The sequence below is a fragment of the Vibrio rumoiensis genome (assembly GCF_002218045.2).
Taxonomy (GTDB): Bacteria; Pseudomonadota; Gammaproteobacteria; order Enterobacterales; family Vibrionaceae; genus Vibrio; species Vibrio rumoiensis.
Window position 1 is genome coordinate 803,138 of the sequence record NZ_AP018685.1, and the last position, 57,671, is coordinate 860,808.

Annotated in this window: 47 protein-coding genes (2 of these 47 running past the window's edge); 29 read left to right on the plus strand and 18 right to left on the minus strand. The window is 43.0% G+C overall.

What is annotated here, in order from left to right:
• From prfC to deoD, 8 genes are all read left to right on the plus strand, one after another.
• Positions 1-1,173, plus strand: the 3' portion of a protein-coding gene (gene prfC, locus VRUMOI_RS03695) for a peptide chain release factor 3 (RefSeq protein WP_089137559.1). 408 nt of this gene lie to the left of the window's left edge; the window shows 1,173 of its 1,581 coding nt (coding positions 409-1,581); its start codon lies off the left edge, out of view; its stop codon occupies positions 1,171-1,173.
• Positions 1,174-1,315: 142 nt separating this feature from the next.
• The gene (locus VRUMOI_RS19200; RefSeq protein ID WP_162598320.1) at positions 1,316-1,471 is read left to right on the plus strand and encodes a hypothetical protein; all 156 of its coding nucleotides are present in this window, start codon (positions 1,316-1,318) and stop codon (positions 1,469-1,471) included.
• Positions 1,464-2,261, plus strand: a complete 798-nt coding sequence (locus VRUMOI_RS03700; RefSeq protein ID WP_089137558.1) for a TatD family hydrolase — start codon at positions 1,464-1,466, stop codon at positions 2,259-2,261. The genes VRUMOI_RS19200 and VRUMOI_RS03700 overlap by 8 nt, the downstream gene beginning before the upstream one ends.
• Before the next feature lie 221 nt (positions 2,262-2,482).
• Positions 2,483-3,736: a NupC/NupG family nucleoside CNT transporter gene (locus VRUMOI_RS03705; protein WP_089137557.1), complete on the plus strand. Its 1,254-nt coding sequence runs from the start codon at positions 2,483-2,485 to the stop codon at positions 3,734-3,736.
• Positions 3,737-4,406: 670 nt separating this feature from the next.
• Positions 4,407-5,180: a deoxyribose-phosphate aldolase gene (gene deoC, locus VRUMOI_RS03710; protein WP_089137556.1), complete on the plus strand. Its 774-nt coding sequence runs from the start codon at positions 4,407-4,409 to the stop codon at positions 5,178-5,180.
• Between the two features lie 101 nt (positions 5,181-5,281).
• On the plus strand, positions 5,282-6,631 hold the full coding sequence (gene deoA / locus VRUMOI_RS03715) for a thymidine phosphorylase (protein ID WP_089137555.1): 1,350 nt from the start codon (positions 5,282-5,284) through the stop codon (positions 6,629-6,631).
• Between the two features lie 30 nt (positions 6,632-6,661).
• Positions 6,662-7,882 (plus strand): phosphopentomutase, encoded by a 1,221-nt coding sequence (locus tag VRUMOI_RS03720; protein ID WP_089137554.1) that lies wholly within the window; start codon positions 6,662-6,664, stop codon positions 7,880-7,882.
• Positions 7,883-8,067: 185 nt separating this feature from the next.
• Entirely contained in the window at positions 8,068-8,784 is a 717-nt protein-coding gene (gene deoD / locus VRUMOI_RS03725; protein ID WP_089137553.1) for a purine-nucleoside phosphorylase, read from the plus strand.
• Between the two features lie 92 nt (positions 8,785-8,876).
• Here the strand turns inward: deoD and VRUMOI_RS03730 are convergent, their stop codons facing one another.
• Positions 8,877-9,479 (minus strand): YtjB family periplasmic protein, encoded by a 603-nt coding sequence (locus VRUMOI_RS03730; protein WP_110410646.1) that lies wholly within the window; start codon positions 9,477-9,479, stop codon positions 8,877-8,879.
• A gap of 197 nt (positions 9,480-9,676) precedes the next feature.
• On the opposite strand from VRUMOI_RS03730, the gene serB reads away from it, so the two are divergent.
• Both serB and radA read left to right on the plus strand, forming a co-directional pair.
• Positions 9,677-10,657 carry a phosphoserine phosphatase gene (serB, locus tag VRUMOI_RS03735; RefSeq protein ID WP_089137552.1) on the plus strand — a complete coding sequence of 327 codons (981 nt, stop codon included), beginning with the start codon at positions 9,677-9,679 and terminating at the stop codon, positions 10,655-10,657.
• Between the two features lie 104 nt (positions 10,658-10,761).
• Complete coding sequence (radA, locus tag VRUMOI_RS03740; RefSeq protein ID WP_089137551.1) at positions 10,762-12,144, plus strand: DNA repair protein RadA; 1,383 nt, start codon at positions 10,762-10,764, stop codon at positions 12,142-12,144.
• A gap of 99 nt (positions 12,145-12,243) precedes the next feature.
• Here the strand turns inward: radA and mtgA are convergent, their stop codons facing one another.
• Positions 12,244-12,933: a monofunctional biosynthetic peptidoglycan transglycosylase gene (gene mtgA, locus VRUMOI_RS03745; RefSeq protein WP_089137550.1), complete on the minus strand. Its 690-nt coding sequence runs from the start codon at positions 12,931-12,933 to the stop codon at positions 12,244-12,246.
• A 221-nt stretch (positions 12,934-13,154) separates the two neighbouring features.
• Here mtgA and fusA point away from each other — a divergent pair, with 221 nt between their 5' ends.
• Positions 13,155-15,245, plus strand: a complete 2,091-nt coding sequence (gene fusA / locus VRUMOI_RS03750) for an elongation factor G (RefSeq protein WP_089137549.1) — start codon at positions 13,155-13,157, stop codon at positions 15,243-15,245.
• A 391-nt stretch (positions 15,246-15,636) separates the two neighbouring features.
• Here fusA and VRUMOI_RS03755 read toward each other — a convergent pair whose 3' ends face one another.
• The 5 genes from VRUMOI_RS03755 to VRUMOI_RS03775 form a co-directional block, all read right to left on the minus strand.
• On the minus strand, positions 15,637-15,849 hold the full coding sequence (locus VRUMOI_RS03755; RefSeq protein WP_089137548.1) for a VF530 family protein: 213 nt from the start codon (positions 15,847-15,849) through the stop codon (positions 15,637-15,639).
• Positions 15,850-15,990: 141 nt separating this feature from the next.
• Positions 15,991-17,268, minus strand: coding sequence for a cytosine deaminase (locus tag VRUMOI_RS03760; RefSeq protein ID WP_089137547.1), 1,278 nt, complete (start codon positions 17,266-17,268; stop codon positions 15,991-15,993).
• 9 nt (positions 17,269-17,277) lie between these two features.
• Complete coding sequence (codB, locus tag VRUMOI_RS03765; RefSeq protein WP_089137546.1) at positions 17,278-18,537, minus strand: cytosine permease; 1,260 nt, start codon at positions 18,535-18,537, stop codon at positions 17,278-17,280.
• A gap of 99 nt (positions 18,538-18,636) precedes the next feature.
• On the minus strand, positions 18,637-20,316 hold the full coding sequence (locus VRUMOI_RS03770; RefSeq protein ID WP_089137545.1) for an AMP-binding protein: 1,680 nt from the start codon (positions 20,314-20,316) through the stop codon (positions 18,637-18,639).
• Between the two features lie 102 nt (positions 20,317-20,418).
• The gene (locus VRUMOI_RS03775; protein WP_089137544.1) at positions 20,419-21,198 is read right to left on the minus strand and encodes a helix-turn-helix domain-containing protein; all 780 of its coding nucleotides are present in this window, start codon (positions 21,196-21,198) and stop codon (positions 20,419-20,421) included.
• 246 nt (positions 21,199-21,444) lie between these two features.
• On the opposite strand from VRUMOI_RS03775, the gene VRUMOI_RS03780 reads away from it, so the two are divergent.
• From VRUMOI_RS03780 to VRUMOI_RS03845, 14 genes are all read left to right on the plus strand, one after another.
• Entirely contained in the window at positions 21,445-21,627 is a 183-nt protein-coding gene (locus VRUMOI_RS03780; protein ID WP_089137543.1) for a Flp family type IVb pilin, read from the plus strand.
• Positions 21,628-21,636: 9 nt separating this feature from the next.
• Positions 21,637-22,143, plus strand: a complete 507-nt coding sequence (locus VRUMOI_RS03785; protein WP_089137542.1) for an A24 family peptidase — start codon at positions 21,637-21,639, stop codon at positions 22,141-22,143.
• Between the two features lie 140 nt (positions 22,144-22,283).
• Positions 22,284-23,639, plus strand: coding sequence for an ATP-binding protein (locus VRUMOI_RS03790; protein ID WP_089137541.1), 1,356 nt, complete (start codon positions 22,284-22,286; stop codon positions 23,637-23,639).
• A complete protein-coding gene (cpaB, locus tag VRUMOI_RS03795; protein WP_089137540.1) occupies positions 23,636-24,388 on the plus strand; it encodes a Flp pilus assembly protein CpaB in 753 nt (250 codons plus the stop codon). Before VRUMOI_RS03790 ends, cpaB begins: the two co-directional genes overlap by 4 nt.
• 129 nt (positions 24,389-24,517) lie before the next feature.
• Positions 24,518-25,849 carry a type II and III secretion system protein family protein gene (locus VRUMOI_RS03800; RefSeq protein ID WP_231897504.1) on the plus strand — a complete coding sequence of 444 codons (1,332 nt, stop codon included), beginning with the start codon at positions 24,518-24,520 and terminating at the stop codon, positions 25,847-25,849.
• A gap of 10 nt (positions 25,850-25,859) precedes the next feature.
• Positions 25,860-26,126: a hypothetical protein gene (locus VRUMOI_RS03805; RefSeq protein ID WP_394607819.1), complete on the plus strand. Its 267-nt coding sequence runs from the start codon at positions 25,860-25,862 to the stop codon at positions 26,124-26,126.
• Positions 26,127-26,202: 76 nt separating this feature from the next.
• A complete protein-coding gene (locus VRUMOI_RS03810; protein WP_089137537.1) occupies positions 26,203-27,405 on the plus strand; it encodes a Tad domain-containing protein in 1,203 nt (400 codons plus the stop codon).
• A complete protein-coding gene (locus tag VRUMOI_RS03815) occupies positions 27,405-27,851 on the plus strand; it encodes a TadE/TadG family type IV pilus assembly protein (RefSeq protein ID WP_089137536.1) in 447 nt (148 codons plus the stop codon). The genes VRUMOI_RS03810 and VRUMOI_RS03815 overlap by 1 nt, the downstream gene beginning before the upstream one ends.
• 10 nt (positions 27,852-27,861) lie before the next feature.
• Positions 27,862-28,347 carry a TadE/TadG family type IV pilus assembly protein gene (locus VRUMOI_RS03820; RefSeq protein WP_231897484.1) on the plus strand — a complete coding sequence of 162 codons (486 nt, stop codon included), beginning with the start codon at positions 27,862-27,864 and terminating at the stop codon, positions 28,345-28,347.
• A gap of 7 nt (positions 28,348-28,354) precedes the next feature.
• Positions 28,355-29,566 (plus strand): AAA family ATPase, encoded by a 1,212-nt coding sequence (locus VRUMOI_RS03825; RefSeq protein WP_089137534.1) that lies wholly within the window; start codon positions 28,355-28,357, stop codon positions 29,564-29,566.
• 9 nt (positions 29,567-29,575) lie between these two features.
• The gene (locus VRUMOI_RS03830) at positions 29,576-31,012 is read left to right on the plus strand and encodes a CpaF family protein (protein ID WP_089137533.1); all 1,437 of its coding nucleotides are present in this window, start codon (positions 29,576-29,578) and stop codon (positions 31,010-31,012) included.
• 13 nt (positions 31,013-31,025) lie between these two features.
• Complete coding sequence (locus tag VRUMOI_RS03835; RefSeq protein WP_089137532.1) at positions 31,026-31,991, plus strand: type II secretion system F family protein; 966 nt, start codon at positions 31,026-31,028, stop codon at positions 31,989-31,991.
• A 2-nt stretch (positions 31,992-31,993) separates the two neighbouring features.
• Positions 31,994-32,947 (plus strand): type II secretion system F family protein, encoded by a 954-nt coding sequence (locus VRUMOI_RS03840; RefSeq protein ID WP_089137531.1) that lies wholly within the window; start codon positions 31,994-31,996, stop codon positions 32,945-32,947.
• Between the two features lie 35 nt (positions 32,948-32,982).
• Positions 32,983-33,981, plus strand: coding sequence for a tetratricopeptide repeat protein (locus VRUMOI_RS03845; protein WP_089137530.1), 999 nt, complete (start codon positions 32,983-32,985; stop codon positions 33,979-33,981).
• 137 nt (positions 33,982-34,118) lie between these two features.
• On the opposite strand, the gene VRUMOI_RS03850 is transcribed toward VRUMOI_RS03845, so the two are convergent.
• The 11 genes from VRUMOI_RS03850 to VRUMOI_RS03900 form a co-directional block, all read right to left on the minus strand.
• Positions 34,119-35,567, minus strand: coding sequence for an O-antigen ligase family protein (locus VRUMOI_RS03850; RefSeq protein ID WP_089137529.1), 1,449 nt, complete (start codon positions 35,565-35,567; stop codon positions 34,119-34,121).
• An 82-nt stretch (positions 35,568-35,649) separates the two neighbouring features.
• Complete coding sequence (chrA, locus tag VRUMOI_RS03855; RefSeq protein ID WP_089137528.1) at positions 35,650-36,816, minus strand: chromate efflux transporter; 1,167 nt, start codon at positions 36,814-36,816, stop codon at positions 35,650-35,652.
• Between the two features lie 149 nt (positions 36,817-36,965).
• Positions 36,966-38,120 carry a glycerate kinase family protein gene (locus VRUMOI_RS03860; RefSeq protein ID WP_089137527.1) on the minus strand — a complete coding sequence of 385 codons (1,155 nt, stop codon included), beginning with the start codon at positions 38,118-38,120 and terminating at the stop codon, positions 36,966-36,968.
• A gap of 19 nt (positions 38,121-38,139) precedes the next feature.
• On the minus strand, positions 38,140-39,501 hold the full coding sequence (locus VRUMOI_RS03865) for a GntP family permease (RefSeq protein ID WP_089137526.1): 1,362 nt from the start codon (positions 39,499-39,501) through the stop codon (positions 38,140-38,142).
• 178 nt (positions 39,502-39,679) lie between these two features.
• Positions 39,680-40,816, minus strand: coding sequence for a sugar diacid recognition domain-containing protein (locus tag VRUMOI_RS03870; RefSeq protein WP_089137525.1), 1,137 nt, complete (start codon positions 40,814-40,816; stop codon positions 39,680-39,682).
• Between the two features lie 99 nt (positions 40,817-40,915).
• Positions 40,916-42,124, minus strand: coding sequence for a nicotinate phosphoribosyltransferase (gene pncB / locus VRUMOI_RS03875; protein WP_089137524.1), 1,209 nt, complete (start codon positions 42,122-42,124; stop codon positions 40,916-40,918).
• Positions 42,125-42,429: 305 nt separating this feature from the next.
• Positions 42,430-43,461, minus strand: a complete 1,032-nt coding sequence (gene dapD / locus VRUMOI_RS03880) for a 2,3,4,5-tetrahydropyridine-2,6-dicarboxylate N-succinyltransferase (protein ID WP_089137523.1) — start codon at positions 43,459-43,461, stop codon at positions 42,430-42,432.
• Between the two features lie 152 nt (positions 43,462-43,613).
• Positions 43,614-44,195, minus strand: a complete 582-nt coding sequence (locus VRUMOI_RS03885) for an acetate uptake transporter (protein ID WP_089137522.1) — start codon at positions 44,193-44,195, stop codon at positions 43,614-43,616.
• Positions 44,196-44,351: 156 nt separating this feature from the next.
• The gene (locus VRUMOI_RS03890) at positions 44,352-45,131 is read right to left on the minus strand and encodes a RelA/SpoT domain-containing protein (RefSeq protein WP_089137521.1); all 780 of its coding nucleotides are present in this window, start codon (positions 45,129-45,131) and stop codon (positions 44,352-44,354) included.
• A 291-nt stretch (positions 45,132-45,422) separates the two neighbouring features.
• Positions 45,423-45,713: a YebG family protein gene (locus VRUMOI_RS03895; RefSeq protein ID WP_089137520.1), complete on the minus strand. Its 291-nt coding sequence runs from the start codon at positions 45,711-45,713 to the stop codon at positions 45,423-45,425.
• 122 nt (positions 45,714-45,835) lie between these two features.
• Positions 45,836-46,738: a LysR family transcriptional regulator gene (locus VRUMOI_RS03900; RefSeq protein ID WP_089137519.1), complete on the minus strand. Its 903-nt coding sequence runs from the start codon at positions 46,736-46,738 to the stop codon at positions 45,836-45,838.
• Positions 46,739-46,856: 118 nt separating this feature from the next.
• Between VRUMOI_RS03900 and VRUMOI_RS03905 the strand changes: the two genes are divergently transcribed.
• From VRUMOI_RS03905 to recD, 4 genes are all read left to right on the plus strand, one after another.
• A complete protein-coding gene (locus VRUMOI_RS03905) occupies positions 46,857-47,861 on the plus strand; it encodes a TDT family transporter (protein ID WP_089137518.1) in 1,005 nt (334 codons plus the stop codon).
• An 81-nt stretch (positions 47,862-47,942) separates the two neighbouring features.
• Positions 47,943-51,470, plus strand: coding sequence for an exodeoxyribonuclease V subunit gamma (gene recC, locus VRUMOI_RS03910; protein ID WP_089137517.1), 3,528 nt, complete (start codon positions 47,943-47,945; stop codon positions 51,468-51,470).
• A 402-nt stretch (positions 51,471-51,872) separates the two neighbouring features.
• Complete coding sequence (gene recB / locus VRUMOI_RS03915) at positions 51,873-55,538, plus strand: exodeoxyribonuclease V subunit beta (RefSeq protein ID WP_089137516.1); 3,666 nt, start codon at positions 51,873-51,875, stop codon at positions 55,536-55,538.
• Positions 55,538-57,671, plus strand: the 5' portion of a protein-coding gene (gene recD, locus VRUMOI_RS03920) for an exodeoxyribonuclease V subunit alpha (RefSeq protein ID WP_089137515.1). 188 nt of this gene lie beyond the right edge of the window; the window shows 2,134 of its 2,322 coding nt (coding positions 1-2,134); the start codon lies at positions 55,538-55,540; its stop codon lies beyond the right edge, outside the window. The genes recB and recD overlap by 1 nt, the downstream gene beginning before the upstream one ends.

Consider the following 57,671-nt stretch of genomic DNA (forward strand, 5'->3'; position numbering starts at 1 on the left):
TTCATGAACAAATGTGACCGTGATACACGCGATCCAATGGATTTGCTTGATGAAGTAGAAAGCGAGTTGAAAATGGCTTGTGCCCCTGTTTCTTGGCCAATTGGTAGCGGTAAAGAATTTAAAGGCGTGTACCATATTCATCGTGATGAAACGATCTTATACGCGACAGGTCAAGGTTCAACCATTCAAGAAGTTCGTAGTATTAAAGGGCTAGATAATCCAGATCTTGATGTGGCTATCGGCGGTGAGATTGCTGAGCAACTGCGTGAAGATATGGAGTTGGTGATCGGGGCTGCGCATGAATTTGATCACGAACTTTTCCTAAAAGGAGAGTTAACGCCAGTCTTTTTCGGTACCGCTCTTGGTAACTTTGGTGTTGACCATATGCTTACCGGTTTAACTGAGTGGGCTCCGGCGCCTTTGGCTCGTGAAGCCAATGAACGTACTGTTGAAGCAACAGAAGAGAAATTCTCAGGTTTTGTATTTAAGATCCAAGCGAATATGGATCCTAAGCACCGTGACCGTATTGCTTTTATGCGTATCGTATCTGGCACATATTCTCAGGGCATGAAAATGAATCATGTCCGTACTGGTAAAATGGTGAATATTTCTGATGCGGTAACCTTTATGGCGGGTGACCGTTCTCGCGCGGAACATGCATATGCCGGTGATATTATCGGGTTACACAACCATGGTACGATTCAGATCGGTGATACCTTCACTCAAGGTGAAACGTTGAAGTTTGCGGGGATCCCTAACTTTGCACCAGAACTGTTCCGCCGTATTCGCCTACGCGATCCACTGAAACAAAAACAATTGCTGAAAGGCCTAGTTCAGTTATCTGAAGAAGGTGCGGTGCAGGTGTTTCGTCCATTACAAAACAATGATCTTATTGTTGGTGCGGTCGGTGTACTTCAGTTTGATGTGGTTGTGGCACGCTTGAAGTCTGAATACAACGTTGAAGCAATCTATGAAGGCGTGAATGTGGCAACGGCTCGTTGGGTTGAATGTGCTGATGAGAAAAAACTTGATGAGTTTAAGCGCAAGAACCAAGTGAATTTAGCATTAGATGGCGGTGATAACTTATCTTATGTTGCGCCAACCATGGTAAATCTAAACTTAGCGAAAGAACGTTTCCCTGATATTGAGTTCCGTGCGACACGCGAGCACTAATATTGATGGGCTCTGAGTGAGCAAGCTTAAAGTAATGATCAAAAGGGTTAGCGAAATGCTAGCCCTTTTGCTTTAATTGTTTCGAGAGTCGAGAGTCGAGAGTCGAGAGTCGAGAGTCGAGAGTCGAGAGAAGGAGTTAAGGATGATATTAGCAAAATTGAAACTTTGGTTAGCTCGCTATGATGCGTGGTGTGAAGAACTCGGCTTAACGCCTGAGCATAAGCGTAGCTGTTGTGCTTACCGAGCCGAATCCACAAACCAGAAAGACTCTTGCTCTAAAACCGACTTTAATGCCTGACTATTCCTTTATCGATACCCACTGCCATTTTGATTTTCCTGTTTTTTCTGATCTTAAAGCTGAATTAACAAAAGCGGAAAAGGCTGGAGTCAGAAAAATCATCATTCCGGCTACTCAACAAGCGAGCTGGCAGAATTTAATTTCTCTCTCTTTGCAACATCCTTCTCTTTATTATGCACTTGGTCTACATCCTTATTTTCTTGAACAACACGATGGGGATGCTCTAATACGACTTGATGAAGCATTAAAACATCGAACACCCCGTTGTGTTGCTGTAGGAGAATGTGGTCTGGACTTTATGTTGAATGATGAATGTCTAACGCCAGAGAATATCGATAAGCAATATCGAATTTTTGATGAACATCTTCAACTGGCGAATCGCTATCAATTACCGCTTATTATTCATGCTCGTAAATCACACGATAAAATTTTACAACGCTTACGTAAGATCAGACCTAATAAAGGTGGTGTCATTCACGCTTTTTCTGGTAGCTATCAGCAAGCGATGGAATATGTGAAATTAGGCTTCTATATTGGAGTTGGCGGTGTGATTACTTATGAAAGAGCGAAGAAAACGCGCCAAGCGATTGCTCAACTTCCTTTAACTGCGTTAGTGCTAGAAACTGACGCACCAGATATGCCTATATCTGGATTTCAAGGCAAACCGAATCATCCTGCATATTTACACGATATATTTGACTCATTGTGCTTGCTTCGCCAAGAGCATAAAAGGGAGATTGCTCATCAAATTTGGCATAATAGTTGCGTGTTATTTCAACTAAAGGGATAAATACGGTGAATGTGATGCAACCGTTTGCTTTTCTGTCAATATGAAAAAAGCAAACGTTTGGTGATGTAGATCACGCTCGAACATGTTTTTCACTGAACTTTCATAAATAAGTGTGACTTTGGTATTACTTTGTTACCTCTTGTCAGAGTATAATCGCCTCCGCTTTTTGAGCCCTGAAACAATTTTTAATCAATTCACTACAAATAAGGAAGCCATATACCATGAGCCTGGTTATGAGCATTGTTGGCATGATTTTTCTGCTTGCTGTAGCAGTATTATTTTCCGACAACCGCAAAGCAATTAATTTACGAACTGTAGTTGGCGCTTTTGCCATTCAATTCTGCTTAGGTGCATTTGTTCTTTACGTCCCTTGGGGTAAAGATCTTCTTGCATCGATGACAAACGGTGTTCAACACGTTTACGATTTCGGAAATGAAGGTATCAGCTTCTTATTTGGTAACCTAGTTAACTTCTCTGTTGAAGGTGTTGGTTTCATCTTCGCATTTAAAGTACTACCGACTATTATCTTTTTCTCTGCTCTTATCTCTGTTTTATATAACATTGGTGTGATGCAGATTGTTATCAAAGTTTTAGGTGGAGCTTTACAGAAGGCACTTGGTACTTCCCGTGCGGAATCAATGTCTGCGACAGCAAACATCTTCGTTGGTCAAACAGAAGCACCTCTTGTGGTTCGTCCATTCGTTCCTAAAATGACTCAATCTGAACTATTTGCCGTTATGTGTGGTGGTTTGGCTTCAGTTGCTGGTGGTGTTATGGCCGGTTACGCAGCAATGGGTGTTCCTCTTTCTTACCTAATCGCGGCTTCTTTCATGGCGGCTCCGGGTGGATTGTTATTCGCTAAAATCATTAAGCCAGAAACTGAAGAGCCAATTGAGCAGCTTGCCAGTGCTGGAGACGATGAAGAAGATAAACCCGCTAACGTTATCGATGCAGCAGCAGTAGGTGCTTCTTCTGGTCTACAACTAGCGTTAAACGTTGGTGCGATGCTACTTGCATTCATCGGTTTGATTGCACTAATGAACGGTATCTTAGGTGGTATCGGTGGTTGGTTTGGTATGCCTGAACTGACACTAGAGCTAATTTTAGGCTACGTGTTTGCTCCTGTTGCTTGGTTAATTGGTGTGCCATGGAGCGAAGCCGTTCTAGCGGGTTCTTTCATTGGTCAGAAAACGATTCTGAATGAATTTGTGGCTTACTCAAGCTTTGCTCCATATCTTGCTGATGGCGCAACAATCATTCTTTCTGAGAAAACGAAAGCGATTATTTCGTTTGCTCTATGTGGTTTTGCTAACCTATCGTCTATCGCAATTCTATTGGGTGGTTTAGGTGGTCTTGCACCAAGCCGTCGCTCTGATATTGCACAAATGGGTATGAAAGCGATTCTTGCTGGTACATTATCTAACTTAATGGCAGCAACAATTGCAGGCTTCTTCATTACTCTGCAAGCGATGTAAGTTAGAGTTTGCATATATAGACGCCGTTACTTTTTAATCAAAGCCGTAGCAAATGTTTGCTGCGGCTTTTTGCGTCTTATATCAGGCTAAAGATACCCTTTATAAAGCTGACACTAATCAATATTTATAACGGCGTTATCGAAGCATTCAACCAGTAAGAATGAACAGATAACAATACGATTAGTCTCCAATAGACCATAATCAAAGTATGGGATATAAGGCTTTTTGAGATACAAACCGTTTGCGTTCAGGATAGTGACTGACCTCTCGGAATAAATCAGTATAATCATCAGTAAATTCAAACTAACCACTCATGATCATTAATTGAAGAGTATTAGACTTATTAAGGATTCAATAAGTCGGTTAGGGCGAAATGTTCACAACACATGATGTGTTTTGCAGCCAAACTCCGGCTTTACTGGTGAATTGGTTGTGCGGTGACAAGGATTGCAATTAACACGTTGATTGACGTGTTAAGTCTTCAAGGAACCAAGTCCGTTCATTTCAGATAGTTGGGATTCTGATTGCTTTTGAAAGCCAATGGTTTTTTTAAAGAGTCAGAGAATCGCACTACACTTTGAACAGTCTTACTTAGTTGAAAGTGTGACTAAATTGAAATAGTGCGAAATAACCTAATTGTCATAATAATTTTTTGATATCGGAGATAGAAATGAGCGATTTACAAGCAGCAGCTTTACGTGCACTAAAATTAATGGATCTCACCACATTGAATGATGACGATACGGATGAGAAGGTCATTGCTCTTTGTCATGCGGCGAAATCGCCAGTGGGCAATACCGCAGCCATTTGTATTTACCCACGTTTCATACCTATTGCGAAGAAAACACTGCGTGAACAAGGTACCCCAGAAATTCGAGTTGCGACTGTTACTAATTTCCCTCACGGCAATGATGATATTGAGATTGCTGTAGCGGAAACGAAAGCGGCAGTAGCTTATGGCGCCGATGAAGTGGATGTGGTTTTCCCATACCGCACATTAATCGCTGGCGATGAAAAAACAGGTTTCGAATTAGTGAAGCAATGTAAAGAAGCTTGTGGTGATGTTTTACTGAAAGTGATCATTGAAACCGGTGAATTAAAAGAAGAAGCGTTGATTAAACGTGCTTCTGAAATTTCAATCGAAGCAGGCGCAAACTTTATCAAAACTTCAACAGGTAAAGTGCCAGTTAACGCCACTCCAGAATCAGCGGAAATCATGCTGAAAGTGATCCGTGACATGGGCGTAGCTAAAACCGTTGGCTTTAAACCTGCTGGTGGCGTACGTACCGCTGAAGATGCTCAAGCTTATCTTGCGATGGCCGATGAGATCTTAGGTGCAGATTGGGCCGACAACATGCATTACCGTTTTGGCGCGTCTAGCCTACTAGCGAATTTGCTGAATACATTAGGTCAAGGTGAAAAAGCGGCGGAAGGCGGCTACTAAACCGACTGAAATGATCTGAATACTTTGGTTGCTCGCTCAATTTGAGGTCATGAGTGACTAAAGTGTTCTGCCGTCTTCTTGTATCTTAATGGGCAATGGCTATGTATCTTCCTCAAGAAATTATTCGTAAAAAACGTGATGGTGAAGTGCTCACGGCTGAAGAAATCAACTTCTTCATTCAAGGTGTGGCCGATGACAGCATCTCGGAAGGTCAGATTGCAGCATTTGCGATGACCATCTTCTTCAATGAAATGAATATGGAAGAACGTATTGCTTTAACATGTGCAATGCGTGATTCCGGTATGGTGATCGATTGGTCACACATGAACTTTCCCGGTCCAATCGTCGATAAGCATTCAACTGGTGGTGTGGGGGATGTGACCTCACTGATGCTCGGTGCGATGATTGCGGCTTGCGGTGGCTTTGTTCCAATGATCTCTGGTCGAGGTTTAGGGCATACTGGTGGTACGTTAGATAAATTAGAATCGATTCCGGGTTACAACATCATGCCTTCTAATGAGGTTTTTGGTGACGTGACAAAAGACGCAGGCGTCGCGATTATTGGTCAAACGGGCGATTTAGCTCCTGCTGATAAACGTGTTTATGCGACTCGAGATATTACTGCAACGGTCGATAATATTTCACTGATCACAGCCTCTATCTTATCGAAAAAATTAGCCGCGGGTCTCGACTCGTTGGTGATGGATGTCAAAGTAGGTTCTGGCGCCTTCATGCCAACTTACGAAGCATCAGAAGAATTAGCGCAATCTATTGTAGCAGTAGCAAATGGCGCAGGCACAAAGACCACTGCTATTCTTACTGATATGAATCAAGTGTTGGCTTCATCGGCAGGTAATGCACTGGAAGTGAAAGAAGCCGTGCAGTTTTTAATCGGTGAGAAGAACTCTCGCGGTGAAGTGCGCAACCCTCGCTTACTTGAAGTAACAATGACGTTATGTGCCGAGATGCTGGTATTAGGCCATCTAGCCGAAAGTACTGAGCAAGCTCGCATCAAATTGCAAGATGTTTTAGATAACGGTAGCGCGGCAATCTGTTTTGGCAAAATGGTAGCAGGTCTAGGTGGGCCGAAAGATTTTGTTCAAAACTATGAGACTTATTTACCGAAAGCAGAAGTGATTAAGCCTGTGTACGCCAAGCAGGCAGGAACAGTGACTGCAATGGATACCCGTGCAATTGGTATGGCGGTGGTATCGATGGGCGGTGGCCGTAAAGTCGCTTCTGATTGTATTGATTACGCAGTGGGTTTTGACCAGTTTATTCGCTTAGGTGAGCAAGCCGATAACAATACCCCATTAGCCATGATTCACGCGAGAAGTGAACAGCAATGGCAACAAGCTGCAAACGAATTACAACAAGCGATTACGGTGTCAGATAAAATTTATCAACCGACACCAGAGATTTATCGCCAAATCCGAGCTGACGACCTATAAGTGTTCAGTAGCTTGGGAGGAGAATAAACTATGAAACGTGCAATTATTTTAGTACTGGATTCTTTCGGTGTAGGCGCTACGCAAGATGCTGATAAATTTGGTGATGTCGGCGCTGATACTCTTGGCCATATTGCAGAGCAATGTGATAAAGGTTTAGCGAATAACGAGAACCGTTCAGGGCCACTACGTTTGCCTAACTTATCTAAATTAGGTTTAGGTAAAGCCGCGCAAGAGTCAACGGGAACCTTTCCAATCGGGCTTGATGAAAATGCTAAAATTACAGGCGCTTATGCTCATGCGGCTGAATTGTCATCAGGCAAAGATACGCCATCTGGTCACTGGGAAATTGCCGGTGTTCCAGTATTGTTTGACTGGGGTTACTTTACCGATGAAAAAAATAGTTTTCCTCAAGAGCTACTAGATAAAATCGTTGCTCGTGCCAATCTGAAAGGCTACTTAGGTAACTGTCATTCATCAGGTACGGTGATTCTAGATGAGCTAGGTGAAGAGCATATGAAAAGTGGTAAACCAATTTTCTATACTTCTGCCGATTCAGTTTTCCAAATTGCTTGTCATGAAGAAACTTACGGTTTGGATAACCTACTTGAGCTTTGCCAGATCGTACGTGAAGAACTAGAACCGTATAATATTGGTCGTGTGATTGCGCGTCCATTCATCGGTAATAAGCCAGGAGAATTTGCTCGTACCGGTAACCGTCGTGATTTATCAGTTGAGCCGCCTTCAGCAACGGTTTTGCAAAAACTGGTTGAGGAAAAAAATGGTGAAGTGATCTCAATTGGTAAGATTTCTGATATCTACGCCGGTTGCGGTATTACACAAAAAGTAAAAGCGACGGGCTTAGAAGCATTGTTTGATGCGACTTTAGAGCAAGTTAAGACCGCCGGTGATAACACCATCGTTTTCACTAACTTTGTAGATTTCGATTCGTCTTACGGTCACCGTCGTGACGTGGCAGGTTATGCGGCGGCACTAGAGTATTTCGATAAACGTTTACCGGAAATTCAAGCGATACTCCAACCCGATGATGTTTTGATTCTGACCGCTGACCATGGTTGCGATCCAACGTGGCCGGGAAGTGACCATACTCGCGAGCATATACCAGTATTGGTTTCAGGCCCTAAAATTCCAGCGGGCTCACTAGGTCGCCGCGATACTTTCGCGGATATTGGTCAAAGCCTAGCAGAATACTTCGGTACGTCTGATATGGAATACGGTCAGTCGTTTTTATAGACGAATCTCGTTGCTCGAATGCTCGTGACTCGATAGTGACGGCATTCGATTAATCAAACTTCTAAAAATTAATTGTCCGAGTGCTTTGTTCGAGAAGCAAAGCGCCCTAGTTACGAGAAACGTAGCACACGAGCTACGTACCTCATTAACGATTAAACAAAAATACATATAAAGGATATACAAACATGGCAACTCCACATATTAATGCTGAAATGGGTGATTTTGCAGACGTTGTACTCATGCCGGGTGATCCACTTCGCGCGCAGTACATTGCAGAAAATTTTTTAGATGATGCGGTTCAAGTATGTAATGTACGTAATATGTTTGGTTATACAGGGACTTACCAAGGTCGTAAAGTGTCGGTAATGGGCCACGGTATGGGCATTGCGTCTTGTTCTATCTATGTGACAGAGCTGATTAAAGATTTCGGTGTTAAAACTATTATCCGTGTTGGTAGCTGTGGCGCGGTGAGCGATGACATTAAATTGCGTGATGTTGTGATTGGCATGGGCGCATGTACGGATTCGAAAGTAAACCGTTTACGTTTTAAAGATCATGACTTTGCCGCGATTGCCGATTACCACTTAGTTAAAAATGCGGAAGAAGCAGCAAAAGCACGTGGTATTGATGTGAAAGTTGGCAACTTATTCTCTGCAGATTTATTCTACACACCGGATCCTGATATGTTCAAAGTAATGGACAAATACGGCATTCTAGGCGTAGAAATGGAAGCGGCAGGTATCTACGGTGTTGCCGCTGAGTACGGCGCTAAATCACTGGCGATTTGTACGGTGTCGGATCACATTAAATCTGGTGAACAAACTACATCAGATGAACGTGCAACAACGTTCAACGACATGATTCACATCGCACTTGATTCGGTTTTACTCGGTGATAAATAACCACAAGAACTAACAACGAGTTTATACCGCTAGGTTTAAAACGAAGAAAACCTCTTGTTCATTTTGAACAAGAGGTTTTTTGTATCTCAAAGCTAGATATCTTTGAGTAGAATATTTTCAACTTGATCTTGAGGTTTATACAACAAGAGCAAGCACAGCAACATACCACTAATAAAACTGAGTATTAGCATCAAGTACATTAAATGATCGCTGTTACGGTAGCGATGATCTGAGATTGCGGTTACTTTACCTTTTTCAAAAGTGATGCGAATAAAGCCAACCGTATTATCTTCATGAAGTATGGGCTTCACTAATTGTTCTCGGCCAATCGATGCCGTTTTCAATGGTGTATCCAAGCCTAATATTTCTCTTACATCTTTTGCATCATCGCTGGCAACCAGCTTTATACCTTCCGCATTATAAATGGTCGCGTCGAATACTAAGTCATCAGATGCAATTTGGTTGGCAAGCTTCAATAAGCCATCTTGATCATCATTTACAATTAAATCCGTAGCGCTCAGTGAGGATTGGGAGATCAAAAGGTTGGTTAGGATGTCAAGTTGCTGGTTTTGTATGTGTTCATTATCACGGCTGATCACAAAGCTATTGATGATGGTATAGGCAAACATTCCGCCTAACAGGATGATCGCGACAAAGCGCAAAAATACACGCCAAGAAAACAGCGAAGTTTGCATTTGGAATTTCCCTTATACCGTAATAATGAACGAAAAGAAGTGAATTGTTAGTTTGGGGCTTGCGTTAATAAATTGCAATAGGTTAACTTGCTATGCATTATTGTGAGATAACGCATAGAATCGGATTGCTGCCGTTGGGTTAATTTTAATACCGCAATGACATAAATTCTAATTATTTGGATAAAAAAGGTAAAAACATGGACGTGGTAACATCTTTAAAAATTCAACGTAGTATGTCGCTGGTTAAGCGATTGCCAGAATCTCGATTATATTCGAGTCTGGATAAACAAAAAGCCCAGTGGATTATCTTTGGTGAGCATCTCGCGATTGGTCATTTTGACCGAATTGATGTGTTCACAGGTCGCTTTAATCCAGTGTTAGATTCATGGAAAGTTGGGCACTATGAAGTGGCGTTAATGGGCGGTGAATTGATCCCAGAAATGATAGAATTCATCCATGCTTTGGGTTTGGACTGTGCGTCTATAAGCGTATTGCCAGAATTAACCAAACCCGGTTTAATCGTGATGGATATGGATTCCACTGCGATTCAAATTGAGTGTATTGATGAGATAGCTAAGTTGGCCGGTGTCGGTGAGCAAGTTTCAGAAATTACTGAGCGAGCGATGCAAGGTGAATTAGATTTCGAAGAAAGCTTAAGAGAGCGAGTTGGGGCTTTAAAAGGGGCTGATGAATCTATTTTAGCCCAGGTTCGTGAGAACTTACCTTTGATGCCTGACCTTGCCGAGTTGGTGTCTACCTTAAAAAAATTAGGCTGGAAAACCGCGATCGCTTCTGGTGGATTTACTTACTTTTCCGACTACCTAAAAGAAACATTAGGGCTAGATTATGCCCAATCCAATACATTAGAAATTGTTGATGGTAAGTTAACCGGTAAGGTTTTAGGCGATATCGTTTCAGCTGAAACTAAAGCCGATATTTTAGTGACGCTGGCCGATGAGTATGATGTTGAGCAGCACAATACGGTGGCCGTCGGCGATGGTGCCAATGACTTAGTCATGATGGCAACTGCGGGCTTAGGTGTTGCTTATCATGCAAAACCGAAAGTAGAACAACAAGCAAAAACCGTGGTTCGCTATGCAGGACTAGGCGGAGTGCTGTGTATTTTATCAGCGGCATTGGTACAGCAAAAGCGTATTGGTTGGAAGGCTATTCCATAACAGCGTGTCGAGTTGCGCGGACGCTTCGCTTGAGATCCGAGTAGCGAAGCGGTCAAGCCTCTAGCCACGTTTTTTATTTTATTTAAACACACTGAGATTTTTTCATGGCGAGTAAAGCAAAACGAGCGTATGTCTGTAATGACTGTGGTGCGGATTTTCCACGTTGGCAAGGGCAATGTAATGCCTGTGGAGCATGGAACACGATTACAGAAGTTCGATTAGCTGCCTCACCTCAAGTGGCGCGTAATGAACGTTTATCGGGTTATGCCGGCTCGGTGTCAGATGCTCAAGTACAAAATTTATCGGAAATTGATCTTCAAGAAGTGCCACGTTTCTCTACCGGTTTTAAAGAATTCGATCGCGTGCTAGGTGGTGGTATCGTACCAGGTGCGGCCGTGCTGATTGGTGGTAATCCGGGGGCTGGTAAAAGTACCTTGCTCCTTCAGACAGTGTGTCGATTGGCCGCTCAGATGCCGACTTTATATGTCACCGGTGAAGAGTCACTTCAGCAAGTTGCCATGCGAGCTTCTCGTTTAGGTTTACCTAAAGAGCATCTGAAAATGCTGTCGGAAACCAATGTTGATAAGATTTGTCAAATAGCGGAAAAAGAACAACCGAAAATCATGGTGATTGACTCAATCCAAGTGATGCACGTGGCTGATGTACAATCTTCACCAGGTAGTGTGTCTCAGGTCCGTGAATCGGCAACCACCTTAACTCGTTATGCAAAGCAAAATAATGTCGCTGTCTTTTTAGTTGGGCACGTAACCAAAGATGGTACTTTAGCGGGTCCTAAAGTGTTGGAGCATATTATCGATTGTTCGGTGTTATTAGATGGCAGTGCCGATAGCCGCTTTAGAACTCTGCGCAGCCATAAAAACCGCTTCGGCGCAGTGAATGAATTAGGCGTATTTGCGATGACTGGTCAAGGGCTAAAAGAGGTCAGCAATCCTTCCGCGATTTTCTTGTCGCGTGGTGATGAAGAAACCTCTGGCAGTTCGGTAATGGTGGTATGGGAAGGCACAAGACCTCTATTGGTCGAGATTCAAGCGCTGGTGGATTACTCCCAATTATCAAATCCACGACGAGTCGCGGTTGGGCTCGATCAAAACCGTCTATCTATGTTACTTGCGGTATTGCATAAGCATGGTGGTTTGCAAATGGCGGATCAAGATGTGTTTGTTAACGTTGTTGGTGGCGTTAAAGTAGCGGAAACTAGTGCGGACTTGTCTTTGTTAATGGCCTTGCTATCGAGTTTTAAAGACCGACCACTACCAAAGGATGTGGTGGTGTTTGGTGAAGTGGGGTTAGCGGGTGAGATTCGTCCTGTTCCAAGCGGCCAAGAACGATTAATGGAAGCTTATAAACACGGATTTAAAAAAGCGATCGTACCTGCGGCCAATATGCCAAAAGGTGGCATTGCCGGCATGCAGATCCATGGTGTGAAGAAATTATCGGAAGCAATCGATGCGTTTGATGAGTTGTAAAAACGAAGCTAGGACGCTGCGCTTATCGTTGCTCGGTACTCGATGTGTTCTTTCGATAAACGAGCAGCGTAGCGTCCGATACACGATAGACGAGCTTTGTTAATCCATCCCCCTTAAATACCCCAATCCTAATTGATTCATTTGAGTTTCAATCCAATCAATTCTTTGCCAAACATAAGGCGTTGGGCTTTGCACTTTAAATTTATATGGATTGGGAAGCACTGCGGCCAATCGAGCGGCTTGTGACATCGACAATTGACTGGCTGGAATTCCATAGAAATGCAAACTGGCTGCTTGTACGCCAAAAATGCCAGGACCAAACTCGACTATATTGAGATAAATTTCTAATATTCTCGCTTTTCCCCATTCTAACTCGACTAATAAGCTGAGATAAGCTTCAATCCCTTTTCTAAGTAAATCTTTTCCTGACCATAAATATAAATTTTTAACGGTTTGTTGAGTCAGCGTGCTGGCACCGCGAAATCGTTCGCCTGAGATCATATCCGCCACTGCTTTCTGGGTGGAAACAAAATCGATGCCGTGATGAGTTGGAAAGCGTTGATCTTCAGAAGCAATAACCGCCAGTTGCATATAAGGCGAAATATTGTCTAACTTTATCCAGTCTGTAGAAGAATAGTGGTGGTATTGCTCAGGTGGAAACCATGCTCTTTGTAGTTTCCAACTCCACACCCAGGGATTCACGAATTTTAAGGGGAGAGTAATGACAATCGTAAAAACACAAAAAAATAATAATATCCGTATTAACCATTTTTTTAGCCACTGAATCATAGGGTTCCTTTACTGAATCAACGTTTACGTGGTCAATAGAATAGAGCGAAGCCAATTAAATAGCGAGATCTTGAGAGAATGCTGACCAGTTAATGACGAACAAAGTGGCAAAAACTCGAGAGAAAAAAGATTTTTTATCCAAATGCACGCAGGGGATATCAGTCTTGACAGATTGTGTTATACTCTGCGCGAACTTTATATCCTATTAATAGAGTAAGACAATGACTGACTTATCAAAATACAGAAACATTGGTATTTTTGCGCACGTTGATGCGGGTAAAACTACCACGACTGAGCGTATCCTTAAGCTGACTGGTACTATCCACAAAACGGGTGAAGTACATGATGGCGAATCAACTACTGACTTCATGGAGCAGGAAGCTGAGCGCGGTATTACTATCCAATCGGCAGCGGTAAGTTGTTTCTGGAAAGACCACCGTTTCAACGTTATCGACACCCCGGGACACGTTGACTTTACAGTAGAAGTATATCGTTCTCTTAAAGTTCTTGACGGCGGTATCGGTGTATTCTGTGGTTCTGGTGGTGTTGAACCACAATCAGAAACTAACTGGCGTTACGCTAACGAATCTGAAGTTGCACGTATCATTTTCGTAAACAAACTGGACCGTATGGGTGCAGATTTCTACCGTGTTACTGAACAAGTACGTAAAGTACTTGGCGCTACACCATTAATCATGACTCTGCCAATCGGTATTGAAGATGATTTTAAAGGTGTTGTAGACGTTCTTTCTCGTAAAGCGTACATCTGGGACGAAACTGGTCTTCCAGAAAACTACACTGTTGAAGATGTTCCAGCTGATATGGTTGACGACGTTGAGCAATACCGTGAAGAGATGATCGAAACGGCTGTTGAACAAGACGACGAACTAATGATGGCTTACATGGAAGGTGAAGAGCCTTCAGTTGAAGACATCAAGCGTTGTATCCGTAAAGGTACTCGTGACCTAGCGTTCTTCCCAACATACTGTGGTTCAGCGTTTAAAAACAAAGGTATGCAACTTGTACTTGATGCGGTTGTTGATTACCTACCTTCTCCAACAGAAGTTGATCCTCAACCTCTTATGGATGAAGAAGGCAACGAAACTGGCGATCACGCTATCGTTTCTGCTGATGAAACATTCAAAGCACTTGCATTCAAAATCATGGATGACCGTTTCGGTGCACTAACTTTCGTTCGTATTTACTCTGGTAAATTGAACAAAGGTGACACCATCATGAACTCGTTCACAGGTAAAACTGAGCGTGTTGGTCGTATGGTTGAGATGCAAGCTGATGAGCGTAAAGAGCTATCTTTCGCACAAGCGGGCGACATCATCGCTATCGTTGGTATGAAAAACGTGCAAACTGGTCACACTCTATGTGATCCTAAGCACCCAGTAACTCTAGAACCAATGGTATTCCCAACTCCAGTAATCTCGATTGCTGTACAGCCTAAAGATAAAGGCGGTTCTGAGAAAATGGGTATCGCGATCGGTAAAATGGTTGCAGAAGATCCATCGTTCCAAGTTGAAACTGATGAAGATTCAGGTGAAACCATCCTTAAAGGTATGGGTGAGCTTCACTTAGATATCAAAGTAGACATCTTGAAGCGTACTTACGGTGTAGATCTAATCGTTGGTCAACCTCAAGTAGCTTACCGTGAAACTATCACTAAAGAAGTTGAAGATAGCTACACGCATAAGAAACAGTCTGGTGGTTCTGGTCAATTCGGTAAAATTGATTACCGTATTAAGCCTGGTGAGCAAAACTCTGGCTTTACGTTCAAATCAACGGTTGTTGGTGGTAACGTACCAAAAGAATTCTGGCCTGCAATCGAGAAAGGTTTTGCTAGCATGATGGAGCACGGTGTTCTAGCTGGCTTCCCAACGTTAGACGTTGAAGTTGAACTATTTGACGGTGGTTTCCACGCAGTCGATTCATCTGCAGTAGCATTTGAAATCGCAGCGAAAGGTGCATTCCGTCAAACTATGCCTAAAGCTGGTGCTCAACTTCTTGAGCCTATCATGGCTGTAGACGTGTTCACTCCAGAAGATCACGTTGGTGATGTTATCGGTGACCTTAACCGTCGTCGTGGCATGATCAAAGACCAAGAAGCTGGCGTGACTGGCGTTCGCATCAAGGCTGACGTACCGCTTTCAGAAATGTTCGGTTACATCGGTTCTCTACGTACAATGACTTCTGGTCGTGGTCAGTTCTCTATGGAGTTCGCGCACTACTCACCATGTCCTGCTAACGTAGCTGAGCAAGTTATTGCTGACGTTAAAGCACGTAAAGAAGCTGAGAAGAAGTAATTCTTTTTTAAGCTGATTACAGCATAAATAAAAACCCGCTAGTGATAGCGGGTTTTTTTATGCCTGAATAAAGGAGGTTAGTTTCGAGTTCCTAGTTTTCAGGGAAAGAGGTTTCGGGATGAGAGGCCGTTTTGCTCGGGAGCCGAAAAGCCGCGGAACAATCCGGAAAAACAGCGTCATTCTGAAAAGCGACTTCGAGATTCTGGAGGGACGAAAACAATATCAATTTGAAAACGTCATCCTGAAAAGCGACGTAGGAGCGCAGTTCAGGATCTCCTAAAGCGGGGGCTGGATAAAAATCTAGAAATATCATTGACATAATTTGCGAGCATTTTAAACTTTTTTCGCAACTCGCAACTCGCAACTCGCAACTCGCAACTCGCAACTGCCCTTATCGTTTTAAATCAATATACAACTGTTCAACTTTGGTTCTTGCCCATTCTGTTTTACGTAAAAACTTTAAGCTCGATTTGATGCTTGGATCGGATTGAAAACAACGGATATTGATCATTTCCCCTAAACGTTCCCAGCCATAGTGTTCGACTAATTCGGTTAAGAGTTTTTCAAGAGTGATGCCGTGTAAAGGGTTATTGCTTTGGGTCATGGGGTACCTAATGAGCTAAAGAAGTACGGATATATGGATAAGCTGACTAGTATAGCGGAATATTCGTGGCGAAGATAAAATAAGGCTCAACACATGCGAAATCATGTTGAGCCTGGTATAAATTAGATCAAAATGAACGGATTAACGTTTGAAGGTTACTTGCTCTTTTTGCTCTAGTTGAATGTGAGTTTGGGCTAATTGCGTTTCGGCAATGACTTTACCTTCGCGGATAGAATACTGCACAGGGACCTGTCGGCGTACTGCCTCAAAGCCTGATTCAGCGGGCAATATAATCATATTTGCTGGTTTACCAACGTCTAAACCATAGCGCTCTTGGATGTTTAAAGTACGAGCAGAATGGTCGGTGATAAGACGCAGTGAGTCATTAATTTGCTCATAGCCCATGATTTGACACACATGTAGCCCCATATGCAAAACTTGTAGCATATTGGCGGTACCTAGAGGATACCAAGGGTCAAACACATCATCATGGCCGAAGCAGACATTGATGTTGCTCGCGAGCATCTCTTTAACACGGGTAATGCCACGACGTTTAGGGTAATCATCAAAACGCCCTTGTAAGTGAATATTCACTAATGGGTTTGCGACAAAGTTAATGCCAGACATACGCAGCAGACGGAATAGGCGTGAGGTATAAGCGCCATTATAGGAATGCATTGCAGTAGTGTGGCTTGCCGTTACTTTACTGCCCATGTCATATTTGTGTGCTAATGCGGCAACCGTTTCAACGAAGCGAGATTGCTCATCATCAATTTCATCACAATGCACATCAATTAAGCGATCGTATTTACGTGCTAACTCAAAGGCATAGTGTAGCGATTCAACGCCATATTCACGAGTAAACTCAAAATGAGGGATGGCACCAACCACATCAGCGCCAAGTTTTACCGCTTCTTCTAATAATGCTTTGCCGTTTGGATAGGACAAAATACCTTCTTGTGGGAAGGCGACAATTTGTACATCAATCCAAGGTTTCATTTCTTCTTTAACTTCTAGCATCGCTTTTAGGGCGACGAGAGTGGGATCGGATACGTCAACGTGGGTACGGACAAATTGCACCCCATTAGCGATCTGCCACTTTAACGTTTTTTTTGCACGCTGCTTAACATCGTCGATAGACAGCATATCTTTACGCTCAGCCCAGCGTTCGATACCTTCAAATAAAGTGCCGGATAGATTCCAGTTCGGTTCGCCTGCGGTTTGCGTGGTATCTAAGTGAATATGAGGCTCACAAAAAGGAGGTAAAACCATATTGCCTTGAGCATCAATGATTTCGGCATGTTCAGAGTTTGCTTCACCTGTTTCGCCAATACTGCGGATAATGCCATTATCGATGGTAATCGTTTGCAGTTGTTCAAAGCCACGTAAGCGGGCATTTTTTATCGTTAGGTTTGACATATTAGACTCTTATTTATTTGGTTCAATAACGTGTGAAGGTGATTGAGTGGTGAATAATTTATCCATCATAGGGTTGAGCATTAAGTAGCTCATAGCGCCACCTAAAACGGCATTGAGCGGTACAATGCCTGGAATGAATTTACCCGCAGCAACCCCTATGATCACAGCAATGATAGCGGCCCAGTTTACCGTTTTAAATTCAGCTTGTTCGAAATTTAAGTAACGTTGACGATTTTTGAAAAAATCCGCGATGATTACGCCACCAATAGGAGGAATCGCTAAAGATAAGAAGGTTAACCAACCAACAAAGTTATTGTACAACCACAGCGCACATAAAGTCCCGATGATACCGTTCACCATTGAAATATATTTACTTGGCAGCCCGGTTATATTGGAAAAACCTAAACCTGAGGCATAAAGCGCATTGTCATTAGTGGTCCATATATTGAGCCCCAAAACAATAATCGCAGGAATCAGTAATCCTTGTGCCATCATCACTTCTGAAATATCCGATTGGCCAGTTACCGAAGCGCCAGCAGCACCAAAGATAAACATTAAAGTATTGCCGATGAAGAAGGCGACCATAGTGATTAAAACAGCATTTAACGGCTTTTTGCCAAAGCGCACGAAGTCTGCAGTCAAGGTACCCGCGCTGATAAATGAGCCAATCACCATCGCAAGTGCCACCGAAAAATCAAGAGGTTGCTCTGGAACCTGATGTTGAATGACTTCAATACCTCCAGCACTATGGATAGCTTGATAAACGGAGTAGCTGCCCAGAATAGCAATTGCAGGGACGGCGATTGTCGATAGCACCATTAAAGCTGAGATACCAAAGTAGACCGTCACTGTCATTAATAGGCCAGAAATGATAATCAAGGTATTGGTGTCAATGCCAGTGGCTCTTTGTACAGGAATAGCAAACATGGCGACGCCAACCCCAAACCAGCCGACTTGAGTACCACCTAGTAAGAAAGAGGGTAACCAAGAGCCTTTTGAACCAAAAGAGAAACGAGCCAGTAAGTGGGTGGATAATCCGGTTGAAGAACCAATGTAGCCGAGGAGGGAAGTATAAATGCCGAGGAGTAAGTTGCCGATGAGAACGGCCATAAAGAAATCGTGGTAGGTCAGTCCTGTACCTAATGACCCTCCAGTCCACATACTTGCGGAGAAAAAGGTCAATCCAAGCATAACTAATGTCAGCGATAGGACGCCTTTTCTTTCCGATTTAGGTACGGGTCCCAGACCAAAATCATTATCCTGCGCCATTTTTACTCCTTAGTTAATCGTTTGCGTAGTAAAGATGGCGCGTTTTATATGTTATTTATGGCTGATTCGCAAGTAGTAATCCAATATAAAGTAAGGTTATTACTCTTCCCAAACAATAAACTTATCTTTAGGCCAATTAGCCCCGACATCGTGGTATTTTTTTTCTAGCACATGACGTTTGATTTTTAGGGTAGGGGTCAGAATATTGTTTTCGATACTCCAAGGTTCTTTTACCATGAGAACCCCTTTGATCTTCGCGTGTGATTCTAGTCCATCGTTAATTTGATTGATGATCTTCACGGTCTTACGTTCATATCTAGCACGGTCGAAGTTCTTAAATGAATGGGGGATCACCAGCAAAATTGGCGCAGGTAAACCCAAGCCAATTAAGCACATCATCTCAACTCTTGAATGTTCAAAGATTTTTTTCTCAATCGGCACTGGAGATACAAATTTTCCTTTGGCGGTTTTGAAAGTATCTTTTTTACGGCCTTCAATTGATAAATAGCCTTCGTCATCAAGGCTGCCAATATCGCCAGTATGCAGCCAACCTTCATTATCGAATGACTCTTGTGTCGCTTCGTCATTTTTGTAATAGCCGGCAAATAACCCTTTACCGCGTACCATGATCTCTTGGTCATCAGCAATACGGATATCAACACCCGGACCAACAGCACCTACTGTGCCAATTTTATCGGCGCGGAATGGATAGTTAATGGTGCTATAAGCGAAGGTTTCGGTCATTCCCCAAGCTTCGGTGATATTCATTCCAACGCTACGGTACCAATGCAGTAGTGATGGTGAAATCGGGGCTGAACCGCAACCTAATACACGAGCATGTTCTAATCCTAAGCCGGCGATGATCTTTTTCCTGACTATGTTATTTAGAATTGGAATAGCTAATAAAAGGCTGAGTTTACGCTGTGGCATTTTCTCTAAGATACGTTGTTGGAATACCGTCCATAATCGAGGCACTGAAATAAATAACGTTGGTTTATGTGCTTTGACGTCATCAATAAAGGTATCGAGGTTTTCCGCAAAACTAGTTGGTACTCCTCCTAATACAGAGGAGCCAAACACGTAGACGCGTTCAGTAATATGGGCGAGGGGTAAATAAGAGAACAAGCGGTCATTTTCTTGTAAACCAATATGCTCGACAATTTTTGAAGCGCACCACGCAAAGCCACCATAAGTCAGCATGGCGCCTTTCGGTAGGCCAGATGTACCTGATGTATAAACTAAAGACATTAGTGTATCGTCGTGGTGCTGAGGGCGCTCTGTACTTGGTTGATGGCTATCGACTAACGGGTTGAAATCATATTGGCATTTTGGCGCACTATCATAGGGAAGCGCTATTGAAGTGAGATGTGAGTGCTTTTCGAGCACTTCGAGAGTTGCTGTTGCATCATCTAATTTACCCACAATGATGGCTTTAGCTTCGCTGTGAGTTAAGCAATGCTCAATGGTGTCACTGCCTGCAGTTGGGAAAATAGGCACGCTGACATAGTCGCCTAGCATCAAGGCTAAATCACAGATAAACCATTCGGCACAATTCTTTGATAATAACGCGACTTTATCCCTTGGGTTGAGCCCTAACCCTCTTAATGCGGTGACTAAACTCAGTGCCTGATCAGCGACCTCAAAGAAAGTGAATTCTTTTATTTCACGATGGATAGGTTGAGTGAGATAAACATCATTGGGACGCTCTTCTGCCCATTTTAAAATCATTTCATGAGGAAATGGCGTAGTAGATGTTGGTTGTTGATTGAGTTCAGTCATAATTTCCGCCTTATATAACAAGTCATTAACACTTTTAGGCTATTACCAATCAAACCACAATAAGACAAAGGTCCAACCAGTTAAATGTTGTGAACTCAAACATCAATTAGATTGTAAGTATTTTTGTCGATAACTCGATGGGGTGATACCAATTTTCTTTTTAAAGTGACGGGTAAAGTAAGCTTCATCTTTAAAGCCACATTGGAAAGCAATGCTAGAAATTTTTTCTTCTGGTTGCGTCAATAGCAAGTGTTTTGCCATTTCTGTGCGTTTTAAAGAGATGTAATTGCGGAAGGACATGCCTACGATACTGTGGAATTGGCGTGAAAAATAATAGGTGGAGCAATGACACATGTCCGCTAAGGTTTCAATTTTGATAGGTTCATGCAAATGGATTTGAATATGATCTAAACAAGCCATGAACTTACCTTGAGAGCCGCAAATGGATTCTTGCAGTTGATCTGGCGAGGTGTTCATATTTTGTTCATTCAAATATGAATGATATTCGTGATAAAAGTGGGTTTGGATTTGCTCAATTAAAATGTTGATCGGTTTTGATTCAATATCAAGACAAAATAAAACATTCGGTGAATCTTGAATGTAACTCACGATTTCATTGTGGTGAATGACAATGAGCTTTTTGTTTAAGTTTTGGCAGATAATTAATGCGCAATCAATTTGGTAGTGTTTTTTTGAATTTAAATAATAAATGGCGGTTTGTATTTGACTTTCCGTTAACATTGAAACGTTGTTCGGTTTTTTTATAAGTTCGAAGTGAGTTAGAAAGCTTTTCTTTATTTCATGAGGAAGTTCCGAAAACTCAGCACCTAGCCAAGGTATGTTGAGTTTTCTGAGGGATCCTTGCTCACTGTCGATCATCATATTTTACCTATAGAAAGTCCATTTTCTAATCAATATTAATGTCAGTATAGTGTGATAAATAAAATTTGTAATAAATTTTATTTTGCACTTTGACAACAAAGTGCAATGAGTTAGCAATAAAGTCCTATCACATTAAAAAATCAATCCTAATCTCAAGTTGTGTCAAATATAGTTTGTTTGACTCATATGAATAACGTTAAAAATAAGTGTTTGCGTGATAAAAAACATATAGATAAGGAGTTCAATATGAACAAGTTAATGCAATTAACAAAAGATTTCATCAATGATGAAGAAGGGTTGACCATCGTAGAGTATGTGATTGGTGCGGCAGCGTTAGTACTTATTGGTACGGGTTTCTTTAGTAATTTCTTTGGCGACGCCGGTCTAAAAGGGAAGCTAGAAGGGTTAGTTTCTCAGATAGGTAGTTGATGGGTAACTATGACAATTTTAACTTGGAGCATCTTACTTGCTATTGCCGTACTGGATGCACGCGAAAATAAAATCCCCAATCGTTGGGTCGGCTATTTGTTGTTGGCCTTTTTACTCGAAGGCAATATGCAACATCTTACCGCCGACCAGTGGTGGCAACATGCTCAAGCGGGTTTAACCATGTTTGTGGTGTGCTTGGGATTGTATCTTTGCGGCGCGATGGCGGCAGGAGATGTCAAGTTATTGGGTGCGGTGGGGCTATTGATCGGCTGGGCTGGTTTATGGCCTTTTACCCAGGCGTTATTGGGGTTTGGAGCCGTATTTAGCGTGTTTTACTGGCTTAGTAATTTTGCCAGTAAAACACAACCTACTGGCTCATTGAGGTTACTGGCTCAACAAACTTATATGCGAATAACTTATGGTCAGAAAATGCAAGCGGGGGCCATCACTAAAACCTATGTCCCCTTTGCTCCAGCCATCGTTTGTGCGCTTGCATGGTACTACTACAGTCTTTAACCCTCGCTATTTTTGACGAAGATCGCTGAGAAATGGCAGAGCACTCTCGACTGAAATGATAAAGAAATGACTAAGCATGTTGTGGGTGATATGACACAGCAAAGAATCATGGATTGACTAGTAAAATAAAAGGGGAAGTTATGCAGCTCTCAAAGACGCTTGAAACACATGGCCACGCCCCTGTGAATCCTCCTCAAATGGCCACTTCATTAGAAGGGCTTGGCGTGCCCACTTATGTCGCTGAAGCCTTATTACTTAAGTTATTAAATATTGAGCCTAAAATTAATTTATTACAGTTAACTCAAAGGCTTGCCATCAGCAGTAATCTAATTCAACTCTTGATTAATCAACTCAGAGAGCACGGTTATGTTGAAGTGCTTCAACCGGATAGCTTAAAGACGCCGGTTAATGGCGCGCAAGGGGTTAACAGTTCAATTTTGCGTTATCAACTCACATCTTCTGGTGAATCCCAAGCAAAAGCAGCATTGAAAAAAGATGGGTATGTTGGGCCTATTCCCGTTCCGTTGCGTGATTATCAATACATGGCAAAGCAGCAAAGCTTACGCCACTCCCCTATTACGCAAGAGCTTTTGCGCCAAGCATTAAATGATGTATATGGCGTAGATCAATATGTTGACCTGATTGGTCCTGCAATTAATTCCGGGCGTGCCATCTTGTTTTACGGCGATCCTGGAACTGGAAAAAGCTATATTGCCAATCGTATTATTCGTTCTTTGAATACGCCTGTTTATATTCCTTATGCGGTGTTTGTTTCTGGCAATATAGTGCGGCTTTTTACGCCCCAACACCATCATGAATTGGCTCCATCGTCTGAGCAATCTGATATCTTTTTTAATCAACATCATGATAGACGCTGGGTACTGTGCTCTCGTCCGCTTGTCCAAGTGGGCGGTGAACTCACCATGAATATGTTAGAAGTTTCAAAATGTGATGCAACGGGAGCTTGGCTTGCCCCTTTGCAGATGATGGCGAATAACGGCATTTTTATTATTGATGACTTTGGGCGTCAATCAATGCCAACAGAGCGTTTGCTTAACCGTTGGATTGTGCCAATGGAATATCAAATTGATTACCTATCTTTACCTAATGGTCAGCAATCGACGATCCCCTTTGTGACGACGCTGATTTTCTCCACCAACTTAACGCCTAAAGAAATCGGCGACCCCGCGTTTTTACGTCGCCTAGGTTATAAAGTGCATTTCCCACCATTAGACATCCAAGATTATAAAGCACTTTGGCAAGCACAATGTGAACTACAAAACTTTCTTTACGATGACGCGCCATTACAGCATTTGTTGTTATTGCATAAACGCGATCAAGTGGCGTACTACCCCTGCATACCGAAAGACATTACTCGAATTTGTCACGATCTGATGGTGTATAAAAAACTCGAAAGTCGCTTAACGGCGGTTTTGGTTGAGTCTGCATGGCAAATTTACTTCAGTGATGAACAACTTAAGAGGATGACGCTATGAGTAAGGTACAAGTGGTGTTGCTATTTTTACTCTCCATATTGCTAGGGCTGGGCGCAGTTTATTTCGCCCAACAATGGATGAGTGAACAAGTTCAACCTGAAGTGAAAGTTGAGCAAGTCGATCGTCAGCCGATAGTGATCGCGGCAGTGGAGTTGGAGCCGGGAAGAATCATTAAAGATACTGACTTAAAACTTAAGTTGATTGAAGACGCTTGGCGTAACGAGTTTCAATTTGATAAGCCAGAATTGGTTGTAGGGAAAGTCACGACATCGATGATTTATCAAGATGAACCGATTACTCAACAAAGAATATCCTTACCCGGTGAAGGTTCAACGTTAGCGGCATTAATATCGGAAGATAAACGTGCGGTTACCATTCGAGTGAACGATGTAATTGGGGTGGGTGGATTCTTATTACCGGGTAATAAAGTGGATGTAATGAACACGGTATCTTATGGGCGCAATAGTGCTAACACCAATACCATCTTAAAAGACATTAAAGTGCTTGCCGTCGATCAAACGGCCAAAACCAAAGATAACAAACCAATTATTGTTCGAGCCGTGACTTTAGAAGTGACGCCCAAAGAAGCAGAAAAATTATTAACTGCGAAAAGTAAGGGTGATATCCAGCTCGCACTACGTAATCCACATCAAGAAGATAAACCAGAAGTGGTTCGCCGATCGGTGTCACCTCCACGGGTCACGATCATCAAAGGGACAGAATCTTCGAGCGTTCAGGTTCGAAACTAGGAGGCAGCTATGAAAGGACTAATTCTAAAAATAACGGTTCTTGTGTTGTTGCTTTCGAGCTGGCAAGTACAAGCACTGACTCAAACGGGAAAAACCATTACCGTACCTCATCATAAGTCTGAGCATGTCATGTTATCGGGCAAAGCGCAGCGGGTTTCTCTTGGCGATCCCGATGTGCTGGATATTGTGATGCTGAAATCCAATGAGCTGTTTTTGATTGGTAAAAAATTGGGGTCCACCAATTTGATGGTCTGGGATCGCAGTGGTCAATTAATTGAATCGATTAATGTGGAAGTGACCCATGACTTGAATTCATTAAAGCAAAAAATTTATGAGTTTATGCCGAATGAAAATATCCAGGTGCACAGCGCACAAGACCGATTGGTACTGAGTGGACAAGTTAGCAGCCAAGAGCAGATGAATAAGGTGCTTAAAATTGCAGAAACTTACACGGCAGGGCAAGCCGCCGATAAAAGTAAAGGTTCGTCTGACGAGCAAATAGCCAATACGGGTGTGGTGAATTTAATGTCGATAGGCGGTGCGCAACAAGTGACTCTCGAAGTGTCGGTGGCGGAAGTGCAGCGTAACTTAGTACGTAAATTTGATGCCAATTTTAATTTTCTACAATTGAGTGGCTCAAAAGTGAAATGGGGGGCGACTTCCATCCCGAATGTTGGAGGGGTATTGCCTGCACCAAGTACGAATGATTATGGGTTATTAGGGGCATTCGCTGACAGTAATACCATTTTTGAAGTCGCCCTCGATATCGCCAAACAAACCGGTATGGCTAAAGTATTAGCGGAACCTAACTTAACCGCATTAAGTGGCTCAAAAGCAGAGTTCTTAGCGGGGGGCGAGTTTCCTATTCCAGTACCCGATGGCGATAATGGCGTCACAATTGAATATAAGGAATACGGGGTCGGGCTGAAGTTCATTCCAACCATTTTAAGCGACCAAAAAATCAATTTGGAACTGGTGGTTGATGTGAGTGAAATTTCTAACTCAAGCTCACTTGTTCTCAACCCGTCGGGTACTAATGGTACTTATGTTATTCCACCGATTACCCGTCGTAGTGCCGCTTCTACGTTGGAGCTTGCTGATGGACAAACTATTGGTATTGCTGGGTTATTAAGTGAAAACGTAAGAGATAACGCCAGTAAAATGCCTGGATTTGGCGATATTCCTATTCTAGGGCAACTGTTTAACAGCCAAGAATTTGTCAAAGGGGAAACTGAGCTGGTGATCTTAGTCACGCCTCGTTTGGCGAAGCCGATTGATCGCAGCAAGGTAACGTTACCGACGGATGCCTTTATCGAACCGAATAGCTTGGAGTTCTACATCCTTGGTATGGGCGCCAGAATTCAAGACCGAGATCTAGGTAACGCCAATGCGAATAATGCCAATAACACGGAAGTTGCTGCCACTGGGGGTAGTGAAGGTGAGTTTGGACATGATTTATAAGGAGAGCACGATGAAAACGACACAATCTGTTTTTATGAGCCTATGGGCGGCATCGTGCTTGATGCTGGTGGGCTGCGCGAATGACAAGCCACTGGGCGTTTCGGTGGCACAAGTGCAACAAGAACAAGTGTATAACCCTAATGCGACCGTCGACAATAAAGATGTGATACCAACCGGGACCGGGGCTCGTTCACAAGTGGCTTATGATGTTTACAGCGGTCAAACCGAACAAGGGATCAGTGGCTCGTTACTTGAGCCGTTAACAACGGATGAATAGCGATTGTCTGTTATACCAACAGTGAGGAAGCCAATGGGCCTCTTTCTCTGCGGATATGACAGGTTAGGAGGTCAACATGAACCATCATTATAAGAATCGCAGAGGTTTTAAACTTAAAAATAAGCAGCAAGGCCTAGTGCTGATTTTAGTGACTTTCATGATGATAGTGATGTTGTTTTTTTCTGCGTTGGCGATTGATTATAACCACGCCATTTCGAATAAAACACAGCTGCAAAATGTGGTTGATTCAGCGGCATTGGCAGGTGCTTCCAAAATTAATGAAGCTTTGGTGAGTGAAGCTGAATCGATTGATCAAAATGAAGTAGAGCTGGCGATCAATAACACCTTAAGCAAGATGGTAGAGCCCGGCAATAGCACGGTGGTGATTGAGTATTTAGCGTCACCTTCAGAACCCGCAACTAAGACGACCACCATGCCAACCGATGGCTCTAAACCTTACGTTCGAGTGGATGTTTCTGATGTCGGTTTAGAGAGCTATTTCACCCAAGTGTTTGGCGTTGGAAAGCAAGTATCCGCTTCTGCATTATCAGGGCCTGCGATTAAAGTCGTTAATCAAGTGTGTAACGACATTATGCCGATAGGGGTGTGTGATCTGAGAGCATCGGGCGATACCAGTAATGATTTTGGGTATGTCGGCGGCAGTGATTATGAAGTGAAGTCTAAAAAGTTTACCGGTAATGATGATGCTATTGGCGCGGGGAATTTCGGCTTTTTAGCGTTTGATGGTACGGGGGCGAGCAATTTAGGAAAGAATATCGCCGATGATTATGACGGCTGCTTAACCATTGGGCAAAGTGAAGATGTCACGGTATGTGATGTCAATGATGATGGTGATGAGGTGGGCTGTAGTGTGACCACCGAACCGGGTAATAAAAACTCGGTGAATGATGATTACAACAGTCGTTTTGGTGAGGATTCAACCATTAATTCTTATGAAGAATACTTGGCAGCACTAAACAATTGTCAAACCGATGCCTGTAAAACCAGCCTAGTGGCAGAGTATAAACAACGCATTGCTGCTCTACCTGTACTTAATTGCCAAGTTAGTGGGCGTAAATCAGTAGACGTTGTCGGGTTAGGTTGTTTCTTTTTAACGGAGAAAATACAAGGTGATGGTAACGAAGCCATCATTACTATGGAATATATCGATGATTGCACCGCAGGCCTAGGTGATTATGGTGAGCTAGGTGGTGAAACTACCATTGTCACCGAAGACAAAGTGCAGCTTTATAAAGACCCACTTAGTGGAGAATCCTAATGAACATGCGATCGCAACAACAAGGACTGGCCGCTATCGAGTTTATTATTGCGCTACCTGTGTTGCTATTAATGATGGCGGCGATGGCGGATATTGGCCATTTATTCATTCAATACAATGTACTCAATAAAACCGTACAAAATGGCGCGAATTACGCTGCGATCCGTATGCAAGAAGCCACATTATTAGAACCGACACCGAATGTTAATGGGGTGTCGAATGACACTAAAAATGTCGTGGTGTATGGCAGTCCAGATACTACTCAATCCGAAGTTATGTCGGGATTGGGCGTTAATGATGTGAACGTGGCCATTGATGATGCGGCAAAAACAATATCGGTCAGTGCCAGTTATCAGTTCAATGCTTTTTTTTCACCTCTGCCGTTTACCGATATTGAGGTGGGAAGAACGTTAACCGCATCAGCCGATGTGCTGTACCGCAACTAAGGAGGCGATGATGAAACAACAATTAATCCAACGCCAACTTGGGCTCACGATTATAGAGTTCACTTTAATTGTTTCCGCTTTAATGCTGACGTTATTTGGTGCCTTTGAAGTGGGGCGTTACGTGTTTACTTATCAAATGATGAATGAAATGACGCGCAAAGCGGCCAGACTGGCCAGTGTGTGCAGCGTGAATAGCAACATTCCTAATCTGCCTAAAGTACAACAAAACTACCCGCCTAATTTTCAAGCAGAAAAATTGGTGATTGATTATTTACGTGATAATGGGCAAGTGGTCGCCGATCCTGTGAATAACCAAGGTAGCATTTATTTTGTAAGGGCCAGAGTTGATAACTATCAATACCAGTTTATCCCGTTACTAAATTTCATTGGCAATAATGGCGCGCTGACCATGCCAAGTTTTGAAACCGTGTTACCGCGTGAAAGTTTAGGGATCACGGTGAATAGTTCTAATGAAGAAGTGAATCAATCATGTTGAGGTGTTTATGAATCTACAAACCCAATATCAGGATACGTCACCATTATTATCGATTAAGACGACATTGATCATTTGGGTGATTTATCAAACGGAAGACTTTAAGTCTCATATTCAAATGCAGCTAGAAACTCAAAATAAGCTAAAAGGCGTATTTGTTCATGCGGCGGATTTGACGAGCTTAACTCAAAAAGAATCGATTGCACCGGATCTTATCTTTGTTGAAGCCAAAGACAATTGGATGCAAACCATTGATGATTTGCAATCTCTTTCATATCCATTCAAAGAAATTTCAGCGGCCTTAATTGTGTTTGGTGATGAGAGCGATCCCATGGCTTTAAAATCAGCCTTAAAGCTTGGTGCCTCTGACTTTTTATCGCAAAACAGCAACATTGAGCAATTGTCCGATTTATTGATACATACCGCACAAGAAAAGTTATCGAATAGCGTTCAAGGTGAAAGCTTTGCTTTTATCAATACCAAAGGTGGCACTGGTACTACTACGGTTGCGATGAACACGGCATTGGTATTGGCGGAGTATCATCCTGGAAAAGTGCTTTTTCTGGATATGGACAACCAATTTGGAGTCGCAGCATCTTATATGGATGTCTACCCGAAATATAATATTCAGGATGTTTATGATGAGTTAGATGGACTGGATGAATCGTCTTTAAGTGCTTTAGTGACCCAACTAGAGTCTGGCTTACATTTTCTCAGTTTATGCCAAAACAGTGTCTTTAACGATATCGATAGAAATATGAATGTAGAACAATTCTTTTCGGTATTGCGTCGCTATTACGATTACATCGTGGTGGATTTTTCGCGAGGCGTTGAGCCATTTATGGCAGAGGCGATCTCACATTTCACCAAAGTTATTTTAGTGGTTCAGCAAAATATTACCTCGATCCGCAATGCCAGTTTGATCGCGAAAGCATTGAGCTTTGATTATGGTGTGTCTTCAGAGCAGCAAACCTTGCTAGTGAATCGATTTGAAAAGCGCCAGCAAATCGGGCTTCAAGATATCCAACATACCTTGCCGAATGTCGAGTGCCACTGCATTCCTAATGACTTTAAAAATATATCGGAAAGTAACAACTTAGGTAATCCAGTTGTGCTGAGTAAGCCTTCCAGCGCCTTATCGAAAGCCTTTCATGTATTCGCAGCCAGCTTAGTGCCGATTGAACATAAATCGCAAAGCTGGTTTGAGAGATTATTGTCTTAGGAGGTGGGTATGTTCTTTAAACGTAGCCAAGTAAATCAAGATTTTAAACATAAAGCGACGCAATCTGAGCTCAACAATGAAGAAGCGCGCATTGAGCCTTCTATCCAACTCACGATTGACGTGGATGAGCCGCCGCGAGTTGATGCTGAGCGTGATGACTCGATGGTCAACACTCGTAAACAACTAGAGAAAGAGTTGTCGGTCAAGCATTACTTCCATAAAAAGTTACTCGAAACCTTAGATCTAGCGTTGCTTTCTAGCTTGGATGAAAAGCAAGGGAAGCAGCAATTACAAGAAGCCATCACACAGTTAATGGCGGGCGATAATTCTCATCCTATGTCGACTGAAATGCGCAAACGGGTCGTTAAACAAATTGAAGATGAAGTGTTTGGCTTAGGGCCTCTCGAACCATTACTGCATGACCATACTGTGTCGGATATTTTGGTGAATGGCGCAAAAAGTATTTATGTCGAACGACACGGACGTTTAGAGCAAACGCCTTATACTTTTTTAGATGATCAGCATTTACGTAATATTATTGACCGGATAGTGAGCCAAGTGGGGCGGCGGATTGATGAATCTTCACCTATGGTGGATGCACGCCTTGTCGATGGTTCTAGGGTCAATGCAATTATCCCACCTTTAGCGATTGATGGGCCATCGCTTTCGATTCGTCGCTTTGCGGTTGACCGTTTGGTGATGGATAACCTATTGAGCTTCGGTTCGATCTCCCCCCCGATGGCAAAATTTATTCAGGCGGCGGTTAAAGGAGAGTTGAATATCCTTATTTCTGGCGGTACGGGTTCCGGGAAAACCACTACGCTGAATATCCTTTCTGGGTTTATTCCTGAAACCGAGCGAATTATTACCATTGAAGATTCTGCCGAATTACAACTGCAACAACCTCATGTGATCCGCCTAGAAACGCGCCCATCGAATTTAGAAGGCAAAGGTGAAATTACTCAAAGAGAGTTGGTTAAAAATGCTTTGCGTATGCGCCCCGATAGAATTGTGGTGGGGGAAGTGCGTGGTAGCGAAGCGGTGGATATGCTTTCCGCGATGAATACCGGTCACGATGGTTCACTGGCCACCATTCACGCCAATACGCCACGGGATGCCTTAAGTCGAATTGAGAATATGTTTGCGATGGCCGGTTGGACCATTTCAACTAAAAACCTACGCTCACAAATTGCGTCTGCATTGCATGTTGTGGTGCAAATGGAGCGTCAAGAAGACGGTAAACGTCGCATGACCAGCATTCAAGAAATCAATGGTATGGAAGGCGAAGTCATCACTATGTCTGAAATTTTCCGGTTTGTTCGAACAGGGATGAATGACAAAGGTGAGGTTCAAGGGCGCTATATCGCCACCGGGATTGTGCCAGAATGTCACGATGCTTTAGTGAAACGAGGTATCGATTTGCCGATTGATACCTTTAGTGAGTAATTGAGGAGGCAGTATGCAAGATTTATGGATGTTTTTTGTGTTGCTGTTTTTATCGGTTTTTTTTATTTCACAGGCGCTAATCTTGCCGGCGGCAGGCCGTAAAGCCAAGCACTCTGAGTTGGTCAAAAGGTTAGAAGCCAGCCGAAGTAAATTGGATAGCAAAAGCCGTTCGTTATTGAATGAGCAATACCTGAAAGGGTTAACTCCGTTTGAACGAAGTCTGGTTAAGTTCTCACCGTTTGCTCGTTTTCAAAAGAATGTGGAATTAGCGGGGGTCAACTCGAGCTTTGGTAATCTGTTTATTGCTGCATTGATTATCAGTGTTGTATTTGGTTTGTTTTTATTAATGCTGGGGGCGCAGTGGTATGTGGTGATTGCTGCCATGGCTAGCGTGTGGGTGATTTTGCACTTTCATTTACAGCAAAAAATTGTCAAAAGGTTGAATAAATTTGAAGAACAACTTCCGGAAGCTCTGGATATTATTCGTCGGATGTTGCAAGCCGGTAAGCCTTTAAATCAAACGTTTCATGAAGTCGGTATGGAAATGGAGGCGCCGATCAGTGAAGAGTTTGAAAACACATTTAACCTGCTTAATTACGGTTATGATTTACGTTTAGCGATTTTGCAAATGGCGGATAGAGTCCCTACCGTCTCGATGCTGGCGTTTTCCTCGGCGGTGATGCTGCAAAAAGAAACCGGTGGCAATTTGTCTGAAAATCTCGAAAAAGTATCTGTTGTCCTACGTTCCCGTTTTAAATTGGCGAGAAAAATACGCACCTTATCCGCTGAAAGTCGCTTATCGGCCTGGATATTAATCCTCGCGCCTTTTGGTTTATTTCTTGGTTTAACATTCTTAAATCCTGAATACCTTGACCCACTTTATGATGACCCAGCAGGAATCAAAATGATCAGTATTGGGATGGTGAGTTTATTTTTAGGGTCAGCGTGGATTAAAAAAATCATTAACTTTGAGGTGTAATTATGGACAGCTTATTGAATGTTTTTGATTTTTCACAGTTAAACAACACCTCAAGGGAATGGTTGGTTTTACTGGCTATTTTGTTGGCGACTATGTTGGCGGTGATGGCGTGTGGCATGTTGATTTTTGGGCATCGTAATTCAGTGAAACGGCGTTTGGCGATGGTGAATGGTCAAGAATCTACAACGCCTAGCGCACGTTATTCTCCCAAAGTTTCCAATACATTAGAAAGCTTATCGTCTTATATTTTGCCAACCAATGAAAAAGAGAAAGAGGGCATTCGGCATAAACTGATGCACGCCGGTTTCTATCAAAAATCCGCGGTAACGAATTTTTATGCGATCAAATTATTCGCTTCTCTATGTTGTTTATTTTTAGCGGCGTTGATTTATATCTTTATGAGTGGAGAGGTTTCTGTCTCGACCTTGTTTATCGTCGCGATTGCAATAGGGGTTTTTCTACCGAATATTGTGCTGAACCATTTAATTAAACGTAGACAGAGAGAAATCCGTAACGGTATTGCCGACATGTTGGATTTATTGGTGGTGTGTACGGAGTCGGGATTAGGTTTTGTGGCATCGTTACGCCGAGTGAGCGATGAGTTGTATATCTCTCACCCTGAATTAGCCGATGAACTGGATACGGTGTGCGTCAAAATTAAGGCTGGGATTGAAATGCCTGATGCGTTTCATGGACTGATCACTCGGACAGGGCTTGAGGAATTCCGCGGTTTAGTCGCATTGCTCTCTCATGCGAATAAAATCGGGGGCAGTATTGCCAAAACGCTCAGAGATTACGCCGATGACTACCGTGATAAACGCAATCAAGCGGCAGAAGAGATCGCCGCGAAAATTCCGACCCAGATGTTATTTCCTATGCTGATTTTTATCTGGCCGTGCTTTTTTATTGTTGCGGTTGGCCCTGCGATTTTATCGTTGATGGATGCCTTTAAATAACAAGCGTTTACATTTGAGCACTTAAGGAGAACCCCATGCAAAAATGGATAATGTTGATGATGCTAGTTGCGCTACAGGGTTGTAGCTCAAACGATCAAGTGAATGCTTTTGATGATTCCTTATATTCAGGCAAGCCGGTAGATAGCTTAACGGCCAATGAAGCGCCAAAAACCGAAAAAGAGGCGATTACTCGAGGCGATAAAGCGTTGGCAAATAAAAAAATGGATTTAGCCTTATATGAATATATTCGCTCTTTAGAGTTTGATGATTTGGAATATGCGGATAAAACGTTAATTACTATTGGCGATATTCATCAAGCGAGAGGTAACGTACCTTTAGCGGAAAAGTCTTATTTAAGGGCGGTGGAAGAGAATCCGAATAATGTCACGGCGTTGGAAAATCTAGGCGTATTATACAGTCGTAATGGTAACTTACCGGATGGTCAGGTGTATTTTTATCGCGCGATTAATGCCGATCAAATTCGATTAAAGCAAAATGAGCCATTTGCTCGACATAAAGAGAGTATCACTGTCGAGCAAGTGGAAGCGCTTAAGTTAGATCCTCAATCACCTTTGCATGCTTATATAGGGCTTGGAATTTTAGCCGATGTGAATCAAGAGGGAGAGTTAGCTCAAGAGTATTATAAAAAAGCTTTAGCCATTGACCCTTTCTCTACATTAGCGAAATTAAATTTAGGTTATTCGTATTATATGCAGGGCAATGACAAACAAGCCCTCTTCTATACTAAGCAAGTTGTCGCATTGCAGCCTCAAAATAAACGAGCCACTAATAACCTTGCTCTTATTTATATCCGCCAAGGGCAGGTGACCAATGCGCTTAATGTGTTTATGAGAGTGATGCCAGATTATGAAGCGCTTAATAACGTAGGGTATTTATTGATGCTCAACCAACATCAAGAAGAATCAGTGCCTTACTTTAAGCGGGCCATTGATAAGAACCCCTCTTATTACCCATTAGCGAATGACAATTTATCGCGAGCTTTATCCGAAATTCGCGCGAAAAACCCAACGTAACCGCAAGCGATTGAAACCACATTGCTGCACCTTACTCGCCTCTGTGATGTTTCACCGAGGCGTTTTCTTGACGTCTAGTTATGCTTTTGAGGCACGATGTTTAAGCGACACACTTGGTGAGTGAATGGCTAGTTAGACTAGTGAGAAGCGGGCAGATTTAATCTACGCGTCACATCCATACAGTTATGCTCAATCCAAAATTGTGGCATGTAATAGTCTACGCTGACATGGCGATATTGATTGTTATCGATACGTAGGAAGGTTTTGTAACCGATAAAAGCGATTGCCCAAACGGATAATAAGATCAATACGCCATGAGCCATTTTCTTCACCGTGGAGGTTGAAGGTAAAGAGGATGCTTTTAACTTGGTGTTTGTTAACTCAGTGTTTGTTGCCCAAAATAAAGCCACGGAAATTGCCGCCAACCCCTGGCTGAGTGGCGTGTTGAGAACGCCTGAAATTAGGCTATAAGCAAAGCCAGATAACACCGTTATTCCTAATACTTGTCTCTTTTCATCTGTGCAGCTACAAACACGGTAAAAGGTCAGTAGTAATAGGCTGATGTAGCATAGTGTCGCGACGACTCCCCATTCGATTGCAATATTGAGCACAGAGTTATGTGTGGTGTGGGCAATTACGTCATTATTGCAGACAAAGGTATCGCCACCATGCCCCCAAAACGAGAGCATTGCGATGGCATTTCGCCATAAGGCTAGACGGTTGGAATCGCTTAATCGAATTTCTCCTTGTCCTTCCGGCCACATACCTTGTAGCCAATATTGCGGTAAAGGCGAAAAGAGCAACCACTTCATTAATAAGCCTAAAAATAACAAAGCCAATAACCATTTAAAACGTTGCGCTTTATTGGGGGAGAGAATCAGCCAAAGTAATATGCCGCCCATACTGGCGATAAATGCGCCGCGAGCATCGAGAGTCAATAATAGGCTGAAATGCATGATGACGGGGAGGGCATATAGCCAAGCTTTTGGTTTTAGTCTGTTCTGCCATGCCCAATAGAGTAAAGGTAAGATTAACCAGATTTGGATATGGTTAATATTTCTTGGATTCACAAAACTAAAAATGTAGCGATAGTTAGGGATCTCACCTTGCCAGGTTGCGACGCAGTGGAATAAAAATACCGAAGCGAAAAGGCTACATGTTAACCAAATATATAAACGTAAAATTAAATCATTATTTTGTGCTGCGACATTACGTAATAAGGCTGTCACGACAATAAACATTAACCCATAAGTAAAAACTGCCTGCGATTTGACCCAATATAAAGCGGTGATATTGGCAAATAACGCACAGGTCACCGCTAGCAATATGACTCTTTTGCTTAAGGAGGATTGGTTGAGAAATGAATCAATGATCGCGTTTCGTATGTTGCCAGAGCAAAGCATCACAAGCGCTGTGAGTAATAAATAAAAAATAACAAAGAAACGTTTAGTATCAAATAATGTGGTTGGGTCTAACCAATATGGCGTAAAGCTTAATAGGACACTGCCAACTAACATCAAAGACAATAAAAACTGAGGGTAGTAACGGACATTAATCAGCGTTGGTTGAATCACCATTGTTTTCATAAAGCGCCATCCATGGTTAAGCTTTATTTTGAGTATAGAAAACCCATTGAATTAAGGTGATATTTTTATTGTGATGAGTGGTTTAGTGTATTAAAAATGAGACGACACACCCTACAATGGCAAATGTGGTGACCAGTGTAATGATGGGAAGACGTAGGCTGCGTTGTATGAAAATTCCAATCAGGACGGCCACTATATCAAGGGAGTGGTGTACTGCTGAAATAAAAATAGGTTGGTATAAAGCAGCCATTAGTAAACCGACTACCGCCGCATTGACTCCTGCAATCATGGGGAAAACATACGAGTGTTGGCTTAATTGTTGCCACTGTTTAACCAACCCAATCACGAGCAAGAAACCCGGTAAGAAAATCATCAAAGTTGCCGATAAAGCGCCAACAATAGGCATGCTAGGCATCAGCATATAGCCAAGGTAAGTGGCGAAGGTAAACATTGGGCCTGGCATGGCTTGCGCTGCTGCATAGCCCGTCATAAAGCTATCGTTTGATAGTTGTTCGCCCACTGTGGATTGCAAAAGCGGTAACACCACATGACCACCGCCAAACACTAAGCTGCCGGCTGAGAAAAAATCTTTCAGCAACGTGAGCAATGCATGGTTACTCGGCCAAAATAATGACAGTGCAAATAATACTAGAAATAGGCTTAAGGCGAATTTAGCTGATAATGAAAAACGGATGGCGGTTGTAGTTTGATTAAAGGAAGCATGTTTGGAGGTACTAAAAAAGTGACCAAGCATTGCCGCGATAACTAAACAAACCATCTGGCTAATGGCGAATGGCCACAACAGGCAAATACTGGCGGTGAAGACGCATAAAGCTTGATGTTGCCTGTGCTGGCAAAACTGTTTGAACATAGTGTAGGTCGCATCAAATACCACGACGACGGCCAGTAATTTTAATCCATGGATAATGCCTTGCATCCAAGAGTTGTCTAACCATTGCTGGCTAAAGGCGGCGATGGCGATCATCAAGATGACTGATGGTAAGGTAAAACCAAGAAAAGCCAGAATTCCACCGAAAAGCCCCGCCCGTTGATAGCCAATCGCAAAGCCAATTTGACTAGAGCCTGGGCCCGGTAAAAACTGGCTAAACGCCACTAGTTGGGCATAGTCTTGTTCTGTAAGCCAGTGTCGTTTTTCAACAAAGGCTTGACGAAAGTAACCAATATGCGCGGCTGGGCCACCGAAGCTTACCCAGCCGAGTAGAAAGAAGGTTTTGAATAAGTCGAACATGAAGTCAAAATGATAAAGAAAATGTTAGGGTATATTGACTATAGTTTATGACAGTAGAATGAAAGGCGTTATCGTTACTCGAATCTCGGGCGTTTCGTTGCTCGAATAAACCAAAAGCGCGGATCGAGCACCGAGAAACGAAAACCATTTTATCCGTTCTTCCTTATCATTCCTATCTTGACTGTTCGGGCGACATTTTCCGCTAGGTTAGCCATATTCACTTCTGCTTCAGCAAAGGCGGTTTCTAAATCAAACGGTCTTGGAATCGCGGCAAACACAGCGTCAATACCATGTTCATAAACCGCTTGGTAGTTATCGCCAACACAACCTGCAAGTGCAATCACTGGTAAGTCGAACTTCTTAGCAGCTTTGGCGATCCCGACAGGGGTTTTGCCATGGGCACTTTGCCAGTCAATACGGCCTTCACCGGTGATCACTAAATCGGCGCCTTGCAAGTGAGAATCGATCGATAAGGTTTCTAATACAATGTCGATCCCGGGCTTTAAAGTGGCGGATGTAAACCCTAAAAAGGCCGCTCCAAGTCCACCGGCGGCACCCGCGCCCGGCAGGTCTTTGACTTGTCTATCAAACTGAGAAGCAATTAAGTCAGCATAATCACTTAATGCTTGATCGAGTAATTGAGTATCTTCTGTTGTTGCGCCTTTCTGCTTGCCAAAGGTCGCGGTAGCACCGTGCTCGCCACACAATGGATTATTCACATCACTCGCTATCACAATCTCACAAGCGGCAAGTTGAGAATGTAGGCCGTCTACATTAATCGACTTAATTTGAGTTAAGCCGATGCCATTACCTGAAATCGGATGGCTGTTGTCATCAAGAAAGGTAACGCCCAATGCTTCTAACATCCCCATACCACCATCATTGGTTGCACTGCCTCCTAAACCAATAATCAGTTTTTTAGCGCCGTTTTCTAAAGCGTGAGCGATTAATTCACCAGTACCAAAGCTGGTGGTGGCTTTAGGATCACGCTGCGCACTCGGCACGTGATGCAAACCACTGGCTGCCGCCATTTCAATCACTGCGGTGTGGCTTAACTCACCGCCTAACCGCCCATAAAAAGCGTCAACTTGATGTCCAAGAGGTCCTGTCACCGCGCAATCAATGATTTCTCCTTGTGTGGCATCCACCAAAGATTGCACCGTACCTTCACCGCCGTCCGCGAGTGGAATATGCACATAATCCGCCTCTTGCCAAACTCGCTTCAGCCCAGTTTCAATGGCTTGGCAAACTTGTTTCGCGGTTAAACTTTCTTTAAAAGAATCAGGGGCGATAATGATTTTCATACAGGACCTCAAGTTAAAGTTAAAGTAACACTAGGCTTAATAGATAAACCAAGATCATTGCAGTAATCCCTTGGACTAACGTTGCCATGGTTTGCGCTCTATACGCCAAACCAACACTCATACGACTAAATTGGGATACTACCCAGAAGAAACTGTCATTGGCGTGAGATACCGTCATTGCACCAGCGCCGATAGCCATGACGGTTAAGACACGCCCCATCTCAGAATCTAAGCCTAATTGAGCCAATAGTGGAGCAACCAATGCTGAGGTGGTCACCAAAGCAACGGTTGAAGAACCTTGTGCTGATTTCAGTGCTGCAGCCACAATAAATGGCATAAAGATCCCTACACCTAAAGTAGAAAGGGTCGTCCCTAAATATTCACCAAGAGGGGTGGCTTTTAAAACGGCACCAAAGGCACCGCCAGCACCAGTGATCAGTAGGATTGGCGCTGCTGCAATAATCCCTTGACTGATTCTTTCGCTAAATTCAGTGATTTTTTGTTCAGATTTAAGTAATCGAGTGGCTAGCAATAAACCAATGAATAATGCCGTTAGCGGTTGTCCGAGAAACGCTAATGTGCTTTGAACACCACCATTGCCAAATGGCTGACTAGGAAAGTTAGCAATCGATGCCAAACAAATTAAAACAATGGGAACAAAGATAGGCGCGAACGCTTGGCCTGTGGTTGGAAGAGTACCATATGAAGCTTTAAGCGCTTTCCAATCTTGATTTTGTACTGAGAGTTGTTCATCCGTCTCAATGCCATCTGGTTCGACATTTGAGAAACGATTGGCCCAAAGCATACCTGCAATAGCCGCCACAGCAGCAACGAATATCCCAACGCCAATAACTAAACCTAGATTGGACTCTAATCCTAAATTACCCGCCGCCGCGATTGGACCCGGTGTAGGTGGCACAAAAGTATGGGTAGCGTATAGGCCAGTAGCAAGTGCAACACTCATTGCGACACTTGAAGTTTGCATGCGTTTTGCGAGAGATTCTTTCAGAGAATTTAAAATGACAAATCCCGAATCACAAAAAACCGGAATAGAAACTAAATAACCAATGATCGACATGGTTAAGGTAGGAAATGTTTGTCCTAAGCAGTTAATCACACTATCAGCCATGGTAATGGCCGCACCACTTTTTTCTAAAATAACGCCAATGATAGTACCAAGGACAATAACTAAGCCTATGTAACCTAAGATACCGCCAAAGCCCGAAGTAATCGTTTTGGCTATCGATTCAGGGGGTAAGCCATAGGCGAATGCGGCAATAAAAGCCGACATTAATAGTGCTAAGAATGGATGGATTTTAAATTTTGTGGTCGCAATAACGATAAACGCAATCACGGCCAAGAGGATTAATATCAGACTCATCGTAGGGTAACTCCATGTTTTAATTATTATGCTACGAAAGGATCGGTTTATCCGATTTAGGTTTGGGCTTTCGTAGACTTATTATTATCGATGAAGTTTTGAAGAATTACTTTGGACAGATAGCCAAATCGTGGGCAGTTAAATCATGCACAATTTGTTCATTTGAATAGTTTTTAGATCATTGTGTGATCTGGCAAGCAATATATAACTCGACCAATCCTGTAAAGTGATGTGGTGATATTTGGGTGATTTCTTCAATCTTATTCAAGCGATATCGGAGCGTATTTCTGTGGATATACAAGCTATTAGCGCATTTGGATAAGTTGCCTTGATGTTCAAATAAGCGATATAAAGTTTTGATTAACTGCCCTGAACGGTCTTGCGTTTTGAGTTTAACAATCGCGTTACATAATTGTTCACCTTGCCAGTTTTGTTTTAATGGCGAAAGCAGCACTGGCATACGCATATCTTCAAATAAATATTTGGTCTGTTTGGGATGGTAATGCTTGCCCAGTGTTAAGACTTGTTGAGCACTTTGAAAAGACCGCGGCATCTCCATTGGCGATGGAAAGTACTCACCAAGTGCAATGTGCAGGTGGTGAATATCTTGTTGTTGCAGTTGGTGGATGAGTTGATCGATGCGCTGGCTTTCTATTTGATAATCCCAACGCTCAGAGTGTTGTTGGCATGGCTTTAGCACCAAAATCTGATTCATGGCGATGACTGCGACGAGGTTATTGCGTTGAGGGTACTCTAAGAGTTCAACCACTTTGCGGATGGTCGTTAACTGATTACTCTGTGGCGTTTCAGCCAGCTCAATTAAGACGGCGACTCGTGGTTGCTCAATATTTATCGATAACCGCTGCGCCCAATGTTCAAGCGCTTCTTCGGTTAGTTCATTGTTGACCCATGAGGAGATAAATTCCTCGATGTGGCGCTTATCCCACTGTAATTGTTCAATGAGCAGTGACCGCTCGATGATCATTTCAGAAGTCATTTTGACTAACGCGGCGTAGTTGCGGATCTCATCTGGGTTTCCGGTGATGCCTACCACGCCAATAATGGTGTCATCATGTTTTAAGACTAAGTTGATACCCGGTTTAACGCCTTTTAGATTCTGACTGGTCTGTTGGGTGATTTCTGTGGTGTCACCATGTTGAATCGCTAGCAAGGCACCATCGTGCAGTTGACCAATTCGTGTGGGATCGCCGCTGCTGATGATGACACCGTGGTCATTCATCACGTTGATGTTGGTATCAATGATCGCCATGGTGCGATCAACGATTTGTTGGGCGAGTTGGGTATCTAAATACATGAAAAAGCCGCGAGCAAAGGGTGAGTATTATTACCCTAACCTAGTCGGCTTATTTCGTCATAATGGCGTGATGATTTTGTGAAAGTGCACAAAAAACGCTTAAGAGGCTAGATGAAAAGCTTGCTTTAATGCTTTCAAATAATCTTCATCTCGGCACATGCTTTTACCCGGTTCATCTGAAATTTTCGCAACCGGTTTACCTTGGCAGGCGGTGAGTTTGAGTACAATGTTGAGGCTATCCACATTGGGAATGTCGCAAGTTAATTTAGTCCCAATACCAAAGCTGGTTTGCACCCGATGAGCGAAGTGTTGATAGATCTCGATGGCTTTGGTTAGGGATAAACCATCTGAAAAAACCAGCACTTTCGAGCTCGGATCGATACCTAGCTTTTGATAATGCGCAATGGCTTTTTCTCCCCACTCGATAGGATCACCACTGTCATGGCGTAAGCCGATAAACGTATTGGCCAGTGTTGGTGTAAAGTCGCGTAAAAAGGCATCCATGTTAATGCAATCGGTCAGCGCGATGCCTAACGTATCAGGGTATTCTTTTATCCAAGTATGCAAAGCCAATTGTTGAGAATCGGCAAGCTCTCCGGCTAATTGCTGGTGGGCTTGAAACCATTCATGGGCTTGAGTGCCAACCGGCTTTAATCCTTTTTTGAAGGCAAGGTAGTAGTTTGATGTGCCATCAAATTGAGGGAAGTGTTCAATTAATTGATCGACAATACTGGCCTGCACCGCTTTGGAAAAACGGCGACGGGTGCCAAAGTCGATTAAGGAAAATCCAGAGAGATCTAAATCAGGGGCACTTTGTTTTAGTTGAGCAAGTTTGTGGTGCAAATGCTGACAGGCTTGCTCAACGCTGGCTTGCGGATAACGACTGCGTCCTCGAATTTCACTGATGATCGCTAAGAGTGGAACTTCCCACAAAATGACATCCAACCATTTACCACGAATGGTAATGGCGAGTTGCTCACCATCTTGACGTACTTCAATGTTGCTTTGCTGAAAACGAAATGATGTTAAATATTCAATGTAGTCCGATTTAAAGAAGGGCAGCTTAGCAAGATAATTTAATTCTTCAGCTTGAAATTGTAGCTGACATAAGTGGCTAATTTGTTCCATCACTTCATCAAAGTACGGTCGTAAATCTTCTTGGCTCCGGCAGTGAAATTCTGCCACCACATCAACATCAGGGTATTGATGAAACACCGCTTGTTGCATGTGTAGCTTATAAGCGTCGGTATCAAGTAATGATGTGATAATGGCCGACGAGGGCTCAAGGTGATGGGATGCTACAGTCATAACTACTATTTGATAATGAGGTAATCCGAGTAGTGTACCTGATCTTCACCTAATTGAAAAAGCGCAGAAGAAGGAGAGCGGTGGAGAGCTTAATAAGTATTTGGCCTATGATGATCTAAAAGCTTTTAGATCATAGTAACCCTTCCTTGTTTTGTATAATAAAAATCCCGCCATAATGACGGGATTTCAATAGGTTAGTTTGTACAGCTTTTTTCATGCTTAGGTTGTATGGTATTTGGCCTACCATAACCTTAATACTATTTTTGCTGTTAACAACAACCTTGTCATTTCAAATACCAAGACAATTAGTTATTTGAATGCAGCTCGCTATTTAACTCAACCGCAGACTTATTCGTTAAGCATTCAATCTTGCCAGTGACTGAGTTACGACGGAATAGTAGGTCTGGTTTACCAGCTAAATCGCGCGCTTTCGCCACTTCTACTTCATTACCTGAAGCATCAAGCATCGTAACTTTAGTGCCCGCTGTGATGTAAAGACCCGATTCAATCGTACAACGATCACCCAGTGGGAAACCAAGACCTGCGTTGGCACCTAGTAGGCTGTTCTCGCCAATAGAGATCACCACTTTACCGCCGCCTGATAGTGTACCCATGATGGAAGCACCACCACCGATGTCAGAACCTTCGCCAACCATTACACCGGCTGAAATACGGCCTTCAACCATGCTGACACCAGTTGTACCAGCGTTGAAGTTGATGAAGCCTTCGTGCATGACAGTGGTGCCTTCGCCGACATGTGCGCCAAGACGTACGCGAGAGGTATCAGCAATACGTACACCGGTTGGAACAATGTAATCGACCATTTTCGGGAACTTATCTACGCAATCGACAGTTAGTGTTTCGCCATTTAAGCGAGCTTCAATTTGACGGCTTGCTAATTCAGGAAGATCGATCGGCCCTTGGTTAGTCCATGCAATGTTGTGCAGTAGACCAAAAATACCATCAAGTACGATGCCATGTGGCTTCGCTAAACGATGAGAGATCAATTGAAGTTTTAGGAAGCCTTCAGCGACAGAGCTTGGTTGCTCATCTTTAGCAAGAACAACTAATACCAGTGGTTGAGAAGATTGCGCGGCTTTTTCGGCAAAATCAGCATTCGCAATGTCACCATTTGCTGCAAATGCAGTCGATAGTTCACCAGCAAGCTCATTGCTGATTTCAATCGCTTGGTTGCCTTCTGAGTATCCTGAAACCTGCGCAATTGCTGCAACAAGTGCATCTGATGGGTTTAAGACTGGGCTTGGGAAAAATGCTTCGATGATTTTACCATCACGGTTTTTGGTAGCCGTACCAAAGGCAAGTGCGAAATGTGCCATTTAAAAATCTCTCCATATAAAGTAAAGGGTAAACGTGTATTTACCGATTGAATTGCAAATGTTGTCTCCAATCATAATGATTGCTAGCCAGTGTGGAAAGGCTTGAAGGGAAAATAATCAGCATTGAACTGCATTATTATTCATGTTTTTTGTCACTCTTCGGTCTTTATTGGAGGATTCACCCCAATAGGTAGAAAATAGACTCCGAGTTCTTGTTGGAGTATTTTTGCGACGGCTAGATAAAAAGCACAACAACCGCATAGGATCCCAACCAAACTTGCTATCACATTAATAGATGGCGATGGAATAAATTGCTGCAGTGCTAGCAGGAGATACAACACGGCTAAAGAGGTGAAAATGGCGAAATCCATCAAGCTTAATTGGCGAGCGATGATAGCCATGATGCTCGTAAATATTCCCCATAACAGGAAATAACAGCCAACCAAGGCTGTCGGAGGAGTTAGAGAGATATTCATTAAAGGAAATAATAAAATCCCAACATAAGATAGCCAATAGAGACCATAGGCACTAAACGTGATCCCAGCAAAAGTATGACCTTGTTTGTACTCGACCAGCCCGATAAAAAGTTGAGTCCCACCTCCAAAAATAAGTGCCATTGAAATGATTAATGCATTTAATGGAAATAACCCGAATCCGTGCAAGTTCACCAATATACTGGTCAAGCTAAACGCAAATAGCCCTAATGGCGTGTAATCAATAGAAAAGGATTTCATAGAGTGAGTGGATGAATAATTAAACTGTGAGAATAGTAATAGCACTCTAACAAAGAAGTGTGAATGATTGCATTCAAAATTGTACACAATGGTTAGGTTTCGTTTTCGGGAAGATCAATTAACGGTATTAATATCACTTCCCATTCTATTTGCTACTTACGCTGCTTGCTCTAAAGCAGGAGGCGTTAAGTAATATTGCCAAACGTCATGATATAGGCTTAGTGATTGATTTCTAAGCTGATTGACTTTCGATTTTTCAAACTCATTGAGATTTCGATTTTCGATCATCGCGGTACGCTCAATGTGCTGAATTTTTTCATAAAGAACGTGTTCCTCACCACTTTTAATTTTAGCAATTTCATCTAAATGGAATTGCACTTCGGCGATAAGGCCAGAATGGGGCATTTGAACCAGTACCTTTAGATCGCGATAACCAGAAGGTGCGGGGGTTTTAAAACGATTTTTGACCTGTAGTACGCTTGCTTGCTGGTGAAGTTGTTGATAGGCCCTAACCAGGCTTGGTAAATCTTGCGCAACAATGGTTGCCCGTGCTAAATCGGTAATTCTATCCGCTTGTCCGTTGAGTTTTTTCTCGACTTTTTCTTTTGCTCGCTGCTGAGATTTTACGCCAGCAAAGGCTGGTTGAGTGTGAGTATTTAAGGCAATACTTTTACACAGCACTTCTAATTCATGTTGAGCTTGTGGGGCTTGTGAATAGAGATGGTCAAAATTACCAATAGGCTGCCTGAGCGTATCGGAGTGAATATCTGGAATACTGTATAAGCCACTGAGAGAATGTTTAAAGGCTTGAGGACACGATTGATTGATTTGTGGACGGGATTGCGATGATTGTACTTGATTCAACTGAATAGCATACGCCGGGGTGCGGCTGAGTAGCAGCAACATGATTGTTGTCGTACGTAAGAAAAACTTCATAAGCAACCTCTATCAGACAATAAAACGGGGAACCTAAAGGATATGTTTTGTCTTGGTGCGAATAAATTTTCTATGTTCAACGACTATTTGGAAAAACGAGAGTGAGAAAACTGTCGTAAGCTAATCGTGTTGAATCAACGCTGATACTTACAATAGCAGAGTGTAAGTCGAGAAGATGTTATGGAAGTTTCAGCTTTCGGTATTAATTGTGAATTAACCGTAAGGGAATGTAAAAACAGCCAGTTGCTATGGGGCTAACTGGCTGTTTCATTTGTATAGTGAAGTACAGGCTTATGCTGCTTCGCTATCTTTATCTGTGCTTTTCGGCGCTTTGGCTTTTTTTTCTGTAGGACGACGTTTAGCCCCTAAAGCGAATAATACTTCATCTTTATTTTGTGCAAGATACATAGATAACTCTTCTTTTTGGTTATCATCTTCAATGATCTTGCTGCTTTCTAACAAAGTGAATAGTTCGTCCGCCATATCCAACATTTTGTCATAAGCGTCAGCTTCAGCCTTGGAAGTAAAAGTCATCTTTTCTTCTCCGTTGCGTTCCACCACGTACTTGACGATTACAGCCATGGTTATCCTCGTATGCAATTTTTTGAATGTATTTAATACCAACGTTTATTACTGGTATAACTGTTTTTTTATACAGTTAATTTTGGTAAATGTCCAGCAGTTATCGTTTTTGTTATGCGATGCTAGATTGAAGTGAGCATTTTCCAATCAGTACAAAATTGCATAAAGGTTTTCAGTAATGGGCTTTGGTATTTTTCTTTGTGTACCAGTAGCCAAAAACGACGCGTCATATCGAGTGGTACTTTTAACTCAACAACCCGATTATCTCGAATGGCCGATTGTGCCGCTAAGCGAGATAGACAAGCTAAACCAAGGTTGGCCGCAGTGGCATTGATAATGGCTTCCGTAGTATTGAGTTGGAATGACTCTGTCCATATTTCAATCCGTGGAGCGACGGTACGTAAGAAAAATTCTCGAGTTCCCGAACCTGCTTCACGTAGTAACCACTGGGTATTTTCCAAATCGCCAGCTTTGATTGAGCCTACTTGGGCGAGAGGGTGATTGGGCGCGCAGACGATACACATTTCATCTTGGTTCCAAGGCCGCATTAAAAGTTGGTCGGATTGTACTTTTCCTTCTACCAATCCTAAATCGAGCTCGTAATCAGTCAGCTTTTCACAAATCAAACTGGTATTGGAGATTAATAAGCTTTGTTGCTGATGCTGTGAGTGTCGGCGAAAGTCTCGCAGCAAATAAGGTGCAACTTGGTTACCTATGGTATCACTGGCACCAATTTTCAATTGACCATGTAGAGACTGATCAAACTGAAACATGTGTTGAATGTCTTCACTACGGTGCAGAAGTTCATCGGCAAGGGGTAATAAACGTTTGCCTTCTTGATTTAAAACCAAGCGGTTATTGACACGATCAAACAGGACATGACCTAGTTGCTTTTCCAGTTCCCCTAAAGACAAGCTCACGGCGGCTTTAGATAGAAATAACTTTTCAGCTGCCGCGGTTAAGGTTTTGTGTTGAGTCAGTGCGGTGAATACTTTGAGTTGTTTGAGTGTCACATTGGTCGCCATAGTGGATCTCGATTTATGTTTTATTTATTTAAACGGTTGTTAAATATAATTAGATATATTTAAACATTGTGCAAGGTTATTATGTGCTCATTGGTTACTTTTACCCTGTGAGGCAATGATGAATCAGACGATTAAGACCCGAATTGCTGGCGCTCCAACTCCTATGGCTGGACTGGCTTTAGGTATCGCGAGTTTAGGATGGTGCTGGGAAAATGCCTTGCCACTTAATGGTTATGCTCAACACTGGAGTGCTGGGATTGCTTCGGTTTTATTAGTTATTTTAACGATTAAGTTTATTTTTCATCCCAAATTGATTGCCAATGATATCGCGCATCCTGTTGTCGGCAGTGTTGTTCCTACATTCTCAATGGCAACAATGGTGGTATCAAGTACTGTCGGGCATGTTAACCCTGTTTTGGGCGATAGTTTGTGGTTATTCGCGGTAGGGCTGCATATTATTTTCTTAGCCGCATTTATTTACCATAGAGCAAAAGAATTTAAAGTTCATCACATGGTGCCGAGTTGGTTTGTACCGCCGATTGGTATCATTGTGGCAGACGTTTCGTATTCAGGTAATCCAACACTTTCTTGGATTGCGTATTCCGTATTGGTGTTTGGTATTGCCTGTTATGCCGTTATGCTACCGATGATGATTTATCGTTTTATTTTTTGTCAGCAAGTACCCGATGCGGCGAAGCCAACCTTGGCCATTATGGCCGCACCTGCAAGCTTATCACTGGCGGGTTATTTAACCTTTACGCCTGAGCCGTCTTTGTTATTAGTGATGAGCTTAATGACGCTTGCGCTACTGATGACAGTGCTCATTTATTTAGCGTTTTTTAAGTTGTTAATGTTGCCTTTTAGTCCCGGTTATGCGGCTTTTACGTTTCCTATGGTGATTGGCGCCACCGCGCTATTTAAAACGGCGCATTGGATGGCGACGGTGGAGGTCTTAGCCCAATATCGGGAGTCGATTCAATTATTGGCGATGGGGGAGCTTATCGTGGCAACACTGATTGTGGCGTATGTCGCGTTGCGTTATTGGATGTTCTATCGCCCACATCAATTACTTGGGCTGCCAACAAGAACCATCGATATAAATAATAGAGTTAATAATCACTAATACATTCGGTTAAACAATTTCAACCCCCTAAGGCACTTATGCTAATCTGTGACTATCTGAGCCCTGTAGCGTGAGTGCCTTGTGTTTACTGTTTACCATTCCAATCAAGTTGATGTTTTAAAGTCTCTACTGGTTGAGCTGATCCGTTTAAACCCGCTAGAGAACCCATTCCAAGCGGAACAAATTTTGGTGCAAAGTCCTGGTATGTCGCAGTGGCTGAAAATGGAGCTTGCCAAAGAATTTGGTGTCGCGGCGAATCTCGAATTTCCACTTCCCGCGACCTTCATTTGGAATTTGTTTACCCAAGTTTTACCTGATGTTCCTAAGCGTAGTGCATTTAATAAAGATGCGATGACGTGGAAGTTGATGCAAATTCTGCCTACTCAGTTAGAACAGCCTGAATTTTCGCCATTAAAGCGCTATTTAGAATGCGATGACGATCAATCAAAACGTTATCAATTAGCCGAAAAAATTGCCGATATTTTCGATGGCTATTTAGTGTATCGTCCAGAATGGATCGCCGCCTGGGAAGCAGGGGAAACCGTTAATGAATTGGATGGCGAGCATCCGTGGCAACCTATTTTGTGGCAGGCTTTATACGATCAAACCGTTTCGCTAGGTCAGTCGCCGTATCATCGTGCCAATTTATATGAACACTTTATTGATATGCTGCAAAGCTATGTCGGCGACGTAAGCCAACAAGCCAACCTGCCTAAACGTTTATTTGTGTTTGGTATTACCGCATTACCTCCTCGTTATATGGATGCGTTGCATGCTCTAGGTGAACATATTGATGTGCATTTAATGTTTACCAACCCTTGCCGTTATTACTGGGGCGAAGTGCGCGATCGTAAATATTTAGCCAAACTGGCCGCGAAATCCCGTCAAATTGTCCATAGTGAGCAATCTTCAGCTTGGCTGAAAGGCACGATAGAGCAAAATGCGCTGACAGAATCACAAACCTTGCACACTAAAGACGCCGTGGGGAATAGTTTACTTGCCTCAATGGGGAAATTGGGGCGCGATAATTTGTATTTATTGTCTCAGCTGGAAGCGAATGAAATTGATGCATTTGTCGAAATTGAGTCCGACAGTTTATTACACGCGATTCAGCAAGATATTTTAGAGTTACGCGAGCATCAAGACGACGACTTATCGGCGACAACGAGCGATTATAAACCCGTTGTTTTACCTGACGATACTTCAATTCAATTGCATGTCTGTCATAGCCCGATGCGAGAGGTGGAAGTATTACACGATCGCTTATTGGCCATGTTTGATGCAGACCCAGATTTAAACCCTCGCGATATTATTGTGATGGTGGCCGATATTAATGCCTACAGCCATGCGATTCAGGCAGTCTTTGGTAATGCTGCAGGTGAGCGCTATATCCCTTATTCGATTTCAGATCGCAGTGTTGATCAAGAAAACCCAATTCTCCAAGCCTTTATGCGTTTGATGTCGTTGCCAATGCGCCGCTGCCAAGCCTCGGAACTGCTTGAGCTACTTGAAGTTCCCGCCGTGATGCAGCGTTTTGCGATCAATGATGATGAGTTTGAACGTGTGACGCAATGGGTGCAACAGGTTGGAATTCGTTGGGGGTTGGATGAACAAACGGCTGCGCAATTTGACCTTCCTAGCCATAAACAAAATACCTGGCTATTTGGTATTGAACGCATGTTATTAGGCTATGCGATGCCTGAATCCGCAGGGCTTTATCATGCTGGTGATGATGTGATTGCCGCCTTTGATGAAGTACAAGGTTTAGATGCCGAACTGGCGGGTAAATTAGCCAGTTTTGTTAGCCTATTGCAGCAATATCGAGACCGGTTGTCGCAAGCTCAACAATTTTCGACATGGCAGCACTATTTGCTGTCGATGTTAGATGATTTTTTTGTGGTAGAACTAGAAGGTGAAGTGATTCTGGGGGCTATTCGAGATTGCATTCAGCAACTGAGTGAGCAATTGCACGATGCTGGATTTGAGCAAGATGAAGAAATTTCCCCACAAGTGCTTGAGCAATATCTGCAAAACCACCTGTCGAATGCACGAGTTAGCCAGCGTTTCTTAGCCGGACAAGTGAACTTTTGTACCTTGATGCCAATGCGCTCGATTCCTTTTAAAGCGGTGTGTTTATTAGGTATGAATGATGGGCTCTATCCACGTAGCGTGGCGCCCGAAGGTTTTGATCTGATTAATGGTCGCACACGTCAAGGCGATCGTTCACGCCGTGATGATGACCGTTATCTTTTCTTAGAAGCATTGTTATCTGCTCAACAATATTTGTACATCAGCTATGTGGGGCGATCCATTCAAGATAACAGTGATAAAGAGCCATCAGTGCTGGTGGCGGAATTATTAGAATATTGCCAGCAAAACTACACACTTTCAGAACATCAATCGCAGCCGAGTGATGAGTCTGGACAAGCATTAGTTGATCATTTAACGCATGTGCATCCTTTGGTGCCGTTTAGTGTACGTGCGTTTGATGGCAGTGATGCCGCGCTCGCCAGCTACGCCAAAGAGTGGTTGCCTGCCGCTCAACAAGCCAGCCAAGAACCAAGTAACCATGTTGCCCCGTCATTTATCCAATCGTTAGAACCTTATTATTTACAGTTGGATAAAGAGTCGAATGGTCAATATTGGCTAGAGTTGCAAGATCTACTGCGCTTTTGGCGTTTGCCAGTGAAGTACTTTTTCAATCAACGATTAAAAACCTATTTAGATATTAGCCCGCTATCGGTTAATCAAACGGACGATGAGCCTTTTGCGCTGAATGGCTTAGATAACTATTGGTTTGGTGAAAACTTACTTGAGCAATGGTTACAATCTTCGATGCCGACACTAGAGGAGTTTGATGAGTGCGCCAACGCGTATTTACAACAGCACCAAGCGAAAGGTCAATTACCGCTCGCCGGGTTTGGTGAACTAGCGGCACAAAAATTACAAGCCAATGTTCAGCCATTGGCCGCCGGTTTATTGCCTTATTTAGCAGGGTCTAAAACTGATGTGGAAATCTCACTCGAGTTCGAATTAACGCTCGGTGAATATAAGCAAACCCATCACTTAGCAGGTTGGCTGACTGGACAATATCAACAAGGCATGTTGCGTTATCGTAGTGGCGGAATTCATAGTGCGAACTTATTAGGGTATTGGATAGAACACTTATGTTTAAATGCAAGTGGGCACTCACTACCTACTCATTTATTTGGCGTGCGAAAAGGTCAAGTTCAGCAATTAGAGCTACAGCCTTTAACCTCAGAACAAGCCAAGCAACACTTACAATCTTTACTGGAAGCCTACTATCAGGGGATGGATGAACCATTATGGTTTGCTCCGAAATGTGCTTTTGCGGGCATCGAGCAAGGTTATGATAAGCAAGGGCAGTGGCTTGGTTTTGAAGATCAAGAAATCAAACAAAAAGCTTATCAGGCAATGGAAAACACCTTCAATGATAATTTCGTTTCAATGGGAGAAGGAAGTGATCACTATATTCAACGAGTTTGGAAACAATGGGATCATGAGCTTGCTGAATCATTAATACAAAAAGCTGAGCTTTGGCTGCGCCCGTTAATAGAACATTGCCAAGATCACAGTGATGACGAATAACATAACGTTTATCGTGGTTAAAAAGAAACGCCGCCAGCAAGTCATTATAAGTGTAGGGCGCTTGCTGGGCGGCGGAGAGTCGAGGTAATGGTTTTGTTTCTGTCTACTTTGGGCATTTTTTCAGTATTAAAACTGGGGTCATTGTTAGAAGCGAATCCATCGCTAAAACAACAAATAATGCCGTAGATCGTTATTAGATTATGTTTGCATTAAGCCAGTTAAACGTGAGTGGCTTGATGTGGCGGGAATAGTAAGCCGATAATGCAGTAAAAAATGTGAGTAAATTCTCACTATCAATTTTGTTTGGATACTTGAAGGCATTGATCGTACAAAGTGAGAATGTCCTCACGAAAGAGCAATCAGCCTATCCATTGAAAGACCAATTTTATTAGGACAACCTTAATGGCGCAATCTCTCAATAGTATGACTTTCCCACTGCATGGCGCTCGTTTGATCGAAGCCTCCGCCGGTACCGGGAAGACGTTTACCATTGCCGCTTTATACTTACGCTTATTGCTTGGGCATGGTAAAGAGGGGACGGCGCATCAAGTGCCATTAACGGTTGATCAAATTTTGGTTGTGACATTTACTGAAGCGGCAACCGCAGAGTTACGTGGCCGAATTCGTCAGCGTATTCACGAGGCGCGTATTGCATTTGCACGAGGAGAAACCTCAGACCCTGTGTTAGCTCCGTTATTGGCTGACACGCCGAATCAGCAAGCCGCGATTGAGATCTTATTGCAAGCAGAACGCCAAATGGATGAAGCGGCGATTTTCACTATTCATGGTTTTTGCCAACGAATGCTGACGCAAAATGCTTTTGAATCTGGCAGCCGCTTTCAAAATGAATTTATTACTGATGAAAGCCAACTTAAGCTACAAGTCGTGAGTGATTACTGGCGTCGTCATTTTTATCCATTGCCGACGGTATTAGCAGCGCAAATCCAATCATTATGGAATAGCCCTGAGTCGTTATTGCATGAAATTGGCAACTACCTCTCAGGTCCAGCGCTAAGTTTTCCAAGGATTAAACTCGATGTCGATTTACCGGCACTTTATCAGCAGCACCTAGCTCGAATCGAAAAAGTGAAATCACTTTGGAATGCGAGCCGTAGTGATTTGTTTAGCTTGATTGATAGCTCGGGGATTAAAAGAAACCCATACAACAAAACGCGTTTACCGGCTTGGCTTGATGAAGTGCATGAGTGGGCAGCAAGCGATCGAAATGATGGTCAAATTTGCGATAAGTTGATTCGCTTTTCACAAAGCACATTAACGTCTGCCACTGATGCGAAAAAAGGCCCGGTCGCAGAGCATGCGGCATTTGTGGCGATCGATGAATTACTCGACAACCAGCCTGAGTTTGAGCTGATTTTTAAATACCAAGCGATTCAAGGTTGCCGTCAGTTATTGGCACAGGCTAAGCAGCGTCAGGCTCAACTTTCCTTTGATGATTTATTGAGTCAGCTTGAGCAAGCGATAGTGCAAGATGAGGAAGGTTTGTTGACTGGCCGTATTCGTCAGCTTTATCCAGTGGCGATGATTGATGAATTCCAAGATACCGACCCTCAGCAATATCAGATTTTCCGTCAAATTTACTTGGATTCGCCGCAAACTGGTTGGTTTATGATTGGCGATCCGAAGCAAGCGATTTATGGCTTCCGTGGCGCCGATATTTTTACTTATATTCAAGCTCGTAACGAGGTAACGGAACATTACACTCTGGAGACTAACTGGCGCTCAAGTAATACGGTGATACAGGCGGTAAATGGTATTTTTAGCTTTGATGAGCGACCATTTTTATACGATGCTGATATTCCATTCTTGCCAGTCAAATCCAGTCCTAATGCTGACAAGATGCATTGGACGGTAAACGGTAAAACTCAACCAGCCATTGGATTGTGGTTATATCAACCGGACATAAGCCAGCCCGTTGCCGCGCAAGATTATAACCAGCACATGGCACAGCACACGGCTTACCAAATCCATCATATTTTGAGCGCCTCTCAGCAACAACAAGCGCTATTTATTGATAAAAAATCCCAAGCGCATCCGATTCAAGCTGGTGATATTGCGGTATTAGTACGCACTGGTCGAGAAGGTAAATTGATCAAAGAAGCATTGGCCAATCAAGGCATTGCCAGCGTTTATCTGTCTAACCGTGATAGTGTGTTTGATAGTGAAGTGGCGCAAGATGTATTGCGATTATTGATGGCGGTGGCTAATCCCAGCGATGAATATTCATTACGTGCGATTCTCGCCAGTGATCTGCTTGCATTGAACATGGCGCAGCTCGATCAGTTTAATTATGATGAAAATGCTTGGGAAAATGCGGTTAATGAGTTCGAGCAATACCATCAATTGTGGCTAAAGCGTGGCGTGTTGCCAATGATGCGCGCGATGATCAGCCAAAGACAGATTGCTGAGCGTTGGTTATTGGAAACTCACGGTGAACGTAAATTAACGGATTTACTGCATTTATCCGAATTGGTGCAGCAGGCCAGCTTGTCGCTCGAAGGGGAAAGCGCATTAATTCGTTGGTTGGCAGAAAATATTGAGCAGCATGATGGTGAAATTAGCGATCAAACTCAGCGTTTAGAGTCTGAGCGAAATTTGGTGCAAATCATCACCATTCATAAATCAAAAGGGTTGGAATACGATCTGGTGTTTCTGCCTTTTGCCAATAATTTTAAAGCGGCAAAAGTCGCCAAATATTATCAAGCGGATAAGCAGCAAACCATTTTAGATTTATCCAAACCTGATGACGGTTTAGCGTTGGCAGAAAAAGAACGCTTAGCTGAAGATCTGCGTTTGCTTTACGTCGCACTCACGCGTGCCGTTTATGGTTGTATTATTGGCCTTGCACCACTCAAAAAAGGCAATACTAAAAAAGATGAATCGACCGCGCATTTAAGTGCCCTTGGTGCAATCCTTCAACATCATCAAGCGAAAGAAAGTGCTGGTTTAATGGCCGCTTGTCAGCAAATGTGTTCAGATGTGAGCAGTATTGAGCTCATCGACTTTCCAAATGAACCAACAGAACGTTTTGCGCCACTAGAAAGCGAGCTACCTACTTTGCAAGCCAAGCGTTTTTTAGCGTCAATTGATCGTCAATGGCGTATGACCAGTTACTCCAGCTTGGTGAAACAAGGCCATCATGCCACGCACTCACAAGAGGTCAGAACCGCTGATTTTGATGTCGCCATTGATGCACAAAAACCGATTGATTCCGATGCTGCCGAGCTCAAATTGGCACAAGATCTCCATTTTATACCGGATCTCGAGGAAGAAGTCCTTGCGGATCCTTGGTCAATGTTTGAATTTCCACGCGGAGCAAGGCCCGGGACTTTCTTGCATACCATTTTTGAGCGAATCGAGTTTACTTCTCAAGCGGACAGCCCTGAAAATACTCAAGTCATCACTGATTTATTGCAACAGGAGCAATATGATCTGCAATGGCTACCCGCCATCCAAGTCATGATTCGCCAAGTGATGCAAACGCCTTTAGATGGGCATGAGCTGCGTTTAGGGGACAAAGGACCGAATCAAAGATTGGTGGAAATGGAATTTTTACTGCCGGTTGAATCTTTACTTGCCAGCCAACTGAATCGCTTGGTGAAAGATCATGATGAGCTGTCTCAAGTGGCGGGTGATTTGGGCTTTTTACCGACCAAAGGCATGTTAAAAGGCTTTATTGATTTAGTGTTTGAGCATCAAGGTAAATACTATATTTTGGATTGGAAATCGAATCATTTAGGCCACTCTATTGAGGACTATCATCCTGAAAATCTGAAACATGCGATGATTGATCATCGTTATGATTTTCAATATCAAATTTATGCTTTAGCACTGCATCGTTTCCTGCAAAGTCGACTTGCTGATTATGATTATCAACAACATTTTGGTGGTGTGTATTATTTATTTTTACGTGGCTTTGCTCAATCAGGCGAAACGAATGAGCAAAGCAAGCAACCAGAACAAGATACGTTATATGGCGTATTTTCTGTTAAACCGAGCGAAGCGTTTTTGCAACAGTTTGACCGTTTATTAGATGGGGAGTCGGCATAATGACACACACGATTAACTCGTCGATTGTCGAACCTAATTCAGCACTCGATCTGCTTTTATCACTCGAAAAACTTGGGGCGATACGCGCAATTGATGTTCAGTTTGCTCGCTTTATTCATCAGCAATGTCTACTCGGTCATCATGATGAAATTCTACCTTCTCGTTTGCAAGCGGATCATATTGCGTTACTTGCCGGTCTTGTGAGTTATGAATTTGGCCGAGGCCATATCTGTTTACGTCTGCGTGATATTAATGTCAGTGAAACGTTATCGTTCACGTTCTGGGCAAGACAATATCCAGAATTGAAGGCTCGCTTTGCTGATTTGCTATTTCAATATAATGAAATGGATTGGTTGGAGTTGGTTGAGCAATATGTCGGGCTGGATAGCAGCGTCATTGGCGTTGCTTGCAAAGAATCAACGGACTTACAAGCACGCCCTATGATGCTTGAGCACGACCGACTTTATCTGACTCGTTATTGGCATTATGAAGCGGAAGTCGCGAAGGGGTTCATGGCAAGAGCGAAAACATTGTGTGTTGAGTCAGATGCTTTTTCTGCCATGAAGCAATCATTAGAGGATTTATTTGCCCGAGATTACACCTACCTTTGGGATGCACTACAAAGTGGTGTGCACAATAGCCCGACTGAGCGTCAACGCTTGGTATGTGAAATGCTCGATGTGGTCAAAACGGATAAATTAGATTGGAACCGCATTGATTCGGTGATCGTTCAGGCAAATCAAGTGACGCAGCTTGAAGCATTAGACACTTTGGTTCCTTTATCGGTTTGTTTGAATTGGCAAAAAGTAGCGGCGGCGGTGGCGCTAACCCGTCAATTTTCGGTGATTTCCGGTGGCCCTGGAACCGGTAAAACGACCACGGTAGCTAAATTATTGGCCGCTTTGATTGTTCAATCTCAACAACTGACAGGAGCACACCATTCTGTTCAAGCACCCATCATTAAATTGGTTGCCCCTACTGGTAAAGCGGCGGCACGTTTGACTGAATCGATTGGATTGGCGATTGAGCAATTGCCCGTGAGCAATCAAATTAAAGCGATGATGCCATCTCAGTCGAGTACCATTCACCGATTGTTAGGCGCAAGACCGAATACGGTGGAGTACAAATATAATCAATCGAATCGATTACATTTGGATATTTTAGTGGTCGATGAAGCATCAATGGTCGATTTGCCTATGATGTTCCGATTACTGCAAGCGCTGCCGAGTCATGCGCGTTTGATTTTATTAGGCGATAAGGATCAGTTAGCGTCAGTCGAAGCGGGGGCGATTTTAGGCGATATTTGTCAATTTACTGCTCGCGGCTATCAAGCTGAATTTGGCCAGTTATTATCTGGATTAACCGGTTACCAAAGTCTCGTTGAGCCTCAATCAGCGGTTAAAGCCAATACAATTTCGGATAGTTTGTGCATGCTACAAAAGAGCTATCGTTTTCATGCACGTTCTGGCGTGGGTCAATTGGCGAAAGCGATCAATGCGGGGTTGCCGAATCATGTTGAGCAAGTTTGGCGACAAGGCTTTGATGATATTCATTTACACCGAATGAATCCCTATTCATCTACGGATATGTCACCTGATAGCTTGAATGTAGAGCAAGCTCAGATGGCGCTATGTGACATGATGCTTGATGCCTATCTTCCTTATTGCCAGCAACTTCATCAATTTAGAAATTCAGAACCGTCGATGGTTCAAGGTGATTTATTTTCGGCATTCGATACACCAACAAAACAGACGATGGAAAACCAAGCATTCGCCACCTTAAAAGCATTTTCTCAAGCGAGATTATTATGTGCAGTGCGAGAAGGTGAATTTGGCGTTGAACGTATGAATGCGCTGGTAGAACAAAAACTGGCTCGTCAACAGCAAATTATGCCGATTGAAGGGGAGTTATGGTATGTCGGACGCCCGGTGATGATCAGCCATAATGATAGTGCACTAGGGCTGCATAATGGCGATATCGGTATTTGTTTATTAGATGAAAGTGAATCGGTGCCTAGATTAAGGGTGTATTTTGAAATGCCCGATGGCCGGATAAAAGGGGTACTGCCTAGTCGAGTACCTAAGCATGAATTGGCCTTTGCAATGACCATTCATAAATCACAGGGCAGTGAGT

Excerpts from the sequence above, each read along its gene's own strand:
- VRUMOI_RS19200 (WP_162598320.1), top strand. The coding sequence starts at position 1,316 with ATGATATTAGCAAAATTGAAACTTTGGTTAGCTCGCTATGATGCGTGG.
- VRUMOI_RS03700 (WP_089137558.1), top strand. The coding sequence starts at position 1,464 with ATGCCTGACTATTCCTTTATCGATACCCACTGCCATTTTGATTTTCCT.
- VRUMOI_RS03705 (WP_089137557.1), top strand. The coding sequence starts at position 2,483 with ATGAGCCTGGTTATGAGCATTGTTGGCATGATTTTTCTGCTTGCTGTA.
- deoC (WP_089137556.1), top strand. The coding sequence starts at position 4,407 with ATGAGCGATTTACAAGCAGCAGCTTTACGTGCACTAAAATTAATGGAT.
- deoA (WP_089137555.1), top strand. The coding sequence starts at position 5,282 with ATGTATCTTCCTCAAGAAATTATTCGTAAAAAACGTGATGGTGAAGTG.
- VRUMOI_RS03720 (WP_089137554.1), top strand. The coding sequence starts at position 6,662 with ATGAAACGTGCAATTATTTTAGTACTGGATTCTTTCGGTGTAGGCGCT.
- deoD (WP_089137553.1), top strand. The coding sequence starts at position 8,068 with ATGGCAACTCCACATATTAATGCTGAAATGGGTGATTTTGCAGACGTT.
- VRUMOI_RS03730 (WP_110410646.1), bottom strand. The coding sequence starts at position 9,479 with ATGCAAACTTCGCTGTTTTCTTGGCGTGTATTTTTGCGCTTTGTCGCG.
- serB (WP_089137552.1), top strand. The coding sequence starts at position 9,677 with ATGGACGTGGTAACATCTTTAAAAATTCAACGTAGTATGTCGCTGGTT.
- radA (WP_089137551.1), top strand. The coding sequence starts at position 10,762 with ATGGCGAGTAAAGCAAAACGAGCGTATGTCTGTAATGACTGTGGTGCG.
- mtgA (WP_089137550.1), bottom strand. The coding sequence starts at position 12,933 with ATGATTCAGTGGCTAAAAAAATGGTTAATACGGATATTATTATTTTTT.
- fusA (WP_089137549.1), top strand. The coding sequence starts at position 13,155 with ATGACTGACTTATCAAAATACAGAAACATTGGTATTTTTGCGCACGTT.
- VRUMOI_RS03755 (WP_089137548.1), bottom strand. The coding sequence starts at position 15,849 with ATGACCCAAAGCAATAACCCTTTACACGGCATCACTCTTGAAAAACTC.
- VRUMOI_RS03760 (WP_089137547.1), bottom strand. The coding sequence starts at position 17,268 with ATGTCAAACCTAACGATAAAAAATGCCCGCTTACGTGGCTTTGAACAA.
- codB (WP_089137546.1), bottom strand. The coding sequence starts at position 18,537 with ATGGCGCAGGATAATGATTTTGGTCTGGGACCCGTACCTAAATCGGAA.
- VRUMOI_RS03770 (WP_089137545.1), bottom strand. The coding sequence starts at position 20,316 with ATGACTGAACTCAATCAACAACCAACATCTACTACGCCATTTCCTCAT.
- VRUMOI_RS03775 (WP_089137544.1), bottom strand. The coding sequence starts at position 21,198 with ATGATGATCGACAGTGAGCAAGGATCCCTCAGAAAACTCAACATACCT.
- VRUMOI_RS03780 (WP_089137543.1), top strand. The coding sequence starts at position 21,445 with ATGAACAAGTTAATGCAATTAACAAAAGATTTCATCAATGATGAAGAA.
- VRUMOI_RS03785 (WP_089137542.1), top strand. The coding sequence starts at position 21,637 with ATGACAATTTTAACTTGGAGCATCTTACTTGCTATTGCCGTACTGGAT.
- VRUMOI_RS03790 (WP_089137541.1), top strand. The coding sequence starts at position 22,284 with ATGCAGCTCTCAAAGACGCTTGAAACACATGGCCACGCCCCTGTGAAT.
- cpaB (WP_089137540.1), top strand. The coding sequence starts at position 23,636 with ATGAGTAAGGTACAAGTGGTGTTGCTATTTTTACTCTCCATATTGCTA.
- VRUMOI_RS03800 (WP_231897504.1), top strand. The coding sequence starts at position 24,518 with ATGTTATCGGGCAAAGCGCAGCGGGTTTCTCTTGGCGATCCCGATGTG.
- VRUMOI_RS03805 (WP_394607819.1), top strand. The coding sequence starts at position 25,860 with ATGAAAACGACACAATCTGTTTTTATGAGCCTATGGGCGGCATCGTGC.
- VRUMOI_RS03810 (WP_089137537.1), top strand. The coding sequence starts at position 26,203 with ATGAACCATCATTATAAGAATCGCAGAGGTTTTAAACTTAAAAATAAG.
- VRUMOI_RS03815 (WP_089137536.1), top strand. The coding sequence starts at position 27,405 with ATGAACATGCGATCGCAACAACAAGGACTGGCCGCTATCGAGTTTATT.
- VRUMOI_RS03820 (WP_231897484.1), top strand. The coding sequence starts at position 27,862 with ATGAAACAACAATTAATCCAACGCCAACTTGGGCTCACGATTATAGAG.
- VRUMOI_RS03825 (WP_089137534.1), top strand. The coding sequence starts at position 28,355 with ATGAATCTACAAACCCAATATCAGGATACGTCACCATTATTATCGATT.
- VRUMOI_RS03830 (WP_089137533.1), top strand. The coding sequence starts at position 29,576 with ATGTTCTTTAAACGTAGCCAAGTAAATCAAGATTTTAAACATAAAGCG.
- VRUMOI_RS03835 (WP_089137532.1), top strand. The coding sequence starts at position 31,026 with ATGCAAGATTTATGGATGTTTTTTGTGTTGCTGTTTTTATCGGTTTTT.
- VRUMOI_RS03840 (WP_089137531.1), top strand. The coding sequence starts at position 31,994 with ATGGACAGCTTATTGAATGTTTTTGATTTTTCACAGTTAAACAACACC.
- VRUMOI_RS03845 (WP_089137530.1), top strand. The coding sequence starts at position 32,983 with ATGCAAAAATGGATAATGTTGATGATGCTAGTTGCGCTACAGGGTTGT.
- VRUMOI_RS03850 (WP_089137529.1), bottom strand. The coding sequence starts at position 35,567 with ATGAAAACAATGGTGATTCAACCAACGCTGATTAATGTCCGTTACTAC.
- chrA (WP_089137528.1), bottom strand. The coding sequence starts at position 36,816 with ATGTTCGACTTATTCAAAACCTTCTTTCTACTCGGCTGGGTAAGCTTC.
- VRUMOI_RS03860 (WP_089137527.1), bottom strand. The coding sequence starts at position 38,120 with ATGAAAATCATTATCGCCCCTGATTCTTTTAAAGAAAGTTTAACCGCG.
- VRUMOI_RS03865 (WP_089137526.1), bottom strand. The coding sequence starts at position 39,501 with ATGAGTCTGATATTAATCCTCTTGGCCGTGATTGCGTTTATCGTTATT.
- VRUMOI_RS03870 (WP_089137525.1), bottom strand. The coding sequence starts at position 40,816 with ATGTATTTAGATACCCAACTCGCCCAACAAATCGTTGATCGCACCATG.
- pncB (WP_089137524.1), bottom strand. The coding sequence starts at position 42,124 with ATGACTGTAGCATCCCATCACCTTGAGCCCTCGTCGGCCATTATCACA.
- dapD (WP_089137523.1), bottom strand. The coding sequence starts at position 43,461 with ATGGCACATTTCGCACTTGCCTTTGGTACGGCTACCAAAAACCGTGAT.
- VRUMOI_RS03885 (WP_089137522.1), bottom strand. The coding sequence starts at position 44,195 with ATGAAATCCTTTTCTATTGATTACACGCCATTAGGGCTATTTGCGTTT.
- VRUMOI_RS03890 (WP_089137521.1), bottom strand. The coding sequence starts at position 45,131 with ATGAAGTTTTTCTTACGTACGACAACAATCATGTTGCTGCTACTCAGC.
- VRUMOI_RS03895 (WP_089137520.1), bottom strand. The coding sequence starts at position 45,713 with ATGGCTGTAATCGTCAAGTACGTGGTGGAACGCAACGGAGAAGAAAAG.
- VRUMOI_RS03900 (WP_089137519.1), bottom strand. The coding sequence starts at position 46,738 with ATGGCGACCAATGTGACACTCAAACAACTCAAAGTATTCACCGCACTG.
- VRUMOI_RS03905 (WP_089137518.1), top strand. The coding sequence starts at position 46,857 with ATGAATCAGACGATTAAGACCCGAATTGCTGGCGCTCCAACTCCTATG.
- recB (WP_089137516.1), top strand. The coding sequence starts at position 51,873 with ATGGCGCAATCTCTCAATAGTATGACTTTCCCACTGCATGGCGCTCGT.